49 protein-coding genes (1 of these 49 running past the window's edge) are annotated in these 57,443 nt (G+C 65.2%); 19 read left to right on the forward strand and 30 right to left on the reverse strand.

The window, feature by feature from the left end; translation table 11 throughout:
- Positions 1-164 precede the first annotated feature (164 nt).
- The 3 genes from ACW4QM_RS08795 to ACW4QM_RS08805 all read right to left on the reverse strand — a co-directional run bounded on the left by ACW4QM_RS08795 (position 165) and on the right by ACW4QM_RS08805 (position 4,113).
- Positions 165-740 (reverse strand): C40 family peptidase, encoded by a 576-nt coding sequence (locus tag ACW4QM_RS08795; RefSeq protein ID WP_157012739.1) that lies wholly within the window; start codon positions 738-740, stop codon positions 165-167.
- A 291-nt stretch (positions 741-1,031) separates the two neighbouring features.
- A complete protein-coding gene (ligA, locus tag ACW4QM_RS08800) occupies positions 1,032-3,167 on the reverse strand; it encodes an NAD-dependent DNA ligase LigA (RefSeq protein ID WP_237974071.1) in 2,136 nt (711 codons plus the stop codon).
- Positions 3,168-3,576: 409 nt separating this feature from the next.
- A complete protein-coding gene (locus ACW4QM_RS08805) occupies positions 3,577-4,113 on the reverse strand; it encodes an HdeD family acid-resistance protein (protein ID WP_237974072.1) in 537 nt (178 codons plus the stop codon).
- Positions 4,114-4,297: 184 nt separating this feature from the next.
- Between ACW4QM_RS08805 and ACW4QM_RS08810 the strand changes: the two genes are divergently transcribed.
- The 3 genes from ACW4QM_RS08810 (at position 4,298) to ACW4QM_RS08820 (ending at position 7,974) form a co-directional block, all read left to right on the forward strand.
- Positions 4,298-5,293, forward strand: a complete 996-nt coding sequence (locus tag ACW4QM_RS08810; RefSeq protein WP_237974073.1) for an ADP-dependent NAD(P)H-hydrate dehydratase — start codon at positions 4,298-4,300, stop codon at positions 5,291-5,293.
- 114 nt (positions 5,294-5,407) lie between these two features.
- Positions 5,408-6,100 (forward strand): hypothetical protein, encoded by a 693-nt coding sequence (locus tag ACW4QM_RS08815; RefSeq protein WP_237974074.1) that lies wholly within the window; start codon positions 5,408-5,410, stop codon positions 6,098-6,100.
- Positions 6,052-7,974, forward strand: coding sequence for a hybrid sensor histidine kinase/response regulator (locus ACW4QM_RS08820; protein WP_161127470.1), 1,923 nt, complete (start codon positions 6,052-6,054; stop codon positions 7,972-7,974). Before ACW4QM_RS08815 ends, ACW4QM_RS08820 begins: the two co-directional genes overlap by 49 nt.
- A 434-nt stretch (positions 7,975-8,408) precedes the next feature.
- On the opposite strand, the gene acpS is transcribed toward ACW4QM_RS08820, so the two are convergent.
- From acpS to ACW4QM_RS08845, 5 genes are all read right to left on the reverse strand, one after another.
- Positions 8,409-8,960 carry a holo-ACP synthase gene (acpS, locus tag ACW4QM_RS08825; protein ID WP_231699493.1) on the reverse strand — a complete coding sequence of 184 codons (552 nt, stop codon included), beginning with the start codon at positions 8,958-8,960 and terminating at the stop codon, positions 8,409-8,411.
- A 79-nt stretch (positions 8,961-9,039) separates the two neighbouring features.
- Entirely contained in the window at positions 9,040-10,887 is a 1,848-nt protein-coding gene (gene glmS, locus ACW4QM_RS08830; RefSeq protein WP_161127471.1) for a glutamine--fructose-6-phosphate transaminase (isomerizing), read from the reverse strand.
- A 112-nt stretch (positions 10,888-10,999) separates the two neighbouring features.
- Positions 11,000-13,450, reverse strand: a complete 2,451-nt coding sequence (pheT, locus tag ACW4QM_RS08835; protein ID WP_161127472.1) for a phenylalanine--tRNA ligase subunit beta — start codon at positions 13,448-13,450, stop codon at positions 11,000-11,002.
- A 218-nt stretch (positions 13,451-13,668) separates the two neighbouring features.
- Positions 13,669-14,730 (reverse strand): phenylalanine--tRNA ligase subunit alpha, encoded by a 1,062-nt coding sequence (gene pheS / locus ACW4QM_RS08840; RefSeq protein WP_022739492.1) that lies wholly within the window; start codon positions 14,728-14,730, stop codon positions 13,669-13,671.
- A gap of 504 nt (positions 14,731-15,234) precedes the next feature.
- On the reverse strand, positions 15,235-16,440 hold the full coding sequence (locus tag ACW4QM_RS08845; protein WP_161127473.1) for a coiled-coil domain-containing protein: 1,206 nt from the start codon (positions 16,438-16,440) through the stop codon (positions 15,235-15,237).
- Positions 16,441-16,693: 253 nt separating this feature from the next.
- Between ACW4QM_RS08845 and ACW4QM_RS08850 the strand changes: the two genes are divergently transcribed.
- From ACW4QM_RS08850 to ACW4QM_RS08860, 3 genes are read left to right on the forward strand one after another with little or no spacing between them, the layout of a single operon-like run.
- On the forward strand, positions 16,694-16,984 hold the full coding sequence (locus tag ACW4QM_RS08850) for a hypothetical protein (protein ID WP_114549047.1): 291 nt from the start codon (positions 16,694-16,696) through the stop codon (positions 16,982-16,984).
- Between the two features lie 2 nt (positions 16,985-16,986).
- Positions 16,987-17,433, forward strand: coding sequence for a PIN domain-containing protein (locus tag ACW4QM_RS08855; RefSeq protein WP_114549048.1), 447 nt, complete (start codon positions 16,987-16,989; stop codon positions 17,431-17,433).
- A 9-nt stretch (positions 17,434-17,442) separates the two neighbouring features.
- Positions 17,443-19,059, forward strand: a complete 1,617-nt coding sequence (locus ACW4QM_RS08860; RefSeq protein ID WP_114549049.1) for a DNA repair protein RecN — start codon at positions 17,443-17,445, stop codon at positions 19,057-19,059.
- Positions 19,060-19,062: 3 nt separating this feature from the next.
- On the opposite strand, the gene ACW4QM_RS08865 is transcribed toward ACW4QM_RS08860, so the two are convergent.
- Entirely contained in the window at positions 19,063-20,700 is a 1,638-nt protein-coding gene (locus ACW4QM_RS08865; RefSeq protein WP_161127474.1) for a polysaccharide deacetylase family protein, read from the reverse strand.
- Positions 20,701-20,964: 264 nt separating this feature from the next.
- On the reverse strand, positions 20,965-23,082 hold the full coding sequence (gene uvrB / locus ACW4QM_RS08870) for an excinuclease ABC subunit UvrB (protein WP_202427820.1): 2,118 nt from the start codon (positions 23,080-23,082) through the stop codon (positions 20,965-20,967).
- A 193-nt stretch (positions 23,083-23,275) separates the two neighbouring features.
- Between uvrB and ACW4QM_RS08875 the strand changes: the two genes are divergently transcribed.
- Entirely contained in the window at positions 23,276-24,394 is a 1,119-nt protein-coding gene (locus ACW4QM_RS08875; RefSeq protein ID WP_161127476.1) for a YeiH family protein, read from the forward strand.
- 170 nt (positions 24,395-24,564) lie between these two features.
- Here the strand turns inward: ACW4QM_RS08875 and coaE are convergent, their stop codons facing one another.
- Together coaE and rpsA are read right to left on the reverse strand one after the other, a co-directional pair.
- Positions 24,565-25,164: a dephospho-CoA kinase gene (coaE, locus tag ACW4QM_RS08880; RefSeq protein WP_161127477.1), complete on the reverse strand. Its 600-nt coding sequence runs from the start codon at positions 25,162-25,164 to the stop codon at positions 24,565-24,567.
- Positions 25,165-25,305: 141 nt separating this feature from the next.
- Positions 25,306-26,526, reverse strand: coding sequence for a 30S ribosomal protein S1 (rpsA, locus tag ACW4QM_RS08885; protein WP_117285000.1), 1,221 nt, complete (start codon positions 26,524-26,526; stop codon positions 25,306-25,308).
- Between the two features lie 370 nt (positions 26,527-26,896).
- On the opposite strand from rpsA, the gene ACW4QM_RS08890 reads away from it, so the two are divergent.
- The 3 genes from ACW4QM_RS08890 to ACW4QM_RS08900 all read left to right on the forward strand — a co-directional run bounded on the left by ACW4QM_RS08890 (position 26,897) and on the right by ACW4QM_RS08900 (position 28,622).
- The gene (locus tag ACW4QM_RS08890; RefSeq protein WP_117285001.1) at positions 26,897-27,943 is read left to right on the forward strand and encodes an inorganic phosphate transporter; all 1,047 of its coding nucleotides are present in this window, start codon (positions 26,897-26,899) and stop codon (positions 27,941-27,943) included.
- 113 nt (positions 27,944-28,056) lie between these two features.
- Positions 28,057-28,353 carry a hypothetical protein gene (locus ACW4QM_RS08895; RefSeq protein ID WP_161127478.1) on the forward strand — a complete coding sequence of 99 codons (297 nt, stop codon included), beginning with the start codon at positions 28,057-28,059 and terminating at the stop codon, positions 28,351-28,353.
- Entirely contained in the window at positions 28,353-28,622 is a 270-nt protein-coding gene (locus ACW4QM_RS08900; RefSeq protein ID WP_022739475.1) for a type II toxin-antitoxin system RelE/ParE family toxin, read from the forward strand. The genes ACW4QM_RS08895 and ACW4QM_RS08900 overlap by 1 nt, the downstream gene beginning before the upstream one ends.
- A 131-nt stretch (positions 28,623-28,753) precedes the next feature.
- On the opposite strand, the gene ACW4QM_RS08905 is transcribed toward ACW4QM_RS08900, so the two are convergent.
- From ACW4QM_RS08905 to ACW4QM_RS08915, 3 genes are read right to left on the reverse strand one after another with little or no spacing between them, the layout of a single operon-like run.
- On the reverse strand, positions 28,754-29,014 hold the full coding sequence (locus ACW4QM_RS08905) for a TIGR03905 family TSCPD domain-containing protein (RefSeq protein WP_117285003.1): 261 nt from the start codon (positions 29,012-29,014) through the stop codon (positions 28,754-28,756).
- A 51-nt stretch (positions 29,015-29,065) separates the two neighbouring features.
- Positions 29,066-29,404, reverse strand: a complete 339-nt coding sequence (locus tag ACW4QM_RS08910; RefSeq protein WP_114539884.1) for a P-II family nitrogen regulator — start codon at positions 29,402-29,404, stop codon at positions 29,066-29,068.
- Between the two features lie 33 nt (positions 29,405-29,437).
- The gene (locus ACW4QM_RS08915; RefSeq protein WP_161127479.1) at positions 29,438-30,763 is read right to left on the reverse strand and encodes an ammonium transporter; all 1,326 of its coding nucleotides are present in this window, start codon (positions 30,761-30,763) and stop codon (positions 29,438-29,440) included.
- Between the two features lie 499 nt (positions 30,764-31,262).
- Between ACW4QM_RS08915 and ACW4QM_RS08920 the strand changes: the two genes are divergently transcribed.
- On the forward strand, positions 31,263-31,928 hold the full coding sequence (locus ACW4QM_RS08920) for a GNAT family N-acetyltransferase (RefSeq protein ID WP_237418781.1): 666 nt from the start codon (positions 31,263-31,265) through the stop codon (positions 31,926-31,928).
- A 93-nt stretch (positions 31,929-32,021) separates the two neighbouring features.
- On the opposite strand, the gene ACW4QM_RS08925 is transcribed toward ACW4QM_RS08920, so the two are convergent.
- The 9 genes from ACW4QM_RS08925 to ACW4QM_RS08965 form a co-directional block, all read right to left on the reverse strand.
- Positions 32,022-32,447 carry a PIN domain-containing protein gene (locus ACW4QM_RS08925; protein WP_114549064.1) on the reverse strand — a complete coding sequence of 142 codons (426 nt, stop codon included), beginning with the start codon at positions 32,445-32,447 and terminating at the stop codon, positions 32,022-32,024.
- On the reverse strand, positions 32,440-32,721 hold the full coding sequence (locus ACW4QM_RS08930; RefSeq protein ID WP_114549065.1) for a hypothetical protein: 282 nt from the start codon (positions 32,719-32,721) through the stop codon (positions 32,440-32,442). The genes ACW4QM_RS08925 and ACW4QM_RS08930 overlap by 8 nt, the downstream gene beginning before the upstream one ends.
- A gap of 372 nt (positions 32,722-33,093) precedes the next feature.
- The gene (gene dxs / locus ACW4QM_RS08935) at positions 33,094-34,971 is read right to left on the reverse strand and encodes a 1-deoxy-D-xylulose-5-phosphate synthase (RefSeq protein WP_161127481.1); all 1,878 of its coding nucleotides are present in this window, start codon (positions 34,969-34,971) and stop codon (positions 33,094-33,096) included.
- 12 nt (positions 34,972-34,983) lie between these two features.
- Positions 34,984-35,244, reverse strand: coding sequence for an exodeoxyribonuclease VII small subunit (gene xseB, locus ACW4QM_RS08940; protein WP_114549067.1), 261 nt, complete (start codon positions 35,242-35,244; stop codon positions 34,984-34,986).
- Positions 35,245-35,249: 5 nt separating this feature from the next.
- Positions 35,250-35,837 (reverse strand): transcription antitermination factor NusB, encoded by a 588-nt coding sequence (gene nusB / locus ACW4QM_RS08945; RefSeq protein WP_306506505.1) that lies wholly within the window; start codon positions 35,835-35,837, stop codon positions 35,250-35,252.
- Between the two features lie 12 nt (positions 35,838-35,849).
- Positions 35,850-36,200: an Asp23/Gls24 family envelope stress response protein gene (locus tag ACW4QM_RS08950; protein WP_114539890.1), complete on the reverse strand. Its 351-nt coding sequence runs from the start codon at positions 36,198-36,200 to the stop codon at positions 35,850-35,852.
- Entirely contained in the window at positions 36,197-37,549 is a 1,353-nt protein-coding gene (gene accC / locus ACW4QM_RS08955) for an acetyl-CoA carboxylase biotin carboxylase subunit (protein ID WP_114539891.1), read from the reverse strand. Before accC ends, ACW4QM_RS08950 begins: the two co-directional genes overlap by 4 nt.
- A 9-nt stretch (positions 37,550-37,558) precedes the next feature.
- Entirely contained in the window at positions 37,559-39,430 is a 1,872-nt protein-coding gene (gene accB / locus ACW4QM_RS08960) for an acetyl-CoA carboxylase biotin carboxyl carrier protein (protein ID WP_455798376.1), read from the reverse strand.
- A 559-nt stretch (positions 39,431-39,989) separates the two neighbouring features.
- Positions 39,990-41,180 carry a hypothetical protein gene (locus ACW4QM_RS08965; protein WP_455798377.1) on the reverse strand — a complete coding sequence of 397 codons (1,191 nt, stop codon included), beginning with the start codon at positions 41,178-41,180 and terminating at the stop codon, positions 39,990-39,992.
- Between the two features lie 276 nt (positions 41,181-41,456).
- Here ACW4QM_RS08965 and ACW4QM_RS08970 point away from each other — a divergent pair, with 276 nt between their 5' ends.
- The 4 genes from ACW4QM_RS08970 (at position 41,457) to ACW4QM_RS08985 (ending at position 46,593) form a co-directional block, all read left to right on the forward strand.
- A complete protein-coding gene (locus tag ACW4QM_RS08970; protein ID WP_455798378.1) occupies positions 41,457-42,134 on the forward strand; it encodes a cytochrome c3 family protein in 678 nt (225 codons plus the stop codon).
- On the forward strand, positions 42,124-43,848 hold the full coding sequence (locus ACW4QM_RS08975) for an FAD-binding protein (protein WP_455798379.1): 1,725 nt from the start codon (positions 42,124-42,126) through the stop codon (positions 43,846-43,848). Before ACW4QM_RS08970 ends, ACW4QM_RS08975 begins: the two co-directional genes overlap by 11 nt.
- A 221-nt stretch (positions 43,849-44,069) precedes the next feature.
- Positions 44,070-45,566 (forward strand): response regulator transcription factor, encoded by a 1,497-nt coding sequence (locus ACW4QM_RS08980; RefSeq protein ID WP_455798380.1) that lies wholly within the window; start codon positions 44,070-44,072, stop codon positions 45,564-45,566.
- 145 nt (positions 45,567-45,711) lie between these two features.
- Positions 45,712-46,593 (forward strand): DegV family protein, encoded by an 882-nt coding sequence (locus ACW4QM_RS08985; protein WP_455798381.1) that lies wholly within the window; start codon positions 45,712-45,714, stop codon positions 46,591-46,593.
- A 321-nt stretch (positions 46,594-46,914) separates the two neighbouring features.
- Here ACW4QM_RS08985 and efp read toward each other — a convergent pair whose 3' ends face one another.
- Positions 46,915-47,478 carry an elongation factor P gene (efp, locus tag ACW4QM_RS08990; RefSeq protein WP_114516453.1) on the reverse strand — a complete coding sequence of 188 codons (564 nt, stop codon included), beginning with the start codon at positions 47,476-47,478 and terminating at the stop codon, positions 46,915-46,917.
- A 165-nt stretch (positions 47,479-47,643) separates the two neighbouring features.
- On the reverse strand, positions 47,644-49,164 hold the full coding sequence (locus tag ACW4QM_RS08995; protein ID WP_114540459.1) for a helix-turn-helix transcriptional regulator: 1,521 nt from the start codon (positions 49,162-49,164) through the stop codon (positions 47,644-47,646).
- Between the two features lie 261 nt (positions 49,165-49,425).
- On the opposite strand from ACW4QM_RS08995, the gene ACW4QM_RS09000 reads away from it, so the two are divergent.
- The 4 genes from ACW4QM_RS09000 (at position 49,426) to ACW4QM_RS09015 (ending at position 54,001) form a co-directional block, all read left to right on the forward strand.
- Positions 49,426-51,909 (forward strand): molybdopterin-dependent oxidoreductase, encoded by a 2,484-nt coding sequence (locus tag ACW4QM_RS09000; RefSeq protein WP_114540458.1) that lies wholly within the window; start codon positions 49,426-49,428, stop codon positions 51,907-51,909.
- An 11-nt stretch (positions 51,910-51,920) separates the two neighbouring features.
- Positions 51,921-52,547, forward strand: a complete 627-nt coding sequence (locus ACW4QM_RS09005; protein WP_114540457.1) for a DMSO/selenate family reductase complex B subunit — start codon at positions 51,921-51,923, stop codon at positions 52,545-52,547.
- Between the two features lie 2 nt (positions 52,548-52,549).
- On the forward strand, positions 52,550-53,137 hold the full coding sequence (gene dmsD, locus ACW4QM_RS09010; protein ID WP_161127487.1) for a Tat proofreading chaperone DmsD: 588 nt from the start codon (positions 52,550-52,552) through the stop codon (positions 53,135-53,137).
- A gap of 120 nt (positions 53,138-53,257) precedes the next feature.
- A complete protein-coding gene (locus tag ACW4QM_RS09015) occupies positions 53,258-54,001 on the forward strand; it encodes a ferric reductase-like transmembrane domain-containing protein (protein WP_452040279.1) in 744 nt (247 codons plus the stop codon).
- A 250-nt stretch (positions 54,002-54,251) separates the two neighbouring features.
- Here the strand turns inward: ACW4QM_RS09015 and ACW4QM_RS09020 are convergent, their stop codons facing one another.
- The 4 genes from ACW4QM_RS09020 to aroB form a co-directional block, all read right to left on the reverse strand.
- The gene (locus tag ACW4QM_RS09020; RefSeq protein WP_455798382.1) at positions 54,252-55,199 is read right to left on the reverse strand and encodes a YczE/YyaS/YitT family protein; all 948 of its coding nucleotides are present in this window, start codon (positions 55,197-55,199) and stop codon (positions 54,252-54,254) included.
- 184 nt (positions 55,200-55,383) lie between these two features.
- Positions 55,384-56,529, reverse strand: a complete 1,146-nt coding sequence (locus ACW4QM_RS09025; protein ID WP_302808608.1) for a M24 family metallopeptidase — start codon at positions 56,527-56,529, stop codon at positions 55,384-55,386.
- A gap of 152 nt (positions 56,530-56,681) precedes the next feature.
- Positions 56,682-57,131, reverse strand: a complete 450-nt coding sequence (aroQ, locus tag ACW4QM_RS09030) for a type II 3-dehydroquinate dehydratase (RefSeq protein WP_455798383.1) — start codon at positions 57,129-57,131, stop codon at positions 56,682-56,684.
- Positions 57,128-57,443: the 3' portion of a 3-dehydroquinate synthase gene (aroB, locus tag ACW4QM_RS09035; RefSeq protein WP_161127492.1), read on the reverse strand. 794 nt of this gene lie beyond the right edge of the window; 316 of the gene's 1,110 nt are visible here — the last part of the coding sequence; its start codon lies off the right edge, out of view — the gene reads right to left on this strand; its stop codon occupies positions 57,128-57,130. The genes aroQ and aroB overlap by 4 nt, the downstream gene beginning before the upstream one ends.

Below are 57,443 nucleotides of genomic sequence, written 5' to 3' on the forward strand. Positions count from 1 at the left end.
TGGGCGGCGGTACCAATTTATCTTACCCAGGGTACCAAGCCCGCTGACTGGCGGTACCAGATTCTGCTGATTGTTGGTACCGGAGAGGGTTACTACTCACCGCGGGACGAAGGGCCTTGTTCGCTTATGAGCGGGGTCATCAATCATGTTAGCAAAAGGCGCGCCTACTCGATGACGCGCTTGGCGAAGTCGGGGGCGAAGTAGTCGAAGGTGGCGCGCATGACGCGGCCGCCGCCCGTGGAGGCGTGGATGTACTCGCCGTCGCCGGCGTAGATGCCCACGTGGTAGACGCCCGAGCCCGACCCCCAGAACAGAAGGTCGCCGGGCACCAGCTCATCCAGCGAGACCCCGACGCCCAGCGCACTCTGCTCGGCAGCCGTGCGCGGCAGCTCGCGACCGAGAGCGTGGGAGAACACCCAGCGGGTGAACCCGGAGCAATCGAAACCCGAAGGGGTCGTGCCGCCGTAGGAGTACGGTACCCCGAGCTGCGCATCAGCCTCGGCGACGACCGACTGCCGCCGGCCCTCGAGCGCCTCAGCCTCAGCTTGGGCGGCCGCCTCGTCGGCCACATCGCCCACGTACTCTTTTATCTCGCGGGCGAAGTCCTGAGTTTTCGTGAAGGGGCTTTCCACCTCGGACGCATAGGCCGCAGGATGGGAGAAGGCGGTGCACAACGCCGCCAGAAGAGCAGCCGCGACAATCATCCCCGCGGCCTTGGTGTGCGCTTTGAACATAACCATGGGGCCGAAGCCTAAAGGAGGAAAGCGCGCCCGCCAACCCCCTCCACAACTTGCCCGCCTTCAGTTCACGCCCCGTGCGCGAGAACTAAACCGAACCCCCACGCCCCGTTCACGCCTTCCCCATTCATGACAAATGAAGTCAGAAGAGAAGTTGGGTCCGGCGGAGACGCGGGGTGCCCTGACCGAGCGAGTTCCGCAGCGACTGGAACAGCCCAGTGGGCTGTTCCACCAAGCGAGGACTGTCTGAGCGAATCAGGGTACCCCGCGGCTCCGCCCCAGGGAACCCTGCAGCTAGATTTCCCGCGGTACTTCCCCGGTCTCCAGCAGGTTCAATAGCTGTGCCTCGTCCAGCACGGGCACGTCCAACGCCACCGCCTTGTCGTACTTCGAGCCCGCGTTCTCCCCCGCCACGACGAAGCTCGTCTTCTTCGACACCGACCCCGACACCTTGGCCCCCATGGCCTTCAGGCGCGCCCCGGCCTCGTCGCGGGTCATGCCCGAGTGCGCAAGCGTCCCCGTCAGCACGAAGGTAAGGCCCGCCAGCACCTGGGGCACCTCCTCGCCGACAGCGACGGCCTCATCGGCCATGGTCACGCCAGCCGCGCGCAACCGCTCGATGACCGAGGTGTTGTCCGGCGTGCGGAAGAACAGCCACATCCCGTGGGCCACCTTCGGCCCCACGCCGTAGATGCCCGCCAGCTCGTCCTCGCCGGCCGCCGAAAGCGCGTCCATGGAGGGGTAGGCCGCCGCAATGGCCTCGGCCGTGGTCTTGCCCACGTGCCGGATGCCCAGCCCGAACAGCACGCGCGCGAAGGTGCGGCCCTTCGACGCCTCAATGGCCGCGACGAGCTTCTTCGCCACCGTGTGTCCGAGGCGCACCGGCTCCCCGTCGGCCTTCACGCGGCCCATGTCCAAGCTCGCCAGCTCCTCCTCGGACAGAGAGTAGTAGTCGGCCACATCCGCCACGCGCCCGCTCTCCACGAGTCGCGAGACGATCTCCTCCCCCATGCCGTCGATGTCGAGCGCCCCGCGGCTCGCCCAATGCAGCAGCCGCTCCAGCGCCTGGGCCGGGCAGTCGATGGAGATGCAGCGGAACGCCACCTCGCCCGGATCGCGCACCACGGGGCTGCCGCAGCTCGGGCATACGCTCGGCATCTCCCAGATGCGCGCCTCGGGGCTGCGCAGGGAAAGCACCGGCCCCAGCACCTCGGGGATCACGTCGCCCGCCTTCCGCACGATGACCGTGTCGCCCACGCGCACGTCCTTGCGGTGCACCTCGTCCAGGTTGTGCAGCGTCGCCCGGGCCACCGTGGAGCCGGCCACCACCACCGGCGTAAGCTCCGCCACCGGCGTGAGCGCGCCGGTGCGCCCCACCTGCACAGTGATGTCGCGCAGAAGCGTCGTCTTCTCCTCGGGCGGGAACTTGAACGCGATGGCCCAGCGCGGCGCCCGGGCGGTGAACCCCATAGCGCGCTGGCGAGCGAAGTCGTTCACCTTCACCACCACGCCGTCGATCTCGTAGGGCAGCGACTCGCGCCGATCCAGGCACTCACGACAGAAGCCGCGCACTTCCTCGGCCGTGGTGCACAGCCGCACGTCCGGGTTCACGTGGAAGCCGGCCTTCCGCAGCCACTGCAGAAGCTCCCACTGGCCCTCCACCTCCAAGGCGGCGTCATCGGCGATGGCGTACATAAAGGTAGAGAGGTCGCGCATCTTCGTCACGGCCGGATCCTTCTGGCGCAGCGAGCCGGCGGCGGCGTTGCGCGGGTTCGCGAAGGGGGCGCGGCCCTCCTCCTCGGCGGCGGCGTTCAAGGCCTCGAAGCTCTTCTTCGGCATGTACACCTCGCCGCGCAGCTCCAGCGTCTCCACCCCCGGCGCGATGGCCGCGCGCGCCTCGTCGCGCAGGCGCAAGGGCACGTCGCGCACGGTGCGCATGTTCACGGTCACGTCCTCGCCGGTGGTGCCGTCGCCGCGGGTGGCCGCCCGCACGAGCACGCCGTCCTCGTAGGTGAGCGCGATGGAGCTGCCATCGATCTTCAGCTCGCAGCACAGAGGCGGAAGCGCCCCTCCGCAGGCCTCGGCGGTGCGCTCCATCCACTCGTCAAGCTCGTCTAAATCCATGGCGTTGTCGAGCGAGTACATGCGCCGCTCGTGCACGACGGGTGCGAACTGCTCGCCCACATACCCGCCGACTCGCTGGGTGGGCGAGGAGGCCGTCACCAGCTCGGGGTGCGCCGCCTCTATCTCGCGCAGCTCCCGCATGAGCGAGTCGAAGGCCGCGTCCGAAATGGTGGGCGCGTCCAGGGCGTAATACTGGTAGCTGTGGTGCTCGATCTCGCGCCTGAGCGCTTCGGCCCGCGCCGCCGGATCGCTCGTCGCCTTCGCCAGGTCCGCCCCGTCGAACAACGGGTTCTGTTCTGCGTCCATGCCATTCGCCTTTCTCGGATTACGCCAATCCTGTCTTTTCATCTCGGGAAATCGCAGGGCCGGTTTCGGGCAAGAATTTCGAGTTGTTAGAGTTTTGCCCTTCCCTCAGCTCTCCCTTCAAGGCACCCTATCGTAGAAATGTTGGGATTTTGCGGAAACCTAGGAGCGAATTCGGAGAAACAGAGCTTCCCAAAGTCTAACAACTCGAAATTTTCGCCAAAAACACGCCTCCGCTTCTCCCAGAGAGTCAATTGATCCTGCCGGGGTAACAAAGAGGCCCGGAAGCGTTTCCGGGCCTCGTCGGTCGCCGCGCCTATGGTATCACTGGCACGGCCGTAGTGCTGCCAACTCCTCGCCTAGCGGGCATCGCTTCCCAAGGGTGCGACTCCCCAACGGCGCATCGCACTTCCTAGTGGGTGTGGGCCACGATGGTCGCCTGGGGCAGCGACACGCCGTAGACGGCCATCTGCACGCCGCGGGCCATCAGGAAGAAGCCCAAGAACAGCGCGAAGGTGCCCGGCCACAGGAAGAACGCGATACCGCAGAACAGCGACACGATGCCGGCGAACAGCACCCAGCCCCAGCCGGGAAGCGCGTCGCGGAAGCGGACGGCGGCCACAATCTCGAAGATGCCATAGGCCACCACGAAGATGCCCATGACCCAGGGGATCACCACGGCTGACGCTATGGGATGCACGATGAACAGCACGCCCAAGATAATGTCGCAGACGGCGTAGGCGAGCGCCCAGCCGGACAGCCCCTCGGCCTCGCGGTACTTAAAGTAAGCGTAGGCATCCACGATGCCCGCGGCCAGAAACATGCAGCCGGCAATGACAGCGATGCTCACCAGCGTGAGCCCCGGCACCACGAGCAGCACGAATCCGATGATGACCAGGGCGATGCCCGCGGCGAACAGGCCCCAGTTGCGTCCTACCTTGATGTCCATGATAATCACAACTCCTTAACCCTTTGGCTATCCGCCATCGCAGTGTGCTACGGTGACGATATTCATTCTAGAAGCGGGAATGTGAGAATTACGCCGCGCGCCCCTCCCGTTTCCGACAGGATTGCGCTGCGTTGGCGCTGCGTTTCATGAGGGTTTCGCTCATTATTTGGAAGGTGTGGAAGAGATGGAAGACGCAGAGGATCTGAAAGTGGCCCCCGGCCGGGGCAATGCCGAGCTGGCCTGTCTGCTGCCGCATCCGGCCGCCGATGCCAACAAGTACACCCGCGGGCACTTGAGCCTCGTGGTCGGCTCGGCGGCCTACCCCGGCGCGGCCTGCCTGGCGGCTGCGGCCGGCGAGCGTGGCGGGGCCGGCTACACCGAGGTGTTCTGCGCCGGGAAATCGATGATCACCGTGCGCGGCTGGCGGCCGTCTTTGGTGGTGCGCGACTGGAGAGCGTGGAAGCCGGCCAAGGCGCCGGCGCCCCGGCCGGGCCACCCGACGGCCTGCGTCATCGGCTGCGGCTTCGACGCGGCGGAAACCTCCCTCACCTCGCTTCTCATGGAGACGGTGCGGGGCTGGGAGGCCCCTCTGCTCATCGACGGGGGCGCCCTCGGGCTTCTCGCCAACGCCACCGGCCTGCGCCTGGCCCGCGAGCGGGCCGCCGCCGGGCGCTCGACGCTGCTCACGCCCCACGGCGGCGAGGCGGCGCGGCTGGCCCAAGGCGCCCGGGAGGCCCTGGGAGAGGCCGAGGACGCGGCCGCCCGCGGAACGCGCAGCCCCCTCGCGGAGGCCGCGGGCGCCCTCTCCCCCGCAAGCCGCTCCACGCTGGCGGCCGCCGACCCCGCGCCTGCGGCCCTGGCCTGCGCGCTCGCCGAGGCCTATGGCGCCGTTGTGGCCCTCAAAGGCCCCGTGACCTTCATCGCCTCGCCCGACGGCACCGTCGAGGTCATGGACCGGGGCACGTCCGCGCTCGCCAAGGCCGGCACGGGCGACGTGCTCGCGGGCATCGTCGGCGCCCTGCTCGCCCAGGGACTTTCCCCCCGCGACGCCGCGGCCCTCGGCTGCGCCCTGCACGCCGAGGCGGGCCGGGCCGCCGCGGCCGCCCTCACCGACATCTGCGTCGCCGCCGAGGACCTCATCACCTACCTTCCCGACGCCATCCGCGCCATCGAGTCCTAAGGCGGGGCGGCACGCTCGCCCCCTTCTATTGACAGGGGTTAATAGCGAATCTCGCCACAATTGCGGCATTATAGCCTTATACTGAGGTGTCATTGAGAGCAGAAAGGGGAGGCCGTGCACGCCGTCAAAGTAGACAGCCGTAAGATCATGGCCGCAGGCCTGGTCATCGTGGCCGTCTTCGCCGCCGTCGCCATCACGGTGAACCTGTTCTACCTCGGGCAGATTCAGTCCCTCGTGCGCAACACCACGACCACCTCGGTCATGGAGCTGGCAACGGCCCGCGCCCACTACCTGGACGAATGCCTCGCCTCCGACCAGAACTCCGTGAAGAGCCTCGCCCACTTCATCGCCGACGTCACTCCGGGAGAGGCCCGCGCCCAGGTGGAGGACTTCATCTCCACCCACGAGGCCGCCGCCGCCTGGATTCGCTCCAAGGACGGCACCACCTGGTGCTCCTCGAGCGAGACCGACCTGTACGACCCGGCCCTGGAAAACGAGCTGTTCGGTCCGGCGCTCGCCGGCGAGACCGGCTCCTCGGAGATGTACCTCGGCCACGCCGGCGAGCGCCGCATCCTCTTCTACGCTCCCATCGTCGACGAGCCCGTCGCCTCCGGCCCCGGGACGACCCCCCCGCCAATCCCGACGACATTCTCGGCGCCGTCTACGTCTCCTACCCCGCCGACGAGCTGCAGAACTCCTACGGCACCGCCTATTCCAGCGCCGGCGCCACCTTCGTCGTCGACTCCTCCGGCACCATTGTGCTCGACGCCAACCGCGGCGCCGACGAGGCGGTCCAAGGCAGCCTGACCGCCCTCATCAACGACGACGCTGACTCGACCCAGGTCACATCGCTGCTCGCCGGCATCGCCTCCAACACCTCTGGCAGCCTCGTCATGACCCTCGACGGCGCCGACCAGTTCGTTTTCTACACCCCCATCGACGCCAAGAGCGGCTGGTCGCTCGTGACCATCCTGCCGCTTTCGGTGGTGGAATCCGACGGCACCCAGATCGTCGGCATCACCAACCAGATGGTGGCCGTGCTTGCCGTGGCCGTGGCCCTGGCGACGGCGGCCATGGTGGCTCTCATGGTGTACCGGCGCCGCCGCGAGCATCGCTACGAGCAGTACATCCAAAGCGTGTACTCGGCCATCGGCGCCAACATCGACACCGCCATCTTCATCGTCGACCGCAAGGAGCGCCTGGTCGAGGCCGTCTTCGAAAACACCCAGGACATCCTCGGCATTCCGGCCCGCGACTTCTTCGTCCCCAACGAGCTGTCGCCCAACGAGGCCTACGCCAACGTGGCCGCCATCGTGCACTCCGGCGCCGGCGATAAGGCGCGCACCTGGGAATTCGAGGCGGACAACCCGGCGCTGGGCCGCTCGCAGTGGCTGCGCATGACGGCGCGGCCCGTGATGCTCGCCGAGCGCGAGAAGACCATCTTCTCGCTCACCGACGTCACCGCCGACCACGAGATCCGCGCCCGCCTCGAGCGCGCCGCCACCGCCGCCGAGGACGCCAACCGCGCCAAAAGCTCGTTCCTCTCCTCCATGAGCCACGACATCCGCACGCCCATGAACGCCATCCTGGGCTTCTCCACGCTCATCGACCGCGAGGCCGACAACCCCGCCCACGTGCGCGACTACAACCGCAAGATCGCCACCTCCGGCCAGCACCTTTTGGGGCTCATCAACGACGTGCTGGACATGTCGAAGATCGAGGCCGGCAAGACCACCCTGGCAGCAAGCGCCTTCGCCCTCTCCGGCACCGTGGAATCCGTCGAGGCCATGATGCGCCAGCAGACCGACGCCAAAAACCAAGTGTTTACCGTGGAAGTGGACAAGGTCGAGCACGACCGGCTCGTCGGCGACGAGGGGCGGCTGCGCCAGATCCTCATGAACCTGCTCTCCAACGCCATGAAGTACACGCCCGAGGGCGGCCACATCCTCTTCCGCGTCGACGGCTCCGCCAAGCGCCATGGAAAGCTGCAGCATTTGCGCATCATCGTCCGCGACGACGGCATCGGCATGTCGAAGGACTACCTTGCCACCATCTTCGACTCGTTCACCCGCGAGGAGTCGAGCCTCACCAACAAGGTTCAGGGAACGGGCCTCGGCATGGCCATCACGAAGAACCTCGTCGATCTTATGGGAGGCACCATCTCCGTGGAAAGCGAGCTGGGAACGGGCAGCACCTTCATCGTCGATCTGGACTTCCCGCCGGCCGGCGACGAGTCGGACGGCACCGAGGGCGACGGCGGAAAGCGAGCCGGCGACGCGAGCGGGACCGGCGAGAACGCCCTGGCGCACAAGCACGTCCTCGTGGCGGAGGACAACGCCCTGAACGCGGAGGTCATCACCGCCATCCTGAACATCCACGACGCCACCTGCGAGGTGGCGGCCAACGGCAAGGAGGCCGTGGCGAAGTTCGGGATGAGCGCCCCGGGCACCTTCGACATGATCTTCATGGACGTGCAAATGCCCGTGATGAACGGCCACGACACCGCCCGGGCCATCCGCGCGATGGATCGCCCCGACGCCGGCACCATCCCCATCATCGCCATGACGGCCAACGCCTTCGCCGAGGACGAGCGCCAGGCCCTCGCCTGCGGCATGAACGCCCATGTCGCCAAGCCCATCGACGTCCACACCCTGGAACGCGTCGTAGCCGAGCTGTCTTAGACGGGCTTTTCGTGGAAGGCGGCCGCGGGGGTGCGCGAGGCGGTCGTCGTGAGGGCGGCCGCCTCGTTTTCGCTTCGTACGCCTGAGCGGGACATGATGCGTTGCACGAAAATGCGCGTTGCGTCGCGCTTGCGAGCAGCTGGAAGGGGATTCTGGCCAAAAACAGGCCGCAGACTGGCAGTTTGGACTTACTTTTTGGCCATCGTACCGTCTGTTGGGAGAGTTCCTTGTAGCTTCTTTGAGTTTTCCCAGCTCAGAGGATCGGAGGTTGCAGCCGTGAAATGAGCTGGGCGATGCCATTACAGCTAGCGGCCCGTTTTTGGCCAAAATGCGGTCCAGAGACCCTTCCAAATGCAGTCGGCGATACTTTTTTGGCCACAGCGCGGGAGGCGGCCCTCGCGGGTGCGAACCGCGCCGCACGACACCCTGGGATTCTACCCAGCCGCAGGCGCTCCCGGGAGGTCGTCCAGCAGGGCGCGGGCGTCCTTGAACTGGCGAGTGAGCTCCTCCATGGGGTCGCGCCGCCGCTCGGTGGCCGCCACCGACTCCTCGGTGATGGCCATGGCGCAGGCCACGGCATCGGTATGGGTGTAGGACAGCGAAAGGGGGATCTCCCGCACGCCCTGCTCGCGGGCCACTTCGCGGGCGCGTCCGGTGAGCACCACGTAGGGGCGCCCCTTGCTCGTGCGGCGCACTTCCACATCGAGCCAGCCGATGCCCTCGGAAAACCCCGTGCCGAGCGCCTTCAGCACCGCCTCCTTGGCGGCGAAGCGGGTGGCGTAGTGCACTTCGGGGTGAGCATGGGAGTCGCAATAGGCCCGCTCGGCGGCAGAGTACACCTTCTCCACGAAGGCCGGCGAGCGATCGATGATCTTGCGCATGCGCGCGATTTCCACGATGTCCACGCCGAGGCCCACTTCCTCGTTGGGCACGTCCATGGCAAGCGCGCCATCGACGACGGCTTGGGATTTCTTCGATCGGGCCACTCCATCTGCCTTTCAGATCATCGGGGATACGCAAAGGCGCCGCCTCGGGATCGAGCGCGGCGCCGAAAGAGACTCATAGCTATTCGACCGTCACCGATTTCGCGAGATTGCGGGGCTGGTCCACGTCGCAGCCGCGTTTGACGGCCACGGCGCGCGAGAGCAGCTGCAAGGGCACGCTGGCCGTGATGGGCGAGAAGGCGTCGCGCACCTTCGGCACGTAGATGACGTGGTTGGCGTGCTTGGCGATTTCCTCGTCGCCCTCGGTGGCCACGGCGATGATGCAGGCACCGCGGGCCCGGGACTCCTGTAAATTCGACACCACCTTGTCGTAAACGGGACTCTTCGTCGCGATGGCCACCACGGGGAATCCCTCGTCGATAAGGGCGATGGGGCCGTGCTTCATCTCGCCGGCGGCGTAGGCCTCGGCGTGCAGGTAGCTGATCTCCTTCATCTTAAGGGCGCCCTCGTAGCTGGTGGCGGCCCCCATGCCCCGGCCGATGAACAGGGCGCTTGTCGCGTCCACCATGGCGTCGGCCGCCGCCTCCACCGCCGGATCGCAGTCGGCGAGGATGCGCTCGACCTGCTCGGCGGTATCGGCCAGCTCGCTGAACAGAAGCTTGATCTGCCGGCCGGTCAGCCGGCCCACCGCCTGGCCGAGCAGCATCGCCAAAAGCGTGAGGGAGACGACCTGTCCCAAAAAGCTCTTCGTGGAGGCCACGGCGATCTCCTTGTTGGCCTTGGTGTAGATGACGCCGTCGGATTCGCGGGCCACCGGGCTTCCCACCACGTTCGTGATGCCGAAGACCTTCGCCCCCTTCACGCGGGCGTCGCGGATGGCGGCCAGCGTGTCGGCCGTCTCGCCCGATTGCGATACGGCCACGACCAGCGTCGTGGGCGTGATGATGGGATTGCGGTAGCGGAACTCGCTGGCGACCTCCACCTCGCAGGGGATGCGCGCCCAGCTCTCGATGAGGTTCTTGGCGATAAGGCCCGCATGGTAGGAGGTGCCGCACGCGATAATGTAGACGCGATCGACCAGGTTGAGCTCGGCCGGCGTCATGTCCAGCTCGTCGATGACCAGCGAGCCGGCAACCAGGCGGCCGGCCAGCGTATCGCGGATGACGCGGGGCTGCTCGTGAATCTCCTTCAGCATGAAGTCGGGGTAGCCGCCCTTTTCGGCGACGTCGAGATCCCAATCGACATGGGTGACGTCGGGCTTAATGGGGTTGCCGGCCTCGTCGTAGTACTCGATGCCATCGGGGCGCAGGCGCGCCATCTGCCCGTCGGCGAGCACCACCACATCGCGCGTGGCGTCGATCATCGCGATGATGTCGGAGGCCACGTAGCTGCCGGTCTCGCCGCAGCCCACCACGATGGGGGAATCCTTGCGGCAGGCGATGATCGTGCCCGGCTCGGCATCGGCCATGACGGCCAGGCCGTAGGCCCCGACGAGCCGCGCGGCCGCCTCGGCCACCGCCGCACGCAGGTCGCCGGTGCCTTCGGCGAGCATGCGGTGGTAGGACTCCTCCACGAGGTGCGCCACCACCTCGGTATCCGTCTCGCTCTTGAAGACGTGCCCGCGGCCGACGAGCTCCTCGCGCAGCTCGGCGAAGTTCTCGATGATGCCGTTGTGCACCACGGCGATGTCGCCGGAGCACGAGGTGTGCGGGTGCGCGTTGGCCTCGCTCGGCTTGCCGTGAGTGGCCCAGCGGGTGTGCCCGATGCCGCAGGAGCCCGTCATTTCGAAGTGGCCGAGGGTGTGCGCGAGCTCGGCTACCTTGCCCTTGCGCGTGATCACCTGAATGCCGCCGTCCTGCTCCACGGCCACACCCGCCGAGTCGTAGCCGCGGTATTCCATGCGGGTGAGCCCCTCCACCAGGATGGGAGTGGCGCTCGCCTCACCGGTATAGCCGACGATTCCGCACATAGATGCTCCTTTATCGAAAGCGGGCGGCACGAGGCCGCCCTCACTCATTTGCCGGTTCGCTATTGTACCGAAGGGGCGCCGTCCCCGGCCGCCTTCCACGAAAAGCGCGGAGCTACCCGCGGATCTCGGCGCCGGTGGCCTTTTCCACCTTCGACACGAGCTTGCCGTGGGCGCGCTCCACTTCCTCGCTGGTCAGCGTGCGGTCGGGCGCGCGGTAGACGAGGCTGTAGGCCATGGACTTCTTGCCGGCGCCCACGCGCTCCGCATCGCGGTACACGTCGAACAGCGCCACGGATTCCAGAAGCTTCCCGCCGGCCGAGGTCATCACCTGGACCATCTTCTCATGGGGCACGTCCTCGGCCACCACGAAGGCCTGATCCACCGTGACGGCCGGGAAGGTGGGCACGTCCACGTAGTCGCGGGCCGGACGGCACGCGCGCACGAGCGCCGCCACATCAAGCTCGAAGGCCACCACGGGCGGCTCGGCCCCGAAGGCGTCGGCCGCGAGCGGATGGATCTCCCCCACCCAGCCGATAACCGCGCCGTTCGCCATCATCTCGGCGGCGCGGCCCGGCTGCAGCTGCGGGGCCTCATCGGCGGAAAGCGCCCGGAAGCGCACTTTGGGCAGCGCCAGCTCGCGGGCCAGGTTCTCCAGCACGCCCTTGGCGTCGAAGAAGTCGAAGGGCACTGCCGGTGAGTTCCACGCCGCATCGCGCATGGAACCGGCCAGAACGCCGGCGAGCTTCTTGCGCTCCTTGGCCTTCTTGCGTCCCTCGGCGGCGGCGAACACCGTGCCGATCTCGTAAAGCTGGATGTTCTTCACGCCGCGGGCCTGGTTATAGGCCACCGAGCGCAGAAGCCCGGGAACGATGGACTGGCGCATGACCGACATGTCCGCGTTCAGCGGGTTCAGAAGCTCCACGGCCAGGCCCAGCCCCTCGGCGGGCAGGCGCAGCCGCTCGATGTCGCCGGGCTCGGCGAAGGAGTAAGTCATGGTCTCATTCATGCCGGAGGCGCGCAGGGTGTCGTTGATCACGCGCACCGTCTCCTGCTCCGGCGTGCGCGCGCCCACGCGCTCGCGGCCGCCGGGCAGCGTCGGCGGGATGCGGTCCATGCCCCACAGGCGCAGCACTTCCTCGTACAGGTCGATCTCGCGCTCCAGATCGGGGCGGAAGGTGGGCGGCAGCACCGAGAGCACGGAAGGGTCGTCGGTGGCCTCAACGGCACAGCCGAGGCGCACGAGAATGTCCTCAATGAAGTCGGCGGGAATGTCGGCCCCCATCATGGCCACAAAGCGCGGGATGCGGAAGATGAGCTCCGGACGGGCGGTGGGAAGCTCGTAGACGTCCACCACCCCGGGGCGCACCGTGCCCCCGGACACCTCGGCCAGAAGGGCCGCCGCGGCCTGGGAGACCACTTCGCACAGATGATCGTCCACACCGCGCTCGTAGCGCATGGAGGCCTCGGAGATAAGGCCCAGATTGCGGCTCGTGCGGGAGGTGCGGCCGCGCTCGAAGGCGGCGGACTCCAAAAGCACGCAGGTGGTCTCCTCGGTGACCTCGCTGTTCTCGCCGCCCATGACGCCGGCGAGCGCCACGGCGCGCTCGGGTGTGGCGATGACCGTCATGTCGCTCGTCAGCTCGCGATCCTCCCCGTCCAGGGTGGTAAGGTGCTCGCCGTCGGCGGCGGCGCGCACGACGATATGGGCGCACCCGTCAGCGCTGGCCACTTTCGCGAAATCGAAGGCGTGCAGCGGCTGGCCGTAGAGGTACAGGATGTAGTTCGTCACGTCCACGACGTTGTTGATGGAACGGCCCCCGGCAGCAGTCACGCGCTCGGCGAGCCATTCGGGGGAGGGCCCCACCTTCACGTTGTCGATGACCCGGGCGGTGTAGCGCGGGCAGCGCGCGGCATCGGGCACCTCAACGGTGACAGCGGCCGCCACGTCCTCGCCGGCGGTCACGGCAGCCAGTTTCTCCACATCGCCAGAAAGCGGCCAGGCCACCGGCTGCTGGTACATGGCGCCCACCTCGCGGGCCATGCCCACCATAGACAGGCAGTCCGGCCGGTTCGGCGTGATCTCCAGGTCGAGCACGGTATCTCCCGCGCCCATGAAGTCCGCCATGGGCTGGCCGACGGGCGCGTCATCGGGAAGCACCCAGATGCCGGAGTGGTCCTGTCCCAGCCCCAGCTCGCGGCGCGAGCAGCACATGCCGCAGCTCACCACGCCGCGCAGCTTCGATTTCTTGATCTTGAAATCGCCGGGCAGCACCGCGCCCACGAGCGCCACGGGCACCTTGACGTCCGCCGCGATGTTCGGCGCCCCGCAGACGATCTGCACGAGTTCCTCGGCGCCCACATCCACCGTCACCACGTGCATGTGATCGGAATCCGGATGCGGCTCGCAGGTGAGCACGTGCCCCACCACGACCCCTTCAAAGGCCTCGCCGGTCTTCTCCACGCCTTCCACGCCCGTGCCCGTCAAATCGAGCCGATCGCAGAACGCCTTCAAATCCTCCGGCACCGCCGTATACTCAGAAAGCCACTTCAAAGATACTTTCATACTGGTTTCTTCCTCTTAATCGCCTGTCTCGTATGACAACGAGAGTTCTGACTGGTTCCTGCCTATTCCCTACCGTGACCATGCGCAGAGGGATTTCGAGTGGTGCTCACCAAGCGAGTTCCGCAGCGAACGGAAATGCCCAGTGGGCATTTCCGCCGAGCGAGGACTGTCTGAGCGACTGAGCACTACTCGGAAGCCCGACCCCGGCAGAGCTACAACTAAAATTGCCGCAAGAACCGCATGTCGCCTTCCAAAAGCATACGCAAATCCGGCACGTCGTACTTCAGGCAGGCGATGCGCTCCACCCCCATGCCGAAGGCGAACCCCGAGTACTCCTCCGGGTCGATGCCGCTCATGGAAAGCACGTTCGGATCCACCATGCCGCAGCCCAAGATCTCGATCCAGCCGGTGCCCTTGCACATGCGGCAACCCTCGCCGTGGCAGATCCCGCAGCTCACGTCCGCCTCGGCCGAAGGCTCCGTGAACGGGAAGTAGTGGGCGCGGAAGCGCGTCTTGCGCTCGGGCCCGAAGATCTGCTTGCACACGTAGTCGAGGGTGCCCTTCAGGTCGCCGAAGGTGATGCCGCGATCCACCACGAGTCCCTCGATCTGATGGAACTGCGGCAGATGCGACGGATCGGCCACATCGCGGCGGTACACCTTGCCCGGGGCGATCATGTAGATGGGCAAGTCCCAGTCCTCCATGACGTGCACCTGCACGCCGGAAGTCTGGGTGCGCAGCAGCACGTCGGACTCGCCGCGCACCCGCGAGGTGTCGCCGGACAGGTCGTGCACGTAGAAGGTGTCCTGCATGGAACGGCTCGGGTGATCGGCCGGGGCGTTCAGGGCCGTGAAGTTGTAGTAGTCGGTCTCGATCTCCTCGCCTTCCACCACCTTGTAGCCCAGGCCCAAGAAGATATCGGACACCTCGTCGATGATGCCGTTGATGAGGTGGCGGGTACCCACCTGCTGGGCGCGGCCGGGCAGCGTCACGTCCACGGCCGCCGCCCCCATGGCCGCCTCAAGTTCGGCGGCATCGAGTGCCGCCTTGCGGGCGGCCAGTGCCTCTTCCACTTCCACGCGGGCCGCGTTCACAGCCTTGCCCACGCTCGCGCGCTCTTCAGCGGGCACCTGGCCCATGGATCTCAAGTACCCGGTCAGCGTGCCGGACTTGCCCAGCACCGCCACGCGCACGGCCTCGAGCGCCGCCGACGTGTCCGCCGCGGCGATTTCGGCCAGGGTGCGCTCACGCAGCGCCGCCAACTCCTCTGCGATTGCCATAAGGTTCGCCTTTCTTCTCGAGCCAACAAAAAAGAGCCTTCTTCCGTCCCGCCTGGGGCCGCTTGCGGCTTACCAGGAATCCAAGGACGGGAGAAGGCTCTCGCGGTACCACCTCGGTTGGCAACGCACCCGCGCACCCATTGGGTGGCGATGCGGCGTCGCCCGCTTGTTCGCGCTCTATGACGGGAGCACCCGGCACCCCTACTGGTCGCCTCGCCCGTGGGCGTTCGCGTTCGGGAATGCTGCTCGGAAGGGAATAAGACGCACTCAGAGGGTCGGGCTCTCTCAGCCGGTGAAGCCCTTCTCTGGCGACCGTGACGCACGTCCGCTGTCTTCGTCATCGCATGTAACGTCACAGTATAGCGCACTTCGAAGCGGAGCGACCGCAGAACTTTCCCGCGCCCGACAGACGGGAAGCGGGCCGCGGGCACGCGAAGGCAGACGGGAAGCGGGCTCCGGCGAGCTGCGAAGAGGCCCGGCGTCTCGGCAGCGTGGCGCGGCGCCCTACAGGAAGCGGTACTTGACGGTGCGCAGGCCCCAGGCGCGACAGCTGGAGAAGCCGAAGGCCTTCCACACGCCCGGCTGCAGATCGAGGACGCGGGAACCGCCGCCCATGGAGCCGCAGTCGTTCACCGTGGCATACACGGTCTGACCGCCGTAGACGATTTCCACCGTACGTCCGAAATAACTGCGGTAGTTCGGCATCGATTTGGGCACCGCCACGCCCATGGAGTTGTCGTCGCAGACGGCGCCGGTGGACGTGGTGCCGGGGTTCGGCGTGTTCGGATCAGTGCTGCCGCCGTAGGCCGAGGCCACGCCTGAAAGCCACCCTTCCTCCGACGAGCCGCCGGATCCGCCCCCGTTGCCGGAGCCGCCGGAGCTGCCGGAATTCCCCGATGATCCTGAGCTGCCGGAATCGCCAGAGCTACCCGACGAGCCGCCGTTATCGGAGGGGCCCTCGTCGTCGGAGACCACCGGCTCGCGATCGCCCGTATTGGCGTCGGGGCTCTCCTGCACAGCCGCGGCCGCCGCTGCGGCGGCCTCCTCTTCCTGCTTGCGCAGGGCCTCGGCCTGAGCGGCGAGCTCGGCCAGACGGGCCGCGTGCTCCTCCTGAGCGCCCTCCAGACGGGCCGCGGCATCCTTCACGACGCTTTGGGCCTCGGCGCGCTTGGCCTCCTGGGCCGCCAGAGCCTCTTCCTGCTCGTTCTTCTGGGCGTTCAGCTCATCGCTCACGTCGTCGAAGGCGCGCTTGCGCTCCTTCTGCTCGGCCACCTCGTCGGCCTGATAGGACATGATCTGAGTGACGTACTCCATGTTGCGGAGCAGCTCGTCGAAGTTCTTCGAATCAAGGATGAGGCCTAAAAGCCCCATGGAACTGCCGTCGCGGTACTCGCCCACGGCCACCTGGCCCAAAGCCGCGCGCCCCTCGAGCATGGCCTGCTGGGCCTCCATGGCCGCCGCCGCCGTCTCGTCGATCTTGGTCTGCAGCTCGGCCACCTCGGCGGTGAGCTGCTCGTACTCGCTATTGATCTGGGCCATGCGGGATTCGGCCTCGTCCAGCGTGGCCTGCGCCGCATCCACGGCAGCCTGAGTGTCGTCGGCAGGATCGGCCGCAGCCGGAACCGCGCCGATGCCGACGAGGGAGAAGGCGAGCAACAGGGCGAGAAAGACCCTCGTCGCTTTTCCTTTTCCGAACGCTCGCTGTGCCAAGGTTTCCCTTCCGTTCTGCCATTACGCCGCAGCTTTCCCCGAGCGAACATGCCGACCGGTGCGCTGCATCGCTCCATCTTCCCCAAATCGACCGACCGAGGCAAGCGTCTTACCGAAAAAGACACGAGCCGTCGACTCCTTGTCCATGGAGCATAACACTTTTTGACCATAATGCAAATACTTGTTCGTATTATTATTGCAATTTGTTCGGTGTTCCGTTATACTGCGCCAAAAGCAAGAGAAAGGAGCGGCCATGCACGCCATGGTAACGGCCCGAGTGCCCCTGGAAATCCGCGACCAGGTGAACGCGAAGCTGCGGTCCATCGGCTCGTCCCCCACCGAGCTGGTGAACGCTGCCTACGATTACGTACTCGCCACCGGCGAGCTGCCCGATGCGCAACGGGGAGAATCTCCCCTGCGCATCACCCTCACCGACGCCCAGGCCAACGAGCTGCGCTTCCGCTTGCGCCAGGCCACGCGCCCCGTACCGGCGTCGTTTTGGGAGGCCCGCGACGGCGCGCCCGCAACCAGGGGAGGAGAATAGCCATGCGCCTGCTCATCGACAGCGACGTTCTGCTCGACTTCATTGGCGAACGCGAGAGCACCGCCGCCGCCTGGGTGAAGCTCCATGCCATGGAGCTGGCCGGGGCCGCGGAGCTGTGGGTCTCCGCCGAGGCCTTCGGAGAGGTGCGCACCGCCCTCGCCGAGGCCCTCTCCGACCACGACGCCCGCTCGGCTTTGCGTTCGGCCATGGCGTTTCTGTCCGTGTGCTCGATCGACGGCCCCGACGTGCGCTTCGCCCTGGAACACGAGGGGCTGCCCTATCACGCGGCCCTCACCGAATCCTGCGCCCGCAAGCTGCAGGCCGACTTCATCGTCACCCACGGCGGCGAGGTATCCGTCTCCCGGGCCGTGCGCCGCGTGGCCCCCGACGAGCTGTTCAGCGTGCTTGAGGCGGAGCAGGGCATCGTCTTCGACGTCATCGACTTCTAGCGGGGAACCATGATCGACGAAATCCAAGTGAAGGACGTGGCCCTCATCCGCGAGGCCTCCCTTTCGCCCTCCCCCCGTCTCACCGTCCTCACTGGCGAGACGGGCGCCGGAAAGACGGCGCTCGTCAGCGCCGTGAAGCTGCTCGTCGGCGAGCGCGCCGACAGCTCCTGCGTGCGCGAGGGGGCAAAAAACGCCGAAGTGCGGGGACGCCTGTTCCCTTCCGATCCCACCGCCGAAGAGCTCGTCGCGGTGCGCAAGGTCAGCGCCGACGGCCGCAGCCGCGCCACGATAAACGGCGCCATGGCCAGCGTGTCGGAGCTCGCGCGCACGGTGGGGCCGCTGGTGGAGCTCTGCGGACAGCACGAGTACCAATCGCTGCTGAAGCCGGCAGAGCACGGCCGCATCCTCGATGGTTGGGCCGATCTGGAAAGCACCGTAGGGGCGGCCTTTCGCGAGGCCCTCGCCGATGCCCGTGCCGCCGAGACGGCCCTGGAAGAGCTGAGGGCAACGGCGAGCGCCTCCAACACCCAGCTGGAGGAGGCACGCTTCACGCTGCAGCAGATAGAGGCGGTGAACCCCGAGGGCGGCGAGTACGAGGAAACGCGCGACTGGCTCGCCCGGGCCGAGCACGCCGAGGTGCTCGCCCGCAACTCCCACGGGGCCGCCGAGGCGCTCTCCGGCGACGGCGGCGCGCTGGACGCCCTGAACACGGCCATCTCCCTCATCGAGGAGGCCTCCCGGGCCGACGAGTCGCTGGCCCCCTTCGCCGCGTCGCTGAGGGAAATCTGCTTCGTCGTGGAGGACGTCTCCCGGGATATGGCCGGCTACTGCGACGCCATCGATTTCGACGGCGAGTCTCTGGCCGCGGCCCAGAAGCGCATGGGGCAGCTCATGGGGCTCATGCGCTCCTTCGGTCCCACCATGGAGGCCGTCTTCGAGCGCTGGGACGAGGCGGCGGCCCTCGTCGGGCTCGTCGACGACGCCGACGAGAACCTGGCCCGCGCCGAGGCGGCCGCGGAAGCGGCCGAAAGCGCCCTCGCCGAAGCGGCGGCCGCCTATGATGCAGCCCGCATCGAGGCCGCGCCGCGGTTCGCGGCGGCGGTCAACGAGGTGCTCGGACGCCTGGAGATGGGGACGGCGGCGCTGGTGTGCACGGTGGAGCCGCTGCCCCGCGAAAGCTGGAGCGCCGCGGGCAGCGCAAGCGTCGTCTTCGAGTTCAAGCCCGGCGCCTCCATGCAGCCGCGCCCCTTGGCCCGCATCGCCTCCGGAGGCGAAATCAGCCGCGTCATGCTGGCCATCAAGGTGGCTTTGGGCGCAAAGGACGGCACGGAGACCCTTATCTTCGACGAGGTGGACGCCGGCGTGGGCGGAAGCACCGCCAATGCGCTCGCCGCCGTGCTGGCGGAGCTGGCGGAAAGCCACCAGGTCATCGCCATCACGCATCTGGCCCAGGTGGCTGTGCTCGCCGATACCCACTACACCGTGACGAAAACCGCGGGCGACGCGCCCGAAACGGTTCTGACCCCGGTGGAGGGCGACGAGCGCGTGGCCGAAGTGGCGCGCCTGTTGTCGGGCACCGCCACCGAGACCTCCCTCGCCCACGCCCGCGAACTCTTGGGGCAGTAACGCCTATTCCGCTGCCTGCTGGGCCGCCAGCTCTTGGGCGAGGGCCTTGGCGTCATCGTAGGCCAGAAGCTGGTCGATGGTCACGAACTTGTAGCCCTCGGCGCGCAGCTGGGGCAGCGCGATCTTCAGCGCCTCGATGGTCTGACTCCGATCGCCGCCGCCGTCGTGCATGAGCACGACATCCCCTGGCTTCGCCGACAGCAGGCGCTCCGCAATGGCGTCGGCGCCCGGTCGCCGCCAGTCCTCGGTGTCCACGTTCCAGCCGATCTCGCCCGTGATGTAGGGCTGCAAGTTCCAGATGATCTCGTCGTGGAAGTTGCCGCCCGGCGAACGGAACACCTTCGACGCCTCGGCGCCCGTCGCATCCGCGATGGCCTGCTGGCCCATCTGCACCTCTTCAATCTGCTTCTCGGGACTCTGGCGCGTCATGTCCACGCCGTTGCCGCCGCCGGTGGCCGCATGGTCGTAGGAGTGGGTGCCGATCTGGTGACCCTCGGCTGCCATGCGCTTGATCGTCTCCACGTAATCGGTCTTATCGGAAATCTGCTCGCCGATCGTGAAGAACGTCGCCACGGCGTCGTTCTCCTTCAGCACGTCGAGCAGTTCCTGGGTCGTGGGCCACGGGCCATCGTCGAAGGTGAGCGCGATGACTTTCTCGCCGTTCGTGTTCGCGTTGTACTTCAGATAGACGTTGTCGGAGCCCTCCTTCACGGTTTCCTCCACCGTCTTGCCCGACACTTTGCCGGTGCGCTTCTCCACCTGGGCCGCCTCACCGGGCACGTACACGTGGACGGCCCCCTCGCCCAGCTCCACCTGGCCCGGGGCCGTCTCCTCGGTAGTTACATCGTATTCCTCGGTCACATCGGCGCCGTCGTCCAGCTGGACCACATCGCCCTTGTGCAGCTCAGTTGCGCCGTCGGTCACCTCATTGCCGTTGACCGTGCCGGCAAAGGCAGCGCCGCCGCCCTCTTCCAGAACCTCCCCGTCGACGGCGAGCAGATTGCCCGGCTGCGGGGAGACGACGCCCTCGGCGATCATGTCGTTCAAGGTCGTCCCCCGATCCACCGTGCGCGTCATGCCGTTGACCGTCACGTTGAACTGCAGCGGGTTCAGATACAGGTACACCCCCACGCCGATGGCGGCCAGAATGACCACGGAGACGATAATGGAGACGACGCTCGCCTTCTTCTTGCCCTTCTTCTTGTAGCGCCCCATATCGGCATAGGGAGCCACCTGGCCATCGGCCTTGGTGGCCGGAACGACCCGCGGGGGCACCTGGGCCGCGTAGCCCGCATAGCCGTGCGGCGACGCCGCCTGGCGAGGCTGGGGCTGGGCCTGCTGATAGGCGTGCGGCTGATAGGACGGCGCCTCATGCAGGCGCGGATCCTGCGTCTGGGCGCCATAGTCCGTCTGCTCGCGAGGCGCTGCCGGCTCCTGCTGCGGGGAAGGGGCCTGCGCTGCCGGCTGGGGGCGCATTTCCGGCGGGACGGCCGCCGACTGCGGCTGCGGTGCTGAGACCCCGTGGGAATGGGGAACCGAGGCCGGCACGGAGGCGCCGGGGTGGCGCCGGGTGGGCTTCTTGTGCTGTCGCGGGTTGTTGCGGGGGTTATTCGAACCTTGGGAGGCGGGCTGATCGGGCATCGCTTTATTCCTTAGGAAGTACTTCAGGTGGTGCAGGTGCTTTCTCGCGATTATACGACGAAGTGACGGGGCGTTCACGGCAGAGCAGCTTACATTTCCGTAAAGTTCGCAATCCGTCCCGAATCCACGAAAACTGAACAGCCCGCGCCGTCCCAGAGGGCACTTCCCCGCCGCGCCACCGTCCCGCAGGGGCACCGTCCTGCGAAGGTCGGCGTCCTGCGAGACGAATCTTGCGGCGATGGCAGGAGCCCGGGCGCAGCGCCTTTAACTCGCGCGCGACGACCCGTAGGCGGCGTGCTTGCGGTTGCCGTAGGCGCTCCCCTTTCGCGCGCCCTTCTTCAGATCCTTCAGCACGTCTTCCTCGGACTTGTCCTCCACGGTGCTCTTCAGCTTCACCACCTGATCGCGCAGACGCGCCGCCTCCTCGAAGTCCATGTCGCGGGACGCGGCGGCCATGTCGTCCTCCATGGACGAGATGAGCCGCAGGACCTCTTCGCGGGAAAGCTCTGCCAGCTCCTTATTCACCTGCTCGGCAGTGGCGCCCTCCACATCTTCCGTGATGAAGCCCATGATGTCGTTGATGGCCTTGCGGATAGTCTGGGGCTTGATACCATGCTCCTCGTTGTAGGCCATTTGGATGTCGCGGCGCCGGCGCGTCTCGTCGATAGCCCGGCGCATAGAATCGGTGATGCGGTCGGCGTACATGATGACCTGGCCGGACACGTTGCGGGCCGCGCGGCCTATGGTCTGGATGAGCGAGCGGTGGTTGCGCAGGAAGCCCTCTTTATCGGCGTCCAGGATGGCCACGAGCGACACCTCGGGCAGATCGAGTCCCTCACGCAGAAGGTTGATGCCCACGAGCACGTCGAACTCGCCCCGGCGCAGATCGCGCAGGATCTCCGTGCGCTCCAGGGTGGCGATGTCCGAGTGCATGTAGCGCGCCTTCACGCCCTGGTCGAGCAAGTGGTCGGTCAAGTCCTCCGCCATCTTCTTCGTGAGCGTCGTGATGAGCACGCGCTCGTTGCGCGCCGCCCGCTCCTTCGCCTCGTCGATGATGTCGTCGATCTGGCTGGCGCTCGTGCGCACGACGATCTCCGGATCCAGTAGGCCCGTCGGGCGGATGACCTGCTCCACCTGGGCGAGGCTCACCTTCTCCTCGTAATCGCCGGGCGTGGCCGACACGTAGATGAACTGTGGAATGCGCTCCTCGAACTCGTCGAAGCGAAGCGGGCGGTTGTCCAGGCAGCTGGGCAGGCGGAAGCCGTGCTCGGCCAGCGTGATCTTGCGGGAGCGGTCGCCCTCGTGCATGCCGCGGATCTGCGGCACCGTGACGTGGGACTCGTCGATGATGCAGAGGAAGTCCTTCGGAAAGTAGTCGATGAGCGTATAGGGCGGCTCGCCCGGCGCGCGCCCGTCCAGATGGCGCGAGTAGTTCTCGATACCGGAGCAGAAGCCCATGGTCTCCAGCATCTCCAAGTCGTAGTTCACACGCATCTCCAGACGCTGAGCCTCAAGAAGCTTCCCCTCCTCCTTGAACTGCATGAGGCGCTCGCGCAGCTCGTCTTGAATCGTGCCGAGGGCCTTGTCCATCTTCGGACGCGCCGTGACGTAGTGGGACGCCGGCCAGATGGGCAGCGCCTCGTAGGAGTTCAGCACCTCGCCCGTGACCTGGTCGATCTCGTCGATGGATTCGATCTCGTCCCCCCAGAACTCGATGCGCACCGGATGGTCGGCGTAGGGCGGGAACACATCCAGCGCGTCACCCCGCACGCGGAAGGTGCCGCGCTTCTGCTCGTAGTCGTTGCGGTCGTACTGGATGTCGATGAGCTCGTGGATGACCTGGTCGCGGTCCATCTCCTTCTGCTTGTCGACGAACACCGCCATGCCGGCGTAGTCCATGGGGCTGCCGATGCCGTAGATGCAGCTCACCGATGCCACCACGATGACGTCCCGCCGCGACAGCAGAGCCGAGGTGGCCGCATGGCGCAGCTTCTCCACCTCCTCGTTGATGGAGGCGTCCTTCTCAATGAAGGTGTCCGATGAGGGCACGTAGGCCTCGGGCTGGTAGTAGTCGTAGTAGGAGACGAAGTACACCACGGCGTTGTCGGGGAAGAACTCCTTCAGCTCGGCGGCCAACTGGGCCGCCAGCGTCTTGTTCGGCGCCATGACGAGCGTGGGCTTCTGCACCGCCTCGATGGTCTTTGCCATGGTGAAGGTCTTGCCCGAGCCGGTGACGCCCAGAAGCGTCTGGTAGCGCAGGCCCTCTTCCACGCCCTTCGCGAGCGCCGCGATGGCCTCGGGCTGGTCCCCCGACGGCTCGAAGGGCGAGACCACCTTGAACGGGGTGTTCGCCAGCCGCACCTCCGGCAACTTCCCCGCCATTTCCATACCTTCTATATTGGAAAGATGAGTGGACACGCGCATCCCTCCTCTCACAGTAATTCGCTATAAGGAGAACAGTCTAGCACCTTCCCCAAGAAATGAACAGATGTTCGCTTAAAGTTCACGATCCGTCCAACCATGAGTGCTATACTCTGCAATCGCTGTTGACATCCCGCGACGTGAGGAGATCATCGTGGCGAACGTGAAGAACGTGGCCCCCGGCGTCGGCCTGTGCGCGGCCATCGCCCTTCCCTGCTGGTTTCTCGGCGAGGCGCTGCCCGTGGTGGGCGGCCCGGTGTTCGCCATCCTCATCGGCATGGTCATCGCCCTTTGGTGGAAGCAGCCGGCGCGCGGCATCGTGCAGGACGGCATCGGCTTCACAGCGAAAAAGGTGCTGCAGTACGCCGTCATCCTGCTGGGCTTCGGGTTGAACCTCGCCCAGATCGCCGCCGTGGGCGCCGAGAGCCTGCCTATCATCCTCACCACCATCGCCACGGCGCTCATCGTGGGCTACATCCTCTACCGCGTGCTGCGCATGGATTCCGCCATCGCCACGCTCATCGCCGTGGGCTCGTCCATCTGCGGCGGCTCGGCCATCGCCGCCACGGCGCCGGTCATCCGCGCCAAGGACGAGCAGGTGGCCCAGGCCATCTCGGTCATCTTCCTGTTCAACGTCATCGCGGCGCTCATCTTCCCTACCCTGGGAAGTATGCTCGGCATGTCCAACGAGGGCTTCGGGCTGTTCGCCGGCACCGCCGTGAACGACACCTCGTCGGTCACCGCCGCCGCGGCCGCCTGGGACGGCATGCATCCCGGATCGAACGCCCTTGACGACGCCACCATCGTGAAGCTCACGCGCACGCTCGCCATCATCCCCATCACGCTCGTACTGGCCATCGTCATGGCTCGCAAGGAGAACGCAGCAGGCGCCGGTGCGGCTGTGGCCGGACCCGGCACCGACGGCCTGGCAGTGAGCGACCCTGCCGCCAACGCCGCAGCGGCTCCCACCGGCGCGAGGCTTCTCGGCGGCTTCTCACTGAAGCGCGCCTTCCCCACCTTCATCCTGCTCTTCCTGGCAGCCTCGGTCATCACCACGGTTGCTGTTGCCGCTGGAGCCGACGCGGCCGCCTTCGCGCCTCTGAAGGCCTTGAGCAAGTTCTTCATCGTCATGGCCATGGCCGCCATTGGCCTGAACACCGACCTCGTGAAGCTGGTGAGGAGCGGTGCCAAGCCCATCCTCATGGGCCTCATCTGCTGGATCTGCATCGCCGCTGCCAGCCTGGGGATGCAGCACTTACTAAACCTGTGGTAACTAGCAGCAGAACGACACAAGTTCGCCCCAGGAAATCAGCGAGAGGCCCTGTCGCGTTTCAGATTCGTCCGCCTTTGGCCCAAGCGTACTCTGGTACGCGCCGTGGCCAAAACAAGGGCGAAGATGAAATGCGACAGGGCCTCGCAGCATCGGCATAAAATCCTGTTGCGTTAGCAACAGGATTTATATTCGTTCCACCAGGAGATAACTTCGTTGCGCAGCTCCTCGGGGGTGCCGTCGTTGTTGAAGACGACATCCGAGGCTTCGATGCGGTCGGCGTCGGTGATCTGGCGAGCGATGCGGGCGCGCACGTCCTCCTCGGGAAAGCCCGATTTCACGGCGCGCTCGATGCGGGTCTCCAGCGGCGCGAGCACCGCCATGACCACATCGGCCCCGTAGGCCAGCGAGCTCTGACGATTACGGAACACCGAGTACTCCACCACCACGGCCGGCTTGCCCTCGGCCTCAAAGCCGTCGATGAGGTCAGTGTAGCGCTCCTCGATACGGGGCATCGTGATGGTGTTCAGCTTGCGCGTGGCGGCCGGCGTCGCGAAGGCCTTGGCGGCCAGCGCGCTGCGCACCACTTCCCCGTTCTCGTCGAAGATATCATCGCCGAAGGCGCCGCGCAGGTCGTCCTTCACCGTGTCCCACGTGAGCACCTCGTGCCCCACCTGATCGAGATCGATCCAGGCCAGGCCCTCGTCAGTGAGCGCCTTGCGCGCCGTGGACTTCCCGGCGCCCATGCCGCCGATGAGAAACAGCTTCTTCATGTGAACCTCCTCCGAAACCGCGCCCCTTCGCGCGATCATATCCAAGTAATTCAACGGAACCATCATACACGAGAAAGGCCGCTCCGAAGAGCGGCCTTTGAAAAGTCACTGGTCGTTCGCAGTCGCACGAACCCGCAGAGGCTACTCGGCGTCGACGGTCTCCACCTCGACGACCTCGGCCTCGGCCGGAGCCTCGTCCTTCTTGCGGCGGGCCGGCTTCTCCTCGGCCTGCACCGACTCGTCCACGTCGATCTCGAAGCCGAGCTCCTCGGCAGCAGCCTTCATGGACAGGGAAATGCGGCGGCGATCCGGGTTGATCTCCATGACCTTCACCTTCACATCGTCGCCCGCATGCACGACCTGCGCCGGGGTGTCGATGTGGCGGCCGGCCATCTCGGAGATGTGCACCAGGCCCTCGATGGAGTCGCCCAGCTCGACGAAGGCGCCGAAGGGCACGATCTTGGTAACCTTGCCGTCGACGATGGTGCCCACCGGGTAGTTCTCCACCAGCTGGATCCACGGGTCGGGCGTGGTCTGCTTGAGACCGAGGGAGATGCGCTCACGCTGCAGATCGACGTCGAGCACCTCGACCTCCACCTCGTCGCCCACCTTGACGACCTCGGAGGGATGGTTGACATGGTTCCAGGACAGCTCGGAGATGTGGACCAGGCCGTCGATGCCGCCCAGGTCCACGAAGGCGCCGAAGTCCACGATGGAGGAAACGTTGCCCTTGAGGCGCATGCCCTTGGAGAGCTTGGAGAGGATCTCGGCGCGCTCGTTCTTGCGGCCCTCCTCCAAGAGAACGCGGCGGGACAGCACGACGTTGTTGCGGTTGCGATCCATCTCGATGACGCGGGCCTCGATCTCGGTGCCCAGGTAGGCGTCCAGATCCTTCACGCGGCGCAGGTCCACGAGAGACGCCGGAAGGAAGCCGCGCAGGCCGATGTCCAGGATAAGACCGCCCTTGACCACCTCGATGACCTCGCCGGTGACCACTTCGCCGGCCTTGAACTTCTCCTCGACGGAAATCCAGGCACGCTCGTACTCGGCGCGCTTCTTGGAGAGGATGAGGCGGCCGTCCTTGTCCTCCTTCTGGAGAACCAGCGCCTCGATCTTGTCGCCCAGGCTCACGATGTCGGACGGATCGGCGTCCTTGCGGATGGACAGCTCGCGGGCCGGGATGACGCCCTCGCTCTTGAAGCCGATGTCCACCAGCACCTCGTCGTGCTCCAGCTTGACGACGGTGCCGTCGACGAGATCGCCCTCGTCGAACTCGGTCAGCGTGCCGTCGATCATCTCGTTCATCTGCTCATCGGAGATGTCGGAGAAGTCGATCACGGAGGTGTTCTTGATTTCGGTCAAAACGGACCCCTTTCAAAAACTAAATCGGGGACCCTTCGTCATGATGGTTGATACGTACCATGTTCGCTTGCAGAAGCAAGGATCGCGGTGCAACAAACATGTCTCGGGGGCCAACAGATACTTACACTTGCCGCCTATCGGCAAGCCCGCCCAGTATAGCACCGCTCGCGCGCGCTTCCTTGTGAATTTTCCCCGAGTGCCGACATTTTTCGCAGCGCGCCCACAAGGCGCCCGCAGACTCACGACGCCCGTGCGGCCGCACCCGGGATTTGAGTTGACTCGCAAGGTCATCTTTCGTGCGTGCAGCCGTTGCGCTAGAATAGGAAGGTGCGTTTGCGTCCGGTCGGCTTCATCGGGATAAGGCTCAGGCATGGAATTGACTCTTTCGGTGTTCCTCTCGCAGGCAGGAGACCATCCGGTCCTGCTCGGCATTCTGGCGCTGGTCATCGGTGTGACCATCATCTCGGGCGCCACCGACGCCCCCAACGCCATCGCCAGCGCGGTCTCCACCCGCTGTCTCACCCCCGGCGCGGCGCTCGCGCTGGCCGCCGTGTTCAACTTCGTGGGCCTGGTGGGCATGACCTACATCTCCACCGCCGTGGCCCACACCATGTTCAACATGGTCGATTTCTCCGGCAACACCCACCAGGCGCTCCTCGCGCTCATAGCCGCCATGATAGGCTCCATCGGCTGGGGCGTCTTCTGCTGGTTCTGGGGCATCCCCGCCAGCAAGTCCCACTCGCTCATCGCCGGCGTCACCGGAGGCGCCATCGCGCTGAACGGGCTGGCCGGCGTGGTGCTCTCCGAGTGGATGCTCGTCATTTACGGCATGGTGTTCTCGCTGGTGGGCGGCTTCATCCTCGGCATGGTCACCACCAAGATCATCGAGTTTCTCTTCTCCCGCGTCAACCGCCAGCGCGGCAACAAGGTGTGCATGGTGCTGCAGGACATCTGCGCCTGCGCGCTGTCATTCCTCCACGGCGCCCAGGACGGCCAGAAGTTCATGTCCATCGGGCTTCTGGGCATCGCGCTCGCCTTCGGCATGGAGACGAGCGGCGCCACCGACTTCCCCCTGTGGCTCATGATCATCTGCTCGGCGGCGATGTCTCTGGGCACGCTGCTCGGCGGCAAGCGCATCATCAAATCGGTGGCCATGGACATGGTCTCGCTGGAGAAGTACCAGGGCGTGGCGGCCTCCCTTTCCACGGTGATCACGCTGTTCGTGGCCTCCATGACCGGCATGCCCGTCTCCACCTCCCACTGCTCCACCGCCTCCATCATGGGCGTGGGCGCCTCCAAGAGCTTCCGCCGCGTGAACTGGGGCGTCGCCCGCCGCATGGTATGGGCCTGGGTGCTCACCTTCCCCTGCTGCGGCTTCATCGGCTGGGCCTTGGCCAAGCTGTTCATGATGCTGTAAGGCCTTTTCTATAAGGGAACTTTCCTTTTATCACCAATATGATATCTTGTAGAATTTCCTACTGAAAGCGTGATATGATCAACCTAGCTAAATCCTAGGAAATGAGGTACGCCATGGTTGCCCCCAAAGGCTCCATCTATTCGTCTACCGCCCTCGCCTCGCGCCAACGCGAGGTAAAGGACGTGGCCGATCGCCAAGTCGTCTACATCACCGAGAACGGCAACGGCGCTTACGTGTTCTGCTCCGAAGAGATATTCGATCGAGAGCTCAAGCAAGCCCGTGAAGACGCTCGCTACGAAGCGGAGATGGAATTCGCTCTCCGACGCGGCAAGCGCGATATCGAGGAGGGGCGTTTCACCACCGATGTCGATGGTTTCGTCGCCCGCATTCGCGAGAAGCGGGGGCTCTGATGGCCGAAGTGCGCATCTCCGAGGGCTTCGAGGAGGATTTGGGGATCGTTCTGTCGGACAAAGTTCTCGATGACATCCTCAAGATCATCGAGATTCTGCCGACGATACCCAGCATGGGGTCGACCGACGTGGCGGCCGCCCTCGCATACGAGTACGGCGAAGGCGTGCGCAAAATCCCCGTCGGCCCCTTCGATATCGTTATCTTCTACGAAGACGAGGCCGACCGCGTCACCGTGCTCGGCCTCGTCCACCAGCGTGCTGCCTGGTGACAACACGTTTCCCAGAAGAGCTCTTGCAACCCTGGCTTAAAGGCTAGCTTACGACATAAAGGGGGGCCCGGATGAAACATCCGGGCCCTGGAACTTGCCTCATTCGGGCGATTAGGCATACAGCCGATACCTTACGCCTGATCGGCGGCCTTCGCTTGAGCCTCGCGTATGGCCTTGGTCATTTGGTCGACGCAGGAGGTGGAGCGCCGCCCGCAGGTGTGGCCCTCCATCATGGCGACGATGTCGTCGACGTTCTGGCCGGCCACCAGCTTGGAGATGGCCTTCAGATTGCCATCGCAGCCGCCGGTGAACTGGACGCTCTTGATGGTGTCGCCGTCCAGCTCCACATCGATCTGACGGGAGCAGACGCCGCGGGGAATGTAGGTGTGCATGCCGGTTCCTTTCTCGCACCTTGTTTCGGCGAGATTGTACCGCATTGTGGCCTACACCGCCGTCGCGCCGCGCTCGCCGGTGCGGATGCGCACCACTTCCTCCACGGGTGCCACGAAGATCTTGCCGTCGCCCACCTCGCCGGTGCGGGCGGCGCCCACGATGGTGTCCACCAGCGCGTCCACCGCGTCGTCTTCCACCACCACCTCGAACTTCACCTTCGGCACCATGTTCAGCATCACTTCGGTGCCGCGCACGTACTCGCTCCAGCCGTGCTGGGCGCCGCAGCCGTGCACCTGCGAGATGGTCATGCCCTTCACATCGGCGGCGAACAGGGCGTCCTTCAGCGGCTCCATCTTCTCAGGCCGCACAATAGCCGTTACTCGTTTCATAGCCGCAACTCCTTTCTCAATCGCTCCGCCGTGCTAGTCCAGACCCAGGTAGGCTGGGTAGGCCGACTCGCCATGGACGGCCACATCGAGCCCAGCCGCCTCATCCTCGGCGCTCACCCGCAAGCTGCCCGCAAAGCACGCCCTGATGATGAGTCCCAGCACCACGTCCGCGATGGCCACGAAGGCGATGGTCACCAGGATGCCCAGCACCTGCGAGCCCAGAAGCGACCAGTCGCCGGTGTACAGAAGGCCGCCGTGCTCGGTCCAGGAGAGCCCGGGCACGCAGAACAGACCCGTGAGGACGCCGCCCACGATGCCGCCGACGCAGTGGCAGCCGAAGGCGTCCAGCGCGTCGTCGTAGCCGAGGCGCCGCTTGGCCTGGGAGATGGCCACATACACGATGGGGCTCACGATCAGCCCCATGACGATGGCCGCCCAGGGCTCCACGAACCCGGCCGCCGGGGTGATAACCACAAGCCCGGCTACTAGACCCGTCGCCGCACCGACGAGCGTGCACTTCCCCACCGTGACGCGCTCGGTAAGCATCCAGGAGAGCACACCGGCCGCGCTGGCCGCCACGGTGTTCAGCAGCGCGAGCCCGGCCACACCGTCGGCCGCGAACTCGCTGCCGGCGTTGAAGCCGAACCAGCCGAACCACAGAAGCGCTGCACCCAAAGCCACGAAGGGCACGTTGTGGGGCCGGTAGGACAGAACCGCGAATCCCTTGCGGCGCCCCAGCAAAAGACACAGGATGAGCCCGGTGAGGCCCGAGGAGATGTGCACCACATCGCCGCCGGCGAAGTCCAGGGCCCCGATCATGTCGCCAATGAGCGAGCCGTCGCCGCCCCACACCATATGGGCGAGCGGCGCGTACACCACGACGACCCACACGGCCACGAACGCGCATACGGCGCCGAACTTCATGCGCCCGGCCACAGCGCCCGTGATAATGGCGCAGGTGATCATGGCAAAGGCCATCTGAAAGACGATGTCGATGATGGCCGGGTATCCCGCCGCCAACTCCGGGTCGGCGGCGAGCGCGCCCTGTCCGGACAGGACCGCGAAGGCGTCAGGCGTACCCTCGGCCTCAGCCACCATGTCGTTCACGGCGCTCAAGCACCCGATCTGATCGAAGCCGCCGAAAAACGGCAGCGACCCGTCGCCGCCGTAGGCGAACGACCAGCCGCATACGACCCAAACCACCCCGACAATGCCGAGCACGCCGAACACCATCACCATGGTGTTCACGACGTTCTTGCGACGGGAAAGGCCTCCGTAGAAGAAGGCGAGTCCGGGCGTCATGAGCAGCACCAGCATGGCGCAGACGAGCATGAACCCGGTGGAACCGGTGTCAATCATCGCGATCAACCCCTTTCACAGTTCGTGGGCCCTCGGCGAAAAGAGGTCGGGAGGCGCCGCGCGCCGCACCGCGCGGGCCTCCCCACCCCTTGTCGCCCAAGGCGCCCAACGGCAAGGACACCCCGATTGTTCCACGGCACCTGGTGACCTGCGCGCTCAACGATGATTGTTAACCCCCTCAAAAATAAGTGTTAACACTGGCGACCATTCCTTGTTACTGGGCGGAAACAAATGCCCGCGCGTCCCGTCACAGATCGCCGAAGCATTACAATGGCAGCGTTGCCTTTACAAAGAATCGGCGCGATTTGGTCACAAAATCGAGTTCTGGGTTTTTGCAGACCTCAAGACGGCATAAGAGCAAGAGGAATATATCGCTAAACGATATACTACACAAAGTCGCAACCGTTAATTGGGTCGTATCGCCCATAAAGAAAACCCAGAACTCGATTTTGTGACCACTTTTTCGAAAAGTTTTGTCACAACGCGGAAGGATGCACTCATGAGCGTTACATTTCGACAGGTCGAGCGCGACGAAGAGGTCGAGGCCCTGGCCCATATGGCCTACCATATTTGGAACGAGTACTGGCCGGCCATCATCGGCCAAGCGCAGACCGACTACATGGTGGAGAAGTTCCAGAGCCTGAATGCCTTCCGCACCGACATTGCCGACAATGGCTACGAGTACTTCTTCATCATGCAGCACGAGGACGAGACGCCCCACGAGCTGGGCGCGGCGACGCACGGCGCCGACATCCACGACCAGGGCGACACCGTAGCCGACCGCGTCAACGACGACGTGGAATCCGACCGCGACGACGAGTTGGCCCACGACACCGAGGACTTCGCCCGCACGGCCGCCGTCCCCCGCATCGTCGGCTACACCGGAGGGCACGTGGAGACGGACACGAACCGCTTCTTCATCTCGAAGATCTACCTGCTGAAGGAGCACCGCGGCGAGGGCCTGTGCTCAGCCACCGTCCGCTTCTACGAGCGCCTCGCCCGCGAGCGCGGTCTCGATGCCCTCTACCTCACGGTGAACAAGCGCAACGAGATGGCCATCCGCGCCTACAAGGCCAAGGGCTTCGAGGTCATCGACGCCGTGGAAACCGACATCGGCGACGGCTACATCATGGACGACTACATCATGGAGAAGAAGCTGCAGTAGCTGGCCCCGCGAGTCAGCCTCCATAGGGGCGACCTCGGTCGCCCCTCCCAATCAGAAAACAAAGTACTGCGGAATTCTCTTGATCCGCAATGCCTATTCGTCGACAAGAAACCGCGCCACATAATCTGCCGGAGCGATTGAGCGCACCTTTGATCGAGCAAACGCCGTAACGTCTCGCGTGACGATGAAATCAACGCGGGCGTTCTCGGCGCAGGCGCGCACTAAACCGTCTTCGAAATCAGGCTCGTCAGAATCTGCAGCCTGACGACAGAGGGCGTAATCGACTGAGCAGATAATGAAATCGTCCATCACAGCCTTGATGTAGGTTCGCGCGTCCTTCTCCCCCATGGCTTTGGAGAGGATGTAGTACAGATCTTTGAGCGACGTGGCGCAAACATATGCGACGACCTCTTCATAGGCCACGGCCTCGGCGATGGTGGCGGCTGCATCGAACCCCTCCGGCCGTGCCAAGGCGAGGTCGAGCATAACGTTGGTATCGAGAAGCACCTTACTACTCATAGCGGCTCGCAACGAGATCGCGAATCTCTTGGTCACTCAGGCGAGCGATGTCGCTACCCTGATGCTTCTTCGCAAGACTCAGCATCATGGCCACACCGCCTTTTTTCTTCGAGTGCACACGCGTATCGGGAAGCGCCCCCGTCTCGCAAATGTAATCGACGAGGACACCGCTGCAGTATTGCCCAAAGGACAAGCCGTACTCTTGTCGTGCCAGGGCATCGGCAAGAAGGATCTTCTCAGCATCGGCCCGTCCCGAAAACGTCTTCGTCGCCATAGCAACCTCCATTCGCTAGCCTCACTGTACCTCATCCTAAGGAATTTGTAAACAAGTACACAGAGCAGTGTATCGTATTTGGGACTCTATAGCACGAGGCGCCCGTCCTGCCGCACGAAAAGAAGGACGCGCATCCGTGACGGGTGCGCGTCCTTTCTCGAACAGCTGGCATCGCCCCTGGGGAGGGAAGGAGCGGGCGAGCCAGACGGATTCGGCTATCGGAGGAGGCCTACGCCCATCGCTTCGAGTGCGCCGCCTCCACGGCTCGCGACGATTTGAATCGACTTGTCGACTTGCGCTATTGCTCGACTGCCTACCAGGGAAAGAAGCAGGTGTTTTGGCTGAACGAAGCGCGTTGGCTGTGAGGTTCGATTAACCTAGCGCCTCGCGCACCGTGGCGGCAATGCCCTCGGCGTCCAGGCCGAGGTCGGCGAAGAGTTGGGGCACGGGGCCCTGGCCGATGAAGCGGTCGGGGATGCCCAGCGTGACGGCAGGCGTCGTGGCACCCTGGCAGCCCAGCACCTCCAGCACGCCCTCGCCAGCGCCTCCCGCGATGACGCCCTCCTCCACCGTGACCACCAAACGGCAGGCCGCCGCAGCGGCGATGGCCTCCTCATCGAGCGGCTTCACCCAGCGCATGTCCACCACGCGGCACTCGATGCCCTCGGCGGACAGCAGCTCGGCAGCGGCGCGGGCTTGCCCCACCATGCGACCGAAGGCGAGCAGGGCCACGTCGCCCCCCTCGCGCACCGTGCGGGACTTCCCCACTTCCAGAACTTCCGGCGCATCCGGCAATGGCGCACCCTCGGCCTCGCCGCGCGGATAGCGCAGCGACACGGGGCCTTCCAAAACCAGCGCCGTATGCAGAGCGTGCACAAGCTCCGCCTCGTCGGAGGGCGCGAGCACCCGCATGTTCGGCACCATGCGCGTGTACACCATGTCGAAGACGCCGTGGTGCGTAGGTCCGTCGTCGCCCACCAGGCCCGCGCGATCGAAAGCGAACACCACATTCGCCTCCGGCAGGGCCACATCGATGATCATCTGATCCACAGCCCGCTGCATGAAGGTGGAGTACAGCGCCACCACGGGCTTTTTGCCGCCCGACGAGAGGCCGGCCGCCATGCCCACCGCCTGCTCCTCGGCGATGCCCACGTCCACGAACCGGGAGGGGAACTCCGCCGCGAAGGTCTTCAGCCCCGTGCCACCGGTCATGGCCGCCGTGATGGCCACCACGTCCGCGTCGTTGGCCGCCTCGTCGGCGAGCGCCGCACCGAACACCTCGGTGTAGCTGGGGGCGCGCCCGGGCTTCTTCAACGCGCGGCCCGTGGCAATATCGTAGGGGCCGGTGCCGTGGAACGCCTCGGGGTCGCGGCGGGCGGGCTCGTAGCCCTCCCCTTTCCGGGTGACCACGTGCACAAGGGCCGGGCCGTCCATTTCCAGCACGAGCGATAAAACGTCGCGCAGCTCGGCGATGTTGTGGCCGTCGATGGGCGCGGTGCACACGATGCCGAGCGACTCGTAGATCATCGTGTGGGGAATCACCATTTGCTTGAGGGATTCCTTCATGTTCTTGCCGAAGCCGAGCAGCCCGCGGGCCGCAGGGCCGCCCTGCTCCATGGCCGCCTGCAGGCCCTCGCGCGCCTCGCGGTAGTGGCTGTTGGCGCGGATGTTGCCCAGATGCTTCATAAGAGCGCCCACGTTGCGCGAGATGGACATCTCGTTGTCGTTCAAGATGACGACGAGCGGCAACTGCTCGTTGCCCATGTAGTTCAGCGCCTCGAAGGCCATGCCGCCGGCGAGCGACGCGTCCCCGATGAGGGCCACCACCTTCTCGTCGGTGCCCTTCAACTGCCGCGCCTTTGCGAGGCCCGTGGCGATGGAGAGCGAGTCGGACGCATGACCCGACGGGTGCACGTCGTAGGGGCTCTCCGATGGCTTGGTGAAGCCGGAAAGGCCGCCGTAGGTGCGCAGCGTTTTGAACGCCTCGCGTCGGCCGGTGAGCAGCTTGTGAGCGTAGGCCTGGTGCCCCACGTCGAACACCACGCGGTCGCGCGGCATGTCGAGCAGGCTCTCCAAGGCCACGATGATGTCCACGGCGCCCAAAGACGACGCCACATGTCCCCCGGTGACCGAGGTGGTGGCGACGATCTCCTGGCGGATCTCGCGGGCTAAAATGGCCAGCTCCTCGTTATCGAGCACCTTCAAATCGGCCGGCGAGCTGATAGCATCGAGTATGCGCGGGACATCCATGGGCGGTTTCCTTTAGGCCTCGCGGGGCATGTCGGTTGAACCCGTAGGGGTAGCGCTTGCGCCGCCCTCCTCGGCCGTCGTTTCCTCTTCCGTCGCCAGAAACGCGTCCAAGTCCTGCTCGGACAAATCGCACGCGGAAAGGCCCAGCTTCACGGCCTCCTCGTACAGCTTCAAGGCGTCATCCAGCGAGATGTCCTCGGCGGACACCTCGTCAACGATCTCGGAAAGGCGCTCGTGCACGTCCTCGAAGGTGCGACCCTGCTCGTCGGCCATGGCGCCTACACCCCCACCTGCACGCAAGCAGCGGCGCCCGAGGCGCCCACCAGGGCATCCACCGGGCCGGCGGCGGCAATGTCGGCTCCGACCGCATCAGCCGCGCCCGCGCCATCGCCTTCCATAGAACGCGCGATGCGCCCCAGCACACCGTTCACGAAGCGCGGCGAGTCGTCCTCGCCGCCGAAGCCCTTGGCCAGCTCCACCGCCTCGTTGATGGAGACCGACACCGGCACGTCGTCGCAGTGGAACATCTCGAAGACGGCCAGGCGCAGAATGGAGCGGTCCACGATGGGCATGCGGGAGAGCGCCCAGTTCTCGGACGCCGCTTCAATACGCTCATCTACCTGGGCCTGGTTCGCCTCCACGCCGTGGATGAGCGCCAGGGCGTAATCGGTCAGCGTCCCCTCCTCAATGCGGCCGAACGCGCCCGCCTCGGCAGCATCGGCCTCATCGGCGGGAGCCTCGCGCGCCACCAGGCACAGCCCGCAGTCGAGCAGCTCGCTGGGCGATTTCCCCGTCAGCTCGCTCGTGTACAGCACCTGCACCGCGCTGATGCGGTCGCGGGTGCGCTCGTGGATTCTCGGAGCCATACCGCGCGCCACCTACGCCTTGAACTGGAGGCCGTCGATGTACACGTCCACCGAGGACACCTCCACGCCGGCCTGGGTGGCCAGCGCCTCGGCGATGGCGCTGCGCAGCTGGGCCGCCAGCTCGGGCAGCACGTAGCCGTAGTAGACTTCCACGTGCACCGCCACGGAAAGCTTGCTGTCGTCGCCCATCTTGGTCTCGATGCCGGAGGTGGAGGGCTTGCTCGCCAGCATAGAGCGGATGCCGCTCGTGGCGAAGGAGCCCAGCGAGGCCACACCGTCCACCTCGCTGGCGGCCACGGAGATGATGGTCTCCATGACCCCCGGGGCGATGGAAAGGCCCTCGACGTTCATCTGGTCTGTCATAGTACGTCTCCCATCTGGGTTTCGATAAAGTCGGTTGTCGCGTCACCGGCCAAGAATACCTCGTTATCGAGCACGCGTTTGTGGAATGGGATAGTTGTTGCAATTCCTTCAATAACGAACTCGTCCAAGGCGCGCTTGGCGCGGGCGACGGCCTCGGCGCGATCCTGGCCGTGCACGACCACCTTGGCCACGAGCGAGTCGTAGTAGGGCGAGATGCGGGAACCGGGGCGCAGGTAGGTCTCCACGCGCACGCCGGGGCCCGCCGGGGGCTCGAAGCGCGTGACGGTGCCGGGGCACGGGCGGAAGCCGTGCTCGGGATCCTCGGCGTTGATGCGCAGCTCGATGGCGTGGCCCGAAGGCGAGAACGGGGCGCGGCCCGCGCAGCTCATGGGCTCACCGGCGGCGATGCGCAGCTGCTCCTTGATGATGTCGGTGCCGGTGATCTCCTCGGTGACCGGGTGCTCCACCTGCACGCGGGTGTTCATCTCCATGAAGTAGAACTGGCCGCGCTCGTCCAGCAGAAACTCGATGGTGCCGGCGTTGCGATAGTCCACGGCGCGCACGGCCTTCAGGGCCGCCTTCATCATGTCGCGGCGCAGGTTCTCGGAAAGCGCTGGCGAGGGGGCCTCTTCCAGAAGCTTCTGGTGGCGGCGCTGGATGGAGCAGTCGCGCTCGCAGAGCGCCACGGCGTTGCCGTGATCGTCGGCGAGCACCTGCACCTCCACGTGGCGCGGACGCAGCACGAGCTTTTCCAGGTACACCCCGTCGTTGCCGAAGGCGGCGCCAGCCTCGGTGCGGGCGGCCTTGTACTGGGCCGCGAGGTCGGCCGGATCGTGCACCTCGCGCATGCCCTTGCCGCCGCCGCCGGCCGTGGCCTTGATGAGCACCGGGTAGCCCACCTTCTCGGCGAAGGCCGCAGCCTCTTCCACCGTATCCAGGCAGCCGTCGGAGCCGGGCACCGTGGGCACGCCGCACATCTTCATGGTCTCGCGGGCGGACGACTTGTCGCCCATGCGGTCGATGCACTCCGGGGCGGGGCCGATGAACACGAGGTCGTTGTCGGCGCAGGCGCGGGCGAACTCCGCGTTCTCGGCCAAAAAGCCGTAGCCGGGGTGAATCGCCTCGGCACCGGTGTTCTTCGCCGCGGCAATGATGGAGGCCATGACCAGATAGCTCTTGTTCGACTGGGCAGGACCGATGCAGACGGCCTCGTCGGCGTAGCGCACCGGATAGGTGTCGGCGTCCTCCGTGGAGTACACGGCCACCGTCTTCACGCCCAGCTCGCGGGCGGCGCGCATGATGCGGAGCGCCACCTCGCCGCGGTTGGCAACTAGAATTTTCTCGAACATGTTTGTCTCCTACGCGCCCGGCGTGGGGTCGTGGGGCTCCACGTAGAAGAGCACGGTGCCGTACTCCACCGGCGTGGCGTCGGACAGGCACACCTCGCGCACGGTGCCCATCTCTTCGGCGGCGATCTCGTTCATGAGCTTCATGGCCTCCACGATGCACAGCGTCTCGCCGGCGGCCACTTCGTCGCCCACCTTCACGAAGGGCGGCTCGCCCGGGGCCGGGGCCTCGTAGTAGGTGCCCACCATAGGAGCCACCACCGGCTTCCACGTGGCCGGACGATCGCTCGCCGGCTCCTCGGCGGCCGGCGCGGGCACGGCGGCAACGGGAGCCGCCTGGGCCTGCGGAGCGGCGGGCACGGCAGCGGCCGGCACGCCCTGACCCGGCATGCGGACAGCGATGCGCATGCCCTCTTCCTCTACGACGATCTCTCCGACGCCGCTCTCCTCGGCAACGCGAACCAGCTCGCGAATCTGATTGATGTCCACGTAATCGTCCTCCTTGGTGGCGCTGGACTCCTGCTCCAGCATGAAATCGACTTTCTCGGATACCCGGTGCTTGCTCAAATAGGTGCGGGCCTCGTTGGGGAACAGGGCGTACATGAGCACGTCCTCCTCGCTTTGGGCCAAATCGCCAATCTCGGCGGCGCACTCGTCGTAGGTGGTGGTCACCAGCGTGCCGGGGGCGATCTTCGGATCCAAGATCTCGGCGTCGCCGGCCACCTTCGCCACGATTTCCTTGTCCATGTTGCCCGGCGCCTTGCCGTAGTAGCCGCACACATAGTCCTTCATCTCCTTGGAGATGACGCTCCAGCGCTTGCCCGTCAGCACGTTGAACACCGCCTGGGTGCCCACGATCTGGGACATCGGCGTTACAAGCGGCGGATAGCCCACCTCGGCGCGCACCTTCGGAATCTCGGCCATCACCTCGGGCAGACGGTGCGCGGCCTTCTGCACCTCCAGCTGGCTGATGAGGTTGCTCATCATGCCACCGGGCACCTGATGCGAGTACACCTGCATATGAATGAGCGAGGACACGCCGCGCTTGTAATGGCCGCGCTTGCGCATCTCCTCCCAGTACTCGGAGATCTCGAACAGCAGATCGAGGTCGAGGTCGGTGTCGTAGCGGCTCTCCTTCAGAGCGGCCACGATCATCTCCACCGCCGGATGCGAGTTGCCGAACGCGAGCGGAGCATGAGCCGTGTCGGCCACGGCCACGCCCGCCTCGGCAGCCTTCAGGATGTTGGCCGGGGCCATGCCGCCGACATAGTGGCAGTGGATGTGCACCGGCAGGCCGATTTCCTCGTTGAACGCCTTCACCATGCGCTCGGCGCGATAGGGCGTGAGCATGCCGGCCATGTCCTTGATGGCGATGGTGTCGGCGCCCAGATCCTTCAGCTGCTGGCCGTATTCCAAGTAGGAGTCCAGCGTGTGCACCGGCGAGATCGTGTAGGAGATGGCGCCCTCGAACAGACCGCCGCACTCCTTGATGGCCTCGGCGTTGTCCACGACGTTGCGGATGTCGTTCAGCGCGTCGAACACGCGGAAGACCTCGACGCCGTTGCGGTGCGCCGCGTTGATAAAGCGATGCACGATCTCCTTGGAGTAGTGCTTGTAGCCGACGAGGTTCTGCCCGCGCGAGAGCATGGCAAGCGGCGTATTGGGCGTGTTCGCCTTAATGGCGCGCAGACGCTCCCAGGGGTTCTCGTCCAGAAAGCGCAGGCAGGAGTCGAACGTCGCCCCGCCCCACGCCTCGATGGCCCAGTAGCCGACGCGGTCCATCTTCGGCAGAATCGGCAGCATGTCGCCGATCTGCATACGGGTGGCCCAGAGGCTCTGCTGACCGTCGCGGATGGTCGTGTCCATGATCTGAAGCCGTGGCATGAACTCACACCTCCTTATACACAGGTTAGTCAAAGATCAAGTTTCGGATTATAGAGGAAGCCTACCACGGCCCCGCGCCACGCCGCCCGATTTGCCGACAAGAAACATCAACGAAGCGGCCGAAGGGGCGAATCCCAAACTTCCCTCCCCCGCCCATCCCCTACCTTCCCAACCAATCGCCCAGCTCCGAGATCCCCGATGCAGAGAACAACCGCTTGTTCCCTATCGTATTTCCAGCCAATTTCCCGGCTCCGAGACCTTCCAAAACAAGTTTTTGGCATCTCGTGCGGAGAAAAGTGCGATTGTGCGAGTCCAAAGCGCTCGAAAAGGCCCCCGCTGCAGGAAAAAGTGCGATCGTGCGAGTTTTTCGCCTCTCAAGACTCGCACGATCGCACTTTTCTCTGCAGCGGCGGCGCTTTTCCCGAAGCGAACCGGGCAGCCAAGGCCGAGGCGATCCGAAGAGACCTTTCCGGAACCCGCGCCTTGCGAAGCCCCCCGCAGGCACGCCTGCGGATGCGTCCCCCGGATACGTCCCGCAGACATACCTTACGGGCGCATCTTACGAACGCGCCCTCCGAAAACGCGAGGGAAAATGGGCGCGATGATGTTTCCGCACCTGCTCGCGCAAGGCCATGTGACGCGGGAGGTGCTCGGGCTTCAGGGCAGGCGACCTTTGCCCGGCGCTTCGGGCAACCCCGCGCAGCAGCTCAGTGCATTGGTTGACGTGGTGAAATTGGGAGCTCGTGAGAACGGCAAGGTCGAAGCCGTCGATGCGCAAGGCATCGCGCTTGCGGGCATCATGGGCTCGTTGCTGCGGCGAGCTATGCGCATCGTGCCCGTCGTATTCCAGCACAACTCGCTCAGCGGGCCAAAGCCAATCGCACACCACGCGGCTCAATCCCGTGGCCGTCCTCGCGCGGTCGGACAATGCGACCGGCTCGTTCAGAAGAGGCGTTCTCAAGCCCAGCCCTCCCTGGGAAAACAGGGAGAACGCAATGATGGACACCTCGGTCTCCATGAGAGATCCCGACTTGGCAAGCACCTGCTTCGCCGCCGATCGGGCCGCCTTCACGCCCGCCAGACCCTTTGCACGGGCGGCAAAAGCCGTAAGGCGCCGCGGTGACGAAAGAGGACGGCGCACGAGGGCACCGACGCGCTCCTCCCCCAGCGGATAGCAGCCGCACAACTCGTAACCGACCGCCAAGAGCCCTCCGCGCGTCAACGAAGGAGCCGTTTGAACGAAGACGAGCTCGGGAGAGCAGACGAACACGCCCGGAGCTACTTTAATGAAAGCTTGCCGCGGAAAAGCGGCGACCGAGCGATGGCGTACAAGTTCGCTGGAGTTCCGCGTGCCATGACCCTTTGCGACCATAATGTGCAGCGGCGCTGCTCCCCGAGAGCGAACAGCCTCCTTCAGCGCCGATGCCACGGCGGCGGTTTGCGGGAGCATCCCGCCGACGGCGGCCGCAGACGCCGCAGAACCGTCCGGCGAGGCCACCGAACCCGCGTCAGCCGGACGCACCGGATCTGCGCCCGCGAGGCTTTGCAGTGCGTCCTCCAAGATCGTCCGCACATCCCTGCTCAGCACCGCTTCATTGCGAAGCACCTCCGATGTCGGAAAGAGAGTCGCAGGAAACAGCGACGCGTCCGCCACGCCCAAATCGTGGAACACACACAGAGGAATAGCCGCGGCGGCGGACCAAGCGCGCCAGAACAGCAGCGCCGTGTTATGGGAAAGATACACGTTCATGGGCAAGCACGATACCGTGCCGCGACCGTGGAAAAGCGTTCGCGGGATAAGATCGATGGAACCAACATTCTTGACCGCAGTACTCGCAGATGGAAAACAGCATCCTCAAGCTCTCCCTCCGCTTAGGGCAGGAAAAACAAGCGCTCGCCCTTTAATATCCCTTATTTATCAGGCTAAACGCGAAGTTTACCCCGCTGGGGTAATAGCTTTTCGGGGCGGCGCGGCGCACACTGGGCGCCATCGTTTCTGTCACGACAAGGAAGGGAGGAAGCGATCATGAGCATCGATGAAGAGAAGAGGGCCGCGGGGGCGCCGAGCCATGCGGGCCCGGCAACGGACACAAGCTCGGCCGCAGCTGCCGGCTCAGCGACGGCCGTGGGCGGACCGGCGCCCAAAAAGCGTCCCAAGCGCGGGTGGATCGTCGCCGGCGTGGTGGCGGCCGTCATCGTGGTGGCCGGCGCCGGGTTCTGGGTGTGGCACGAGCAGCCGAGCTTCTGCAACGCCATCTGCCACAGCCCCATGGACTACTACGTGGAAACCTACGATTCCGGCGACCCGAACCTGGGTGTGACCGCGCACGCGAAGGCCGGCGAGTCGTGCCTCGACTGCCACACCGCGGAGTTGACGACCCAGATCTCGGAGGTGTGCGCCTGGGTGTCGGACAACTACCCCATGACCGAGGACGGCACCATGCTGGCCACGGGCAAGCAGTTCGCCAGCGAGGAGTTCTGCGCGCGCCCCGAGTGCCACGGAGGCAAGTCCTTCGACGAGATCACCGCGGGCCTGTGGGGATTCGCCGGCAACGACGAGAAGTACAACCCCCATGCCAGCCATCAGGACATGGCCTTGGAATGCGGAGACTGCCACAAAGCCCACGAGAACCAGGTGCTCGTCTGCAACGAGTGCCACGACCTGACCCTGCCCGAAGGATGGGAGGCCCCCAATGTCCAGTAACGTTTCCCGCCGCAGCTTCTTCAAAGGCGCCGGCCTCGCGGCCGTGGGCGCGCTGACCGCCGGCACGCTGTCCGGATGCGGCCAAGGCTATGCAGCCGCGGATCCCGCCAACCCGAGCGCCGGCGACTTCGGCGGCCCCTCCTGGTTGGGAGCGCCGCCCGTCATCGACGAGGCCGACATCGCCGAGACCATCGACACCGAGGTGCTCGTTGTGGGCATGGGCACCGGCGGCATCCCGGCCATGATCTCGGCCGCCGAGAACGGCGCGCGCGTGCTCGGCATCGACCGCCAGGGCACCCCGCACAACGTCCGCGAGGACATCGGCGCCATCGACTCGCGCCTGCAACAGGCCTCCTTCGACGAGTTCCCGGAGTTCCGCATCGAGAAGAAAGAGGCCGTTGAGGACATCGTCCGCTACGCCAACGGCTTTGTGAACTACGACCTGGTGAAGCTGTGGGCCGACGAGTCCGGCGCCATGGTGGACTGGCTCACCGACATCATCCAGCGCGACGGCAAGCTCGTCATGGAATTCGAGGGCGGCGTGGGCGACACCTCCGACCCGGGCCGCGACAAGGCCTTCGCCACCGGCCACAGTCCGCAAAAGACCGATGCCGTGGCCGAGGACGAGGAATGGGGCTTCGCCGAATCTATCCTGGCCTACGCCGCCGAGCAGGGCGCCGAGGTGCGCTGGTACACCGAGTTCATCAAGTGCGAGACCGATGAATCCGGCCGCGTGACCGGCGTCATCGCCCGCGACGTGCAGGGCGAGCGCCCCTACCTGCGCATCAACGCCAGCAAGGGCGTCATCCTCTCCACCGGCGGCTACGGCAACAACCTGGAGATGATGGAGGACCGCCAGGCCTGGAACCAGAAGATCCGCATCGCGGCCCCCGGCTCCGGCGGCAACCCCACCGGATCCGGCATCAAGGCGGCGCTGTGGCTCGGCGCCACCATGGACCCGCTCGGCGCGGCCTGCACCTTCAACCGCGCCTGCGTGAAGCCCGACCAGTACGCCGGCGACGGGGTGCTCGGCCGCTGGTTCTGGTTCGGCGAGCAGCCCTTCCTGAAGCTGAACCTGAAGGGTGAGCGCTTCTGCAACGAGAGCGGCCCCTACGACTACATGCTGCACTCCACCATCATGCAGCCGCACCAGACCTACGTGGACATCTGGGACGCGAACCACGCCGCGCAGGCCGAGGCCTTCGACGAGGTGGGCTGCTGCCGGCTGTTCCCCTTCCCCAACGGGGCGAAGAACAACATCCCCATGCAGGTGGTGGACGGTATGATCGAGAAGCTCATCGAGGACGGTTACGTGCAGAAGGCCGACACCATGGAAGAGCTCGCTGAGAAGCTGAACCTGCCCGTGGAGACCACCGTGGCCTCGTGGAAGCACTACAACGAGATGGCCGCGGCCGGCGAGGACACCGACTACTACAAGGAGAAGCACCGCCTGATGGCCATCGACACGCCGCCCTTCTACGGCGTGCGCACCGGGGCGTGGTTCTTGGCGACGCTCGACGGTGTCACCATCGACACGAACATGCACCCCTGCGACGAGAACGGCGATCCCATCGAGGGCCTGTACCTCACCGGCAACGACTCGGGCGGCTTCTTCTCGGTGAGCTACCCGAACCTGCTGACGGGCCTTGCCTGCGGACGCACCATGACCTTCGGCCGCCGCGCCGGCATGCTGGCGGCAACCGGGCAGGCGTAAGGCGTCCGCGCCTTCAAGGCCCCTTCGCCTTCGCGAGCCGTTTATTCCACATCCCGCGAAGGCAGTTCGTCAAGCCCTTCCCAAGGGATACCGCCGGTCGCGCCTCCCCTCCAGCGACCAGCGGTTATAAGAGCGAACCCCCTGTCCCGTGCGGACAGGGGGTTTTCGCGTGTAGAATGGAGGGAGGCGAAAGGGAGCGAAAGGGAGCGAAAGGGAGTGACATGGAAACGGAATGCACTGCAGAAAAGGCGAGCTCCTCGTGCGGGTTCGTCGCGCTGCTTTTGACGCTCGGCACCACCTCTCTCATGAACGGCTCGCTCTTCCCGCAGTTCGACGCGATCTTCATGTTCGCCCGCGACATCTCCGTCACGTTCTCGGCAGCAACTTTGCTCGGCCTTGGGCTTGCGGCCTACCGCGCCCCGCGCCTTCTGCGGGAGCGCGCCATCATCGCCGTGGCGGTGGCCTGTCTTGTAGGCGGCGGCGCGCTTCTGTCCCTGGGGCTTGGGTTTTCCGCGCCGGCGCTCCTCGTTGCGGGTGCGAGCCTCGCCGCCATCGGCCGATCGGTGGCGACCATATCGGTGGCGCTCTATCTCGCGCGCCTCGAAATGCACGCGACGGCCGTGATCATCGCTGCGGCCTACACCGTTCAGCTGGCGGCGAGCCCCGCGTCATCGCTTCTGCCCCCGTGGGTCGGAACCGCCCTCTTCCTGGCTTTCCCCTTGGCCGCCATCGCGCTCACGGCCCGGGGGGCGCGCCTCTACTTCGACATGGCCCACGACCGGCCTTCGCCGAGCGACATCGCCGTCACGCGGCCGGCCTCGTTCCTCGCGCCGTTCTCGGCCCTGTTCGTGTGCTTGTTTTTGTTCCAGGTGGCCTTCGGCTTCGCCCTGCGCTTCGGGGAGGTGGCAGGCACACCGCGCATGTCGTTTCTCTCGGCCATCCCGCTTGCCCTCGTGGCCCTTTACGTGATTTGTTCGCGCCGGCGCTTTCCCGCCGACGGTCTCGTGCAGCTGTCGGCTCTCGCGGTGATGGCCGGGTTCCTTCTGGCAACACAACCCCTGCTCGCCGCTGACAGCGGTGCGGCCGACGTGGCGCTGCTGAACGCAGGCAACGGCCTGTTCATCATGGCCGCCCAGATGGCGCTCATCACCATTGCCGCGCGCAACCCACTCGGAGCCATCACAACGGTAGCCTGGGGAAACGGTGTCTCGGCCTTAGGATCGCTTACGGGAGCCGCCGCGGGCATGCTTGCCAACAGCGCCGCGGCAAGCATGCCCGCCCTGCGTGTGGCCATCCCCGCGGCACTGCTGCTGGTCTTCGCCGCCTACGTGACCATCGGGCTGAAACGCTTCACCTTCGCCGGAGCCATCGACGGCATCGATCCAGTGCTGGTGGGGGCAACGGCCGCCGGGAAGGGAGCCGATGCGGGAGCAGAAGCGGTACCGGGCACCGGAACGGGGCCAGTGCCGCTGCCGATGCCCGCGGCCCGCACCCCCGAGGAGGCCTTCGCCTCCCGCTGCGAGGCCATCGCAAGCGAGTTCTCCCTCACCCCGCGCGAAGCCGAGGTGTTCGCCATGCTCGCCCGGGGCCGCGACCGCGCCTACATCGAGGAGGCGCTCGTCGTGTCCCGCAACACCGTGAAGGCCCACGTGAAGCACGTCTACGCGAAACTGGGCATCCATTCCCACCAGGAGCTGCTCGATCTGGTGGAAGGCTAAACACTTCCCAGTGGCCACTTTTGCGGCTCGCTGTCAATCGAGAAACCGTTCCCAAATTATGAACAATTTACTTGCCTTTACGCCACCTCGCCGAGGCTCCGCGTACGGACGATAAAATAAAGGAAACGACTTCGAGGGAGGCACCGTGGCCATTCGCATCATCGTGGACTCGTCGGCGGACATGGAAGAGGACTACGCCCGCGCCCACGACATTACCATCATCCCCATGACCATCGCATTCGGCTCCGAACAGTACGCCGAGGGCGTCGACCTTTCGCGCGAGGAATTCTTCGAGCGCCTCGTGGAAACCGACGAGCTGCCCCGCACGAGCCAGATCCCTCCCATGGTGTTCCAAGACCTCTTCCAAGAGGCCGTCGATGCCGGCGACGAGGTCGTCTGCATCACGCTTTCCAGCCACATCTCCGGCACCTACCAGAGCGCCTGCATCGCCGCGGCCCCGTTCAAGGAGTCGGTGTTCGTGGTCGACAGCGAGAACGCCACCATCGGCGAGCGTATCTTGGCCGAGCGCGCCTGGGCCCTGCGCGATGAAGGGCTTTCCGCCCAAGATATCGCCTACTGCCTCAACCAGGAGAAGAAGGACATCCGGCTCGTGGCCTCGCTGGATACGCTGGAGTACCTGCGCCGCGGCGGCCGCATTTCCGGAGCGGCGGCCCTCGTGGGCGGCATGCTCTCCATCAAACCCGTGGTGGGCGTCGTCGATGGCGACGTCGTTGTGCTGGGCAAGGCCCGCGGATCGAAGCAGTCGAAGAACATGGTGTTCCAGAAGATCGACGAGATCGGCGGCATCGACTTCACGCGGCCCATCTGGGTGGCCTACTCGGGCCTGTCCGACGCGACGGCCCGCAAGTACATCGCCGACAGCCTGGCGCAGGCGAAAGCCGCCGAGGAAGCAGCCGCCGACGAGTCCGCCGTGCCGGACGACTTGCCCCTCACGCAGGTCGGCGCCGTCATCGGCACCCACGTCGGCCCGGGCGGCGTCGCCTTCGCCTTCTTCGCACGGGAATAGGGCCCGCATAGTCTTTCGCGCTCTTTCGTAGAGCCATCCCGTCCTCCCAGAACATTTGCATGGCCATCTTTTCCAAGAAATTGCGTTTGTTAGCGTAAAGATGGCCCAAACGACCCTGTTTGGATCCTGTTTTTAGCTCATAACGGGGGCATAACGGAGGAATTATGCCCAAATTCACTGAACTGGATGGGCGGTGCCCCAAACGAGGCTGCGAACGCTAACAAACGCAACATTTCGGGAAAATCGCGAGGGCATTTTGTCTGGAGCACAAAAAAGGCCTCCCCGAAGGGAGGCCCAAGATCACCGAAGCGGCGCGGAACTTTAAACGCGCTTGATGACGCGGCCGTCGCGGGTGTCGATCTGCAGGACGTCGCCAATCTCGATGAACGTCGGCACCTGCACCTCCTTGCCCGTCTCAAGCGTGGCCGGCTTCAGCGTGTTGGTGGCGGTGTCGCCCTTGAAGCCCGGTTCGGTGTGGGTGACCTCGAGCTCCACGAACATCTGGGGCTCCAGGCTGATGAGCTCGTCGCCGGCGTACAGAAGCGTCGCCTCGTCGTTCTCCTTCAGCCAGTCGGCCGCGGAGCCCACCATATCGGCGGAGACGGGCATCTGCTCGAACGTGCTGTTGTCCATGAACCAGTAATCGGCGCCGTCGTTGTAGAGGTACTGCATCTTCTTGGACTCAAGACGCACGGAATCGAACTTCGTGCCGGCGTTGAAGGTGTAGTCGACCACGCGGCCGGTCTTGATGTCCTTGAGCTTGGTGCGCACGAACGCGCCGCCCTTGCCCGGCTTCACATGCTGGAACTCGACGATGGTGCACATCTTGCCGTTGTTGATGATGCACATGCCGTTCTTGAAATCGGCGGTAGAAATGCTTGCCACGGATGCTTCCTTTCCTGCTCACGCGCTGCGGCAAACCCTCTGGTCGCCCGCCGCGTTTGGTTCAAACTGGTACAGTATAGCCGTCTCGCGCCCTCTTCGCAAAGAAAATATGAGAGGACGCAGGTCGACGAGGACAAGCATCCCTCCATCGACCCCTAATCGCCCCTAATCGACGTAGCTGTTGATGAGGGCGAACAGCTCCTGTTTCTTGTGGATGTCCAGTTTCTGGTAAAGCCGGCGCAGGTGCGTCTTCACCGTGTTGTCGGAAATGAACAGCTCCGTGGCGATGGAGGAGATGGTGTGCCCTCGCGCCACCAGGGCCATCACCTCGATTTCCCGCTGCGACAAGGCGTACTTCCTCCCGATGAGGTCGCACCGGAGGGCCGTCTTATCCTCGTAGTGCGGCTGCTCGGCATCTCCCAGGGCCTCTTCCGCGATCGCGTCGTCCGCATCCAAGTCGATGGCGCCATCCGACGCCGGATCGGTCGCGCCCTCCCGCGTCCGAGCCAGCGACAGGAACTCGATGGGCCGGCTCGTCTCCGAGCGCGAGGGATGAAGCGCCCGTGTTCCGTACAGAACAAGCGCCAGAAAGCACACCGACCCGAGAGCTATAACGGCATACGGGGAGACGTCGAATGCCGTGCCGCAGGGGGCCAAAGCGCCCAGAAGGTACCCCAGACCTTGCGCGGCTACGCAAACGAGCGTCTGGAAGCTCAGGCAGAACACCGGGTCGATGCCGTAGTCGTGCGACACCTGAACGGCGAGGATCTGAACGCTCAGCGACAGAAAGCTGTAAATCATGTACAGAAGCGCGGCCGCAACGACAAGCGGAGTCCCATAGGCGAACGGAAGCGCCCCGAGAGCCACCACGATCAGGGGAAACGCCAGCCGGAACACACCGTCGATGGTGTAGCGCACCGTCCGAAACCGCCACAGCAGCATAAGGGCGATGGGGGCGAACAGCCCCGCGAGCGCGGAACCGTAGTTGACAAACGTCATCGCCGTCGTGTCGATGGAGAGAAACCGCACCACTCCGCCGAGAAAGGCAAAGGCTCCGCAGTACAGCACGCTGCGCCAGAAACTGCCGAGCCCGTGGATATAGCTCACCCGGTTGTCAGCGAAAGAGCACGTCGCCATCGGCGAGGCAAGGTCGATCTGGCGGTTCTGCGCGAGAAGCAATATCCAACTGGCGGCCATAAGGGCCGTTGAAATCGCCAGCGTCACCGCCGCGCCCGTAAAGGATTCGAAGAACGTCCTTGCGAAAAAGCTCACCACCCATGCCAAGAGCAGCGTCATCAAACTGACCTCGATATCGCGCAACGATATAACGTAGAACCACGAGAATACAAGCGCATAGGAGCCCGCAACGGGAATCGCGATGCCGAGCACCCACTGAGCCGTCCCCTCCACCATCGGCAGGCCGGACACGAGCAAGCTCGCAAGGGCGACGCAGGGAACCACGCCCATCCCGAAATGGCGCAGCGACCGCCGCGACAGAGTGCACCACAGCATCGCCACCGCGCTCACCACGACGCCAATTGCAATTCCCACGCCATGGGAACCGTAGAAGGCCCCCGAAGGGACAGAGAGCCAGTCGCTTTTCCACAAGAACAGCGACGAGAGCGACATGGCCGCCGCCATGCCGATCGACGATGAAACGACCTTGCCCACATCGAACAGCTTCACCGATTGCGACCCCCTCTTCAACTGCGAACAAACCGAAGTCTACCAGATCAGGAGGAGAACCGCCGCAAGCGGGGCATCTTTCGCTCCTCTCCAATCTCTCTGCCATCAGGCATTTCTCGGTAATTCACGAAAAAGGTTGACAGCTGAAAACGACTTTTCACCAAAACAGGGTCTCACACAAGCCGCTCTTCCGAGGCCAAACTGGCATCAGACGGCACAGACACCGGAGGGGTGTCGCCTCGAGGAGAAAGGAGACCATTTATGGCACAAGCAACAGAGAGGACCGTCTCGCGGAGGGGGTTCGTCAAGGGCTCTACCCTATCGGCCTTAGCGGCCATGGCCGGAGCAGGGGCCGCAAGCTCCCTCTTCGGCTGCGCACCCCAAACGGCAGAGAAGGGCGAAGACCTCGCGCAAACGGGAACCACCGACGTCGTGGCCAACGACATCCCCGAGGAGGGAGAGGTCATCTGGCAGAGCTGCTGCCACTGCGGCTTCGTCGCCTGCCCCCTGAAGTGCCACGTCGTGGATGGAACCCTGCGCTGGGTCGACAACGACACCGAAGGCGACGACGAGTTCGGTGGCGTCTCGTTCCGTTCCTGCCTGAAGGCGCGCTCTGTGCGGAAGTGGATCAACAGCCCCGATCGCCTCAAGTACCCCATGAAGCGCACCGGCAAGCGCGGTTCAGGCGAGTTCGAGCGCATCAGCTGGGACGAGGCGCTCGACATCATCGCCGAGAAGTACCGTTACACCCTTGACACCTACGGGCCCGAGGCGTTCTTCCTGTGCGCAACGGGAACCCGCAACTACCCCATCCAGCGCCTGTTCAACCTCACCGGCGGACATCTGGGAACCATCAACTCCGAGTCCAACGGACAGATCGCGCAGACCGCCAACTACCTCTTCGGCTTCGACGGCCAGACCTTCGACTGTGCCGGTGGCCTCGGAAGCAACACCTCCGCCATTAAAGATGCCGACTGCGGGCTGTTCTTCGGCTGCGGCTCGGGCGAATCGCGCATGTGCGGAATGGGGGAAGTGTACGAGGTGGCCAAGGCGCGGGAAGCCGGCATCCCCGTCGCCTTCGTCGACTACCGCCTGGGCGAGGGGTCCTCGGGCAACCCCGATGAGTGGTTCCCTATCTACCCCGGCACCGACGGCGCCCTGGCAAGCGCCATCGCCTACGTCATCATCAGCGAGGGCAAGCACGACAAGGCCTTCCTGGACAAATACGTCGTCGGCTTCGACGCCGACACCATGCCCGAATCGGCTCCGGCGAACTCCTCCTACATGGACTACATCATGGGCACCGGCTACGACAATATCCCCAAGACGCCCGAGTGGGCGGCCCCCATCTGCGGCCTTCCCTCCGAGAAGATCACGTACCTGGCGCACTTCATAACCGACCATGAGACCTGCTTCATCACCCAGGGCTTCGGGCCCCAGCGCCGCCACAACGGCGAATGGAACGCCGCCGCCATCGCCGCCCTCCCCGTCATCACCGGCAATATCGGCCGAGCGGGCACCTGCCCGGGGCTCAACGGCAAGGGTATGCAGATGAACTTCGACGGCGGCATGTGGAACTCGGTGCCCATCGGCGAAAACCCCGTCACCAAGAAGATCTCCATCTCCGGGCGCTTCAACGCCATGGACCATCCCCTGGAGATGACCGCACTGACCGACGGCATCCAGGGTGGCGACAAGCTCGAGGTCGGCATCAAGTTCCTCGCTCTTTACGAGGCCGGCTGCTTCGGCAACTCCAGCTCGGATTTGAACTGGGCGGCCACCATCCTCGAGGACGAGAGCAAGTGCGAGTTCATCCTCGGCTGCGACGTCATCATGTCTACCTCCCTGCCCTTCTGCGACATCATCTTGCCCGATCTCATGTACCAGGAACGCATGAACATGGTCTCCACCGTGACCGGCGGCTCCGCGCTCGGCTTCGTCTTCGGCCGCCCCGTGCAAGAGCCGCAGTTCGAATGCCGCCTCTCCTACGACTGGGTCGCCGATCTCGCCGAGCGCCTCGGCCTGCGCGACGAGTTCACCGAAGGCAAGACATGGGAGGAATGGATGGAGACCCGCTACGAGGAGTACAGTCGCCCCTCGGCCCCCAACGGCAACGCCCCGTCCTTCCAGGAGGGCTTGGAGATGGGCTTTTGGCGCGATCCCGTCGAGGCCGTCCCCTTCATCGCGCTCAAAGATTACGTCGAGGACCCGGAAGGACGCCCCCGGACGACTCCCTCGGGCAAGATCGAGCTGTACTCCGAGCGCCTGGCCACCATACGGGACACCTGGACGTTCCACAACGGGGAGCGCGACGTGGTGCGGCCGGTGCCCAGCTATTTCCCCGAGATCGAGGGCGTGGCCGACGTTAACGAGACCTACCCCCTCCTGTTCTCCACCTGGAAGGCGAAAAACCAGTTCCACAGCCGCTACCAGGTGATCGAGGAGCTGCAGCAGGCCTGCCGTCATTGCCTGTGGATCAACCCCATCGACGCCGAGCCGCGCGGCATTGAAAACGGCGACACCCTGCGCGTGTTCAACGACCGGGGCGAGGTGGAGATCATGGCCCGCGTGACGGCGCGCATCATGCCCGGCGTCGTGGGCATGCCCCATGCCCACCGGCGCGAGGTGGTCGACGGCGTGGACATCGGTGCCAACGCCAACACCCTGAGCGGCCACCACTGGTCGCCCATTTCCAAGAACTGCCCGTCGACCGGCTCTACGCTCGTGCAGGTCGAGAAGGCTTAAGGAGGCTTCCCATGACGCAATACGGTTTCTATTTCGACTCTTCGCGCTGCACCGGCTGCAAAACCTGCGAACTCGTCTGCAAGGACTACCACGACCTGGGGCCCGACATCTTGTTCCGCCGCATTTACGACTTCGAGGGTGGCAGCTGGGAGAAAACCCCCGAGGGGGCGTGGAACAAGACGGCTTTCAACTACCATCTGGCCGTCTCCTGCAACCACTGCGACAGCCCCGCCTGCGTGGAAAACTGCCCCACGGGCGCCATGCGGAAAGACGCCGAGACGGGCCTTGTGAACGCCGACCCGGAAGTGTGCATCGGCTGCGGCACCTGCCAGAAGTCATGCCCCTACGACGCGCCGCGCATCGATGCGGAGCTGTCGGTCTCCCGCAAGTGCGACGGCTGCCTGGCCCGCGTGCGCAACGACGAGCAGCCCATGTGCGTCGGCTCCTGCCCGCTGCGCGCTCTGGAGTTCGGCCCCATCGACGAGCTGCGCGAGAAGCACGGCGATCTCTGCCAGGTGCCGCCCCTGCCCGAGCCGACCACGGGCCCCAACCTCGTCATCGGAAGCTGCCAGGCCATCGACTCCGACACCTACAACCTCGACGAGGGCTACCTAGCCAACCCCCTCGAAGTGGAGTAGCCATGAACGCGCCCGCTGAGAACACCGCGCCCTGCGCGCTGGTACTGGGAACGCTCTTCCTTGAGAAGCCCTCTTCTTCGACAGCCAAACTGCTTTTGGAGGGCCTGGCGTCCGCGGATCTTCCGGCCGAGTGGCCCTATGGCGATAAGGCGGCCTTGGAGGAAATCGGCGAGCAGCTCCAGTGCACGGTCGGGGCCGACCCTGCTGACCTCGACCGCGACTACCATCGGCTGTTCGTGGGGCCAGGCAAGCTCGCCGCGCCCCCGTGGGGGTCGGTCTACCTCGACTCGGAGTCGGTGCTGTTCGGCGATTCGTGCGTCGCCCTGCAGCGCTGGATGCGCGCCCGAGGCATCCAGCTGCACGAAGGGGAAAGTCGCGAGCCCGTCGACCACATTGGGCGCATGCTCGTGCTTCTCAGCTGGCTTTCCGACAACCAGCCGGACCAGGTCGGCCCTTTTCTGGACGAGCACTTGATGACCTGGGCACTGCGCTATTTCGAACAGCTTGGGCCAGCGGCCGCCGGCACCCTGTACGAGCCGCTGGGGCGCCTCGCCTTGCTCACTTTGGAGGCCATCGCCCAGTCGCGGTAATCCTAGTCCCTCCCCGTTTCAAGGGCGTCCGACCCTCCCCTTCGTCGGACGCCCTTCTCTTTCTCACGTGAAGTTGGTCCATGCAGTCAGCTTCGCCCTTCGGCAACCTTAGGAGCCCCTATGAATTTCCTCTTTCTCTTGATTATCGCGGCAGTGGCGGCCTACCTCCTCCGAAGCCCTCTCAAGGCTCACCCCTCTCTCTTCTACAGCATTGCCGCGACGCTCGTCCTTCTCTACTTCTTTGGTGCCACCTTCGGCGTTCCCCGCTGGCTGTGGATGCCCCTGGTCGATCTCATTCAAAAGTGCGAGCTTGCCGTCGCCCTCTTCGCAGTCGTCATGCTCATAGGTTGCCTCGGCAAGGAGCAGACTCTCTACCGTCGAATGAAGCCGATCAGGGCCGAGCTGTCCATTATTGCCTGCATTCTCTGCCTCGGGCACATGGCCGTGTACCTTGGCTCCTACCTGCCCAGACTGCTCGGCAATGCGAGCATCAACAGCAATGTTGCCGTCGCCTTCGGCGTGGCCGTCGCACTCTTCGTGCTGCTCGCTCTTCTTGGCGTGACGTCCCTCGGCATCGTGAAGCGGGCCATGAGCAGCCGTCGCTGGACGCGCATCCAGCGATTCGCCTACTTATTCTTCGCTCTGATATTCTGCCATCTTGCGCTCATGCTTCTTCCTGCTGCCCTACACGGAGGCGTTGCCGCCCAAGAATCGCTTTTCGTGTATACGGCGGTGTTCGGAGCCTACGGAATACTGCGTTTGGGCAAAGCTGTTGCGGAGCGCCATGAAGAGACGCAGGAGGACGCGAGCGCAACGCCAGCCATCGCCATAGAAGAAGAGGCGGCCGTCGGAGATGCCGCTTAAAGGCACGAGCAAACTACCCCTTTCGATATGGGCGAAAATTTCGACTTGTTAGATTTCTTGTTTGGCAAAGCAGCTCCGATAAGACCTGCTATTTACGTTATTCGTCAGTTTTGCCCCGCGATACTCGGCGCTTACGATCCCCAAAGTCTAACAAGTCGAATTTTCCGCCCCATCGGGAGCTTATTCTTGCCCGGACACGTCACCCTGTTGGACGATCGGTCGGCAGTGGCGCTTCTTTCGGCCCTGTCGCCTACGCCTCTTCTGTTGCGGGGGCGCCCTGCGGCTCGTCGGCGGAAGGCCTCTCCGTCCCTTTGCGCCGTCTGCGGGCGGCGTCGCGCAGCTTGCCGTAGAGGCCCATGTAGGCGTTCACGATGACGCCGGTGAAGGCGGCGCAGACGAAGGTGCCCTCGCGCACGCCGGCCAAATGACCCACGAACAGGAACGCGCACAGGCACGCCAAGGCCGCGCAGGCGAGATCGAAGCCCACCTTCACGGTGCCGAACCGGGCGCCGGTCTTGCGCACCACGGCCTGCACCACGGCCTCGCCGCAGTTCATGACCGTGCCCGAGACGACCGTCATCACAATGCCCAGCGCGAGAACGACCATGCCGCCGATAAGCCACAGCCACGAGGCGACATAACTCGTCGGCGCAGCGGGGCCGAGCAGTGCCATGAAGGCGTCAATGCACACGCCGAAGAACACCGAGATGGGAATCTGCCACAAGTCCACCAGACGGAACTCCCGACGAAGAAGAGCGATTTGCACCAGCACGAGAAAGCACTGCCACCCCAGCATGAACGTGCCGAAGCTCACCATTGTGAAGCCGATGGAAAGCACGTTGGGCGTGGCGGAGATGGGCGAGTTGCCCAAATCGGCCTTCACGACGATATCGATGCCAAGCCCCATGACCGCGATGCCCGCTAGCATGAGCACGATGCGGCCCGTCAGAAACAGGGCGGCGCGCAGCGTCAGCGATCGCTCGGCGAGAGCGGCGGGCGAGCCTTCCGCAGATTTCGTCGAAAGCGAAAGACCGTCTTGAGCGCCTCGGACGCCTTCGACCGAATACGCAGCCTTTAAGCCACCGGCTTGCGGCGAGGGTCTGTCGGACGGATCGGCAGATACGCCCGAGCGCTCGCGCCCCATGGATTTTCCCTTGGTCCGAATCTCGCTCCCACGATTGATCTTCCGTTCCGTCATCGTCTCCTCACCGTCCTTTCCGGTGTCGCGGCGTGCAAATACCTTTCAGTTATAGCACGGGAAGAGACGCAGTTCGCAGAAAATACGCGAGCACGACTGCGCAAAGGTTAGATGGCGCAAACTCAACCGCTCACCACCGACGAGCGGCAGAACGACGGCGACGCAACGGCGACAAGGCGAAGCCCTAGATGACCACGAGGTCGTGGGTGGAGTTGGTGAACACGTCGAAGCCGTCGTCGGTCACGACGCCGAAGTCCTCCAAGCGCATGCCGAACTTGCCCGGCAGGTAGATACCGGGCTCCACGGTAACGACGTTGCCGGCAACGAGCGGCCGCTCGTTGCGCGGGGCAAGCACCGGTTCCTCGTGGATGTCGATGCCCACGCCGTGACCGAGCCCGTGCCCCATGCGACCGCCGAAGCCAGCCGCCGCCAGCACCTCCTCGGCTCGCTCATGGGCCTCTTTGCCCGTGACGCCGGGCCGAAGCATAGCTTCCACGGACTCGTTGGCCTCCCGCAGCGCATCCCACGCCGCCCGCATCTCCGAGTCGGGCTCGCCGAGGAAGACCGTGCGCGTCATGTCCGAGCAGTAGCCGTAGGAGCGGGCACCGAAATCGAGCACGACGCACTGGCCGGCCTCCAGCATGGTGGCGCCGGGAATGGCATGGGGGCTCGCGCCGTTGGGCCCGGTGGCCACGATGGAGGGAAACGCCAGGCCCTGGGCACCATGGCGCAGCATGAACTCCTCGAGCTCCAGCTGCACCTGGCGCTCCATCATGCCCGGGCGCATGTAGCGGACGATGTGCTCGAAGGCGGCGTCGGTGATCGACTGGGCGCCGCGCATCCGCGCGATCTCGTAGCGGTCCTTCACCGCGCGCAGGCCCACCACGACGCCATCGGTCTCCACGAAGGGCTCCTCCGCGTCGGCTTCGGCGAACGCCTTCTGCAAGCGGCGGTACTCGGCAAGCGAGACGCCGTCCTCGATGCCCAAAAGCGCATCGGCGGCCCCGGCGGGCCGGCCTCCCCACCGCTTGGCGGCAAACTGCGCGTGGGTCTCGCGCTCGGCGCTCACTTCCAAAGGCTTGTGCCGCGCGGCGTTCTCGCAGGCCGTCACGTAGCGCGAGTCTGTGTGCAGCCAGGCGTGATCGGGGCAGACATACAGAGCATGGGCCGCCTCTTCGTCGAAAACGTCGTCGAAAGCGGTGAGCCACTGGATATTCGACGTGTCGCGCACGAGAAACGCCCCGCAGCCCAGCTCGGGGAACATCTCGCGCAAGCGAGCCAGGTGCCGCTCGCAGGCCTTCGGATCGTTCAACTCGTCGAATACCGTCATGAATTCCTCCTGGTTCGTCCGGACGCCGGTACGACGGGGCATCCCGTGCTCAAGCAATGGCTCGCTCGGCGGAACAGTTCACTGGACTGTTCCGTTCGCTGCGCAACCTGCGCGCGGGACGCCCCGTCGCACCGGCGTCCTACCCCATCGGGCTATTCGCTACCTTCGGCCACAGCGTTTTCCAGCAAAATATCCAGCGCGCGCAGGTAGCCCTCTTTGCCGAGGCCCTTCACCTGGGCGACGCAGGCCGGCGCGATCACCGAGTGGCGGCGGAACTCCTCGCGCTTGCTAATGTCCGAGATGTGAATCTCCACCACCGGCACGTCGATACATTCCACAGCATCGTGCAGCGCGTAGGAGTAGTGCGTGTGCGCCCCGGGGTTGTACACGATGCCGTCGTAGTTGCCATGGGCCGCATGCAGCCGATCGATGAGCGCGCCCTCATGGTTCGACTGGAAGCAGTCGACCTCGCAGCCATGCTCGGCCCCGTAGGCACGCACCATCTCCTCGATGGCCTCAAGCGTGTCCGACCCGTAAATGGCCGGATCGCGCACCCCCAACATATTCAAGTTCGGCCCGTTCATGAGCAATATCTTCTTCATTTGGAAGCTTCCCACCGGCGCAGATGCTCCAAAATCACGTCGTCAGGCACGGCCACCAGTTCCCAGTCGCCGATGTCACGGGGCAGCACGAAGCGCACCTCGCCGGCACGGGTCTTCTTGTCGCGCTTCATGGCGGCCAGCATCTCATCGGCCGGCTCCGACCAGTCAAGCGCCGGCAGCCCGAGCCCGTCCAAAAGCTCGTCCTGGGCATCCACCAGCTCGGCCGACGTGCCCACCACATCCACGCCGAGGCGCGCCGCGAAGCGCATCCCCTCGGCCACCGCAGCCCCGTGGGAGAACGTCCCATAGCCC

The organism is Adlercreutzia sp. CNCM I-6207 (assembly GCF_977072305.1).

What these genes read in the sequence shown, in the direction of transcription:
- ACW4QM_RS08795 (WP_157012739.1), bottom strand. Translation starts at nt 740, where the DNA reads ATGGTTATGTTCAAAGCGCACACCAAGGCCGCGGGGATGATTGTCGCG.
- ligA (WP_237974071.1), bottom strand. Translation starts at nt 3,167, where the DNA reads ATGGACGCAGAACAGAACCCGTTGTTCGACGGGGCGGACCTGGCGAAG.
- ACW4QM_RS08805 (WP_237974072.1), bottom strand. Translation starts at nt 4,113, where the DNA reads ATGGACATCAAGGTAGGACGCAACTGGGGCCTGTTCGCCGCGGGCATC.
- ACW4QM_RS08810 (WP_237974073.1), top strand. Translation starts at nt 4,298, where the DNA reads ATGGAAGACGCAGAGGATCTGAAAGTGGCCCCCGGCCGGGGCAATGCC.
- glmS (WP_161127471.1), bottom strand. Translation starts at nt 10,887, where the DNA reads ATGTGCGGAATCGTCGGCTATACCGGTGAGGCGAGCGCCACTCCCATC.
- pheT (WP_161127472.1), bottom strand. Translation starts at nt 13,450, where the DNA reads ATGAAAGTATCTTTGAAGTGGCTTTCTGAGTATACGGCGGTGCCGGAG.
- pheS (WP_022739492.1), bottom strand. Translation starts at nt 14,730, where the DNA reads ATGGCAATCGCAGAGGAGTTGGCGGCGCTGCGTGAGCGCACCCTGGCC.
- ACW4QM_RS08850 (WP_114549047.1), top strand. Translation starts at nt 16,694, where the DNA reads ATGCACGCCATGGTAACGGCCCGAGTGCCCCTGGAAATCCGCGACCAG.
- ACW4QM_RS08855 (WP_114549048.1), top strand. Translation starts at nt 16,987, where the DNA reads ATGCGCCTGCTCATCGACAGCGACGTTCTGCTCGACTTCATTGGCGAA.
- ACW4QM_RS08860 (WP_114549049.1), top strand. Translation starts at nt 17,443, where the DNA reads ATGATCGACGAAATCCAAGTGAAGGACGTGGCCCTCATCCGCGAGGCC.
- ACW4QM_RS08865 (WP_161127474.1), bottom strand. Translation starts at nt 20,700, where the DNA reads ATGCCCGATCAGCCCGCCTCCCAAGGTTCGAATAACCCCCGCAACAAC.
- uvrB (WP_202427820.1), bottom strand. Translation starts at nt 23,082, where the DNA reads ATGGCGGGGAAGTTGCCGGAGGTGCGGCTGGCGAACACCCCGTTCAAG.
- coaE (WP_161127477.1), bottom strand. Translation starts at nt 25,164, where the DNA reads ATGAAGAAGCTGTTTCTCATCGGCGGCATGGGCGCCGGGAAGTCCACG.
- ACW4QM_RS08890 (WP_117285001.1), top strand. Translation starts at nt 26,897, where the DNA reads ATGGAATTGACTCTTTCGGTGTTCCTCTCGCAGGCAGGAGACCATCCG.
- ACW4QM_RS08895 (WP_161127478.1), top strand. Translation starts at nt 28,057, where the DNA reads ATGGTTGCCCCCAAAGGCTCCATCTATTCGTCTACCGCCCTCGCCTCG.
- ACW4QM_RS08900 (WP_022739475.1), top strand. Translation starts at nt 28,353, where the DNA reads ATGGCCGAAGTGCGCATCTCCGAGGGCTTCGAGGAGGATTTGGGGATC.
- ACW4QM_RS08905 (WP_117285003.1), bottom strand. Translation starts at nt 29,014, where the DNA reads ATGCACACCTACATTCCCCGCGGCGTCTGCTCCCGTCAGATCGATGTG.
- ACW4QM_RS08910 (WP_114539884.1), bottom strand. Translation starts at nt 29,404, where the DNA reads ATGAAACGAGTAACGGCTATTGTGCGGCCTGAGAAGATGGAGCCGCTG.
- ACW4QM_RS08915 (WP_161127479.1), bottom strand. Translation starts at nt 30,763, where the DNA reads ATGATTGACACCGGTTCCACCGGGTTCATGCTCGTCTGCGCCATGCTG.
- ACW4QM_RS08920 (WP_237418781.1), top strand. Translation starts at nt 31,263, where the DNA reads ATGAGCGTTACATTTCGACAGGTCGAGCGCGACGAAGAGGTCGAGGCC.
- ACW4QM_RS08925 (WP_114549064.1), bottom strand. Translation starts at nt 32,447, where the DNA reads ATGAGTAGTAAGGTGCTTCTCGATACCAACGTTATGCTCGACCTCGCC.
- ACW4QM_RS08930 (WP_114549065.1), bottom strand. Translation starts at nt 32,721, where the DNA reads ATGGCGACGAAGACGTTTTCGGGACGGGCCGATGCTGAGAAGATCCTT.
- dxs (WP_161127481.1), bottom strand. Translation starts at nt 34,971, where the DNA reads ATGGATGTCCCGCGCATACTCGATGCTATCAGCTCGCCGGCCGATTTG.
- xseB (WP_114549067.1), bottom strand. Translation starts at nt 35,244, where the DNA reads ATGGCCGACGAGCAGGGTCGCACCTTCGAGGACGTGCACGAGCGCCTT.
- nusB (WP_306506505.1), bottom strand. Translation starts at nt 35,837, where the DNA reads ATGGCTCCGAGAATCCACGAGCGCACCCGCGACCGCATCAGCGCGGTG.
- ACW4QM_RS08950 (WP_114539890.1), bottom strand. Translation starts at nt 36,200, where the DNA reads ATGACAGACCAGATGAACGTCGAGGGCCTTTCCATCGCCCCGGGGGTC.
- accC (WP_114539891.1), bottom strand. Translation starts at nt 37,549, where the DNA reads ATGTTCGAGAAAATTCTAGTTGCCAACCGCGGCGAGGTGGCGCTCCGC.
- accB (WP_455798376.1), bottom strand. Translation starts at nt 39,430, where the DNA reads ATGCCACGGCTTCAGATCATGGACACGACCATCCGCGACGGTCAGCAG.
- ACW4QM_RS08965 (WP_455798377.1), bottom strand. Translation starts at nt 41,180, where the DNA reads ATGAACGTGTATCTTTCCCATAACACGGCGCTGCTGTTCTGGCGCGCT.
- ACW4QM_RS08970 (WP_455798378.1), top strand. Translation starts at nt 41,457, where the DNA reads ATGAGCATCGATGAAGAGAAGAGGGCCGCGGGGGCGCCGAGCCATGCG.
- ACW4QM_RS08975 (WP_455798379.1), top strand. Translation starts at nt 42,124, where the DNA reads ATGTCCAGTAACGTTTCCCGCCGCAGCTTCTTCAAAGGCGCCGGCCTC.
- ACW4QM_RS08980 (WP_455798380.1), top strand. Translation starts at nt 44,070, where the DNA reads ATGGAAACGGAATGCACTGCAGAAAAGGCGAGCTCCTCGTGCGGGTTC.
- ACW4QM_RS09000 (WP_114540458.1), top strand. Translation starts at nt 49,426, where the DNA reads ATGGCACAAGCAACAGAGAGGACCGTCTCGCGGAGGGGGTTCGTCAAG.
- ACW4QM_RS09005 (WP_114540457.1), top strand. Translation starts at nt 51,921, where the DNA reads ATGACGCAATACGGTTTCTATTTCGACTCTTCGCGCTGCACCGGCTGC.
- dmsD (WP_161127487.1), top strand. Translation starts at nt 52,550, where the DNA reads ATGAACGCGCCCGCTGAGAACACCGCGCCCTGCGCGCTGGTACTGGGA.
- ACW4QM_RS09015 (WP_452040279.1), top strand. Translation starts at nt 53,258, where the DNA reads ATGAATTTCCTCTTTCTCTTGATTATCGCGGCAGTGGCGGCCTACCTC.
- ACW4QM_RS09020 (WP_455798382.1), bottom strand. Translation starts at nt 55,199, where the DNA reads ATGACGGAACGGAAGATCAATCGTGGGAGCGAGATTCGGACCAAGGGA.
- ACW4QM_RS09025 (WP_302808608.1), bottom strand. Translation starts at nt 56,529, where the DNA reads ATGACGGTATTCGACGAGTTGAACGATCCGAAGGCCTGCGAGCGGCAC.
- aroQ (WP_455798383.1), bottom strand. Translation starts at nt 57,131, where the DNA reads ATGAAGAAGATATTGCTCATGAACGGGCCGAACTTGAATATGTTGGGG.